56 protein-coding genes (2 of these 56 only partly in view) are annotated in these 55,729 nt (G+C 60.9%); 32 read left to right on the forward strand and 24 right to left on the reverse strand.

The window, feature by feature from the left end; all coding sequences use genetic code 11:
- The 7 genes from fabF to IOD17_RS07075 form a co-directional block, all read left to right on the forward strand.
- On the forward strand, nucleotides 1-265 hold the 3' end of the coding sequence (gene fabF, locus IOD17_RS07045; protein WP_233684346.1) for a beta-ketoacyl-ACP synthase II. The gene continues 980 nt to the left of window position 1, outside the view; the window shows 265 of its 1,245 coding nt (coding positions 981-1,245); the start codon falls outside the window, past its left edge; its stop codon occupies nucleotides 263-265.
- The gene (gene pabC, locus IOD17_RS07050) at nucleotides 265-1,080 is read left to right on the forward strand and encodes an aminodeoxychorismate lyase (RefSeq protein ID WP_233684347.1); all 816 of its coding nucleotides are present in this window, start codon (nucleotides 265-267) and stop codon (nucleotides 1,078-1,080) included. The genes fabF and pabC overlap by 1 nt, the downstream gene beginning before the upstream one ends.
- A gap of 3 nt (nucleotides 1,081-1,083) precedes the next feature.
- Nucleotides 1,084-2,136 carry an endolytic transglycosylase MltG gene (gene mltG / locus IOD17_RS07055; protein ID WP_233684348.1) on the forward strand — a complete coding sequence of 351 codons (1,053 nt, stop codon included), beginning with the start codon at nucleotides 1,084-1,086 and terminating at the stop codon, nucleotides 2,134-2,136.
- Between the two features lie 9 nt (nucleotides 2,137-2,145).
- A complete protein-coding gene (gene tmk / locus IOD17_RS07060) occupies nucleotides 2,146-2,778 on the forward strand; it encodes a dTMP kinase (RefSeq protein ID WP_233684349.1) in 633 nt (210 codons plus the stop codon).
- Nucleotides 2,771-3,757: a DNA polymerase III subunit delta' gene (locus IOD17_RS07065; protein WP_233684350.1), complete on the forward strand. Its 987-nt coding sequence runs from the start codon at nucleotides 2,771-2,773 to the stop codon at nucleotides 3,755-3,757. Before tmk ends, IOD17_RS07065 begins: the two co-directional genes overlap by 8 nt.
- A 36-nt stretch (nucleotides 3,758-3,793) precedes the next feature.
- A complete protein-coding gene (locus IOD17_RS07070; RefSeq protein ID WP_090238100.1) occupies nucleotides 3,794-4,150 on the forward strand; it encodes a PilZ domain-containing protein in 357 nt (118 codons plus the stop codon).
- 63 nt (nucleotides 4,151-4,213) lie between these two features.
- Complete coding sequence (locus IOD17_RS07075) at nucleotides 4,214-4,996, forward strand: TatD family hydrolase (protein WP_233684351.1); 783 nt, start codon at nucleotides 4,214-4,216, stop codon at nucleotides 4,994-4,996.
- A gap of 235 nt (nucleotides 4,997-5,231) precedes the next feature.
- Here the strand turns inward: IOD17_RS07075 and IOD17_RS07080 are convergent, their stop codons facing one another.
- Nucleotides 5,232-6,365 (reverse strand): aminotransferase class V-fold PLP-dependent enzyme, encoded by a 1,134-nt coding sequence (locus IOD17_RS07080; RefSeq protein WP_233684352.1) that lies wholly within the window; start codon nucleotides 6,363-6,365, stop codon nucleotides 5,232-5,234.
- Nucleotides 6,366-6,441: 76 nt separating this feature from the next.
- Here IOD17_RS07080 and IOD17_RS07085 point away from each other — a divergent pair, with 76 nt between their 5' ends.
- The 5 genes from IOD17_RS07085 (at nucleotide 6,442) to IOD17_RS07105 (ending at nucleotide 10,297) form a co-directional block, all read left to right on the forward strand.
- Entirely contained in the window at nucleotides 6,442-7,080 is a 639-nt protein-coding gene (locus tag IOD17_RS07085) for a TetR/AcrR family transcriptional regulator (protein ID WP_233684353.1), read from the forward strand.
- A gap of 79 nt (nucleotides 7,081-7,159) precedes the next feature.
- On the forward strand, nucleotides 7,160-8,128 hold the full coding sequence (locus IOD17_RS07090) for a GTP 3',8-cyclase MoaA (RefSeq protein WP_233684354.1): 969 nt from the start codon (nucleotides 7,160-7,162) through the stop codon (nucleotides 8,126-8,128).
- Nucleotides 8,129-8,154: 26 nt separating this feature from the next.
- On the forward strand, nucleotides 8,155-9,045 hold the full coding sequence (locus IOD17_RS07095) for a radical SAM protein (protein WP_233684355.1): 891 nt from the start codon (nucleotides 8,155-8,157) through the stop codon (nucleotides 9,043-9,045).
- A gap of 76 nt (nucleotides 9,046-9,121) precedes the next feature.
- The gene (locus IOD17_RS07100; protein ID WP_233684356.1) at nucleotides 9,122-9,724 is read left to right on the forward strand and encodes a DUF4823 domain-containing protein; all 603 of its coding nucleotides are present in this window, start codon (nucleotides 9,122-9,124) and stop codon (nucleotides 9,722-9,724) included.
- A gap of 3 nt (nucleotides 9,725-9,727) precedes the next feature.
- Nucleotides 9,728-10,297 carry a DUF1285 domain-containing protein gene (locus tag IOD17_RS07105; protein ID WP_233684357.1) on the forward strand — a complete coding sequence of 190 codons (570 nt, stop codon included), beginning with the start codon at nucleotides 9,728-9,730 and terminating at the stop codon, nucleotides 10,295-10,297.
- 67 nt (nucleotides 10,298-10,364) lie between these two features.
- On the opposite strand, the gene IOD17_RS07110 is transcribed toward IOD17_RS07105, so the two are convergent.
- Nucleotides 10,365-12,029: an electron transfer flavoprotein-ubiquinone oxidoreductase gene (locus IOD17_RS07110; protein WP_233684358.1), complete on the reverse strand. Its 1,665-nt coding sequence runs from the start codon at nucleotides 12,027-12,029 to the stop codon at nucleotides 10,365-10,367.
- A gap of 320 nt (nucleotides 12,030-12,349) precedes the next feature.
- Between IOD17_RS07110 and IOD17_RS07115 the strand changes: the two genes are divergently transcribed.
- On the forward strand, nucleotides 12,350-13,099 hold the full coding sequence (locus tag IOD17_RS07115; protein ID WP_233684359.1) for an electron transfer flavoprotein subunit beta/FixA family protein: 750 nt from the start codon (nucleotides 12,350-12,352) through the stop codon (nucleotides 13,097-13,099).
- On the forward strand, nucleotides 13,100-14,029 hold the full coding sequence (locus IOD17_RS07120; protein ID WP_233684360.1) for an electron transfer flavoprotein subunit alpha/FixB family protein: 930 nt from the start codon (nucleotides 13,100-13,102) through the stop codon (nucleotides 14,027-14,029).
- Nucleotides 14,030-14,076: 47 nt separating this feature from the next.
- Here the strand turns inward: IOD17_RS07120 and IOD17_RS07125 are convergent, their stop codons facing one another.
- A complete protein-coding gene (locus tag IOD17_RS07125; RefSeq protein WP_233684361.1) occupies nucleotides 14,077-15,012 on the reverse strand; it encodes an alpha/beta fold hydrolase in 936 nt (311 codons plus the stop codon).
- 112 nt (nucleotides 15,013-15,124) lie between these two features.
- On the opposite strand from IOD17_RS07125, the gene IOD17_RS07130 reads away from it, so the two are divergent.
- From IOD17_RS07130 to IOD17_RS07170, 9 genes are all read left to right on the forward strand, one after another.
- Entirely contained in the window at nucleotides 15,125-15,940 is an 816-nt protein-coding gene (locus IOD17_RS07130) for a substrate-binding periplasmic protein (RefSeq protein WP_233684362.1), read from the forward strand.
- 9 nt (nucleotides 15,941-15,949) lie between these two features.
- Entirely contained in the window at nucleotides 15,950-16,306 is a 357-nt protein-coding gene (locus tag IOD17_RS07135) for a DUF4398 domain-containing protein (RefSeq protein ID WP_233684363.1), read from the forward strand.
- The gene (locus tag IOD17_RS07140; RefSeq protein WP_233684364.1) at nucleotides 16,303-17,115 is read left to right on the forward strand and encodes an OmpA family protein; all 813 of its coding nucleotides are present in this window, start codon (nucleotides 16,303-16,305) and stop codon (nucleotides 17,113-17,115) included. The genes IOD17_RS07135 and IOD17_RS07140 overlap by 4 nt, the downstream gene beginning before the upstream one ends.
- Nucleotides 17,116-17,325: 210 nt before the next feature.
- A complete protein-coding gene (locus tag IOD17_RS07145; RefSeq protein WP_233684365.1) occupies nucleotides 17,326-18,765 on the forward strand; it encodes a PLP-dependent aminotransferase family protein in 1,440 nt (479 codons plus the stop codon).
- 64 nt (nucleotides 18,766-18,829) lie between these two features.
- Nucleotides 18,830-19,579, forward strand: coding sequence for a substrate-binding periplasmic protein (locus IOD17_RS07150; protein WP_233684366.1), 750 nt, complete (start codon nucleotides 18,830-18,832; stop codon nucleotides 19,577-19,579).
- Nucleotides 19,580-19,719: 140 nt separating this feature from the next.
- On the forward strand, nucleotides 19,720-21,465 hold the full coding sequence (locus IOD17_RS07155; protein WP_233684367.1) for a vWA domain-containing protein: 1,746 nt from the start codon (nucleotides 19,720-19,722) through the stop codon (nucleotides 21,463-21,465).
- On the forward strand, nucleotides 21,462-22,043 hold the full coding sequence (locus IOD17_RS07160) for an RNA polymerase sigma factor (RefSeq protein WP_233684368.1): 582 nt from the start codon (nucleotides 21,462-21,464) through the stop codon (nucleotides 22,041-22,043). Before IOD17_RS07155 ends, IOD17_RS07160 begins: the two co-directional genes overlap by 4 nt.
- A complete protein-coding gene (locus IOD17_RS07165; protein WP_233684369.1) occupies nucleotides 22,040-22,807 on the forward strand; it encodes a hypothetical protein in 768 nt (255 codons plus the stop codon). Before IOD17_RS07160 ends, IOD17_RS07165 begins: the two co-directional genes overlap by 4 nt.
- Before the next feature lie 149 nt (nucleotides 22,808-22,956).
- The gene (locus IOD17_RS07170; protein ID WP_233684370.1) at nucleotides 22,957-23,451 is read left to right on the forward strand and encodes a hypothetical protein; all 495 of its coding nucleotides are present in this window, start codon (nucleotides 22,957-22,959) and stop codon (nucleotides 23,449-23,451) included.
- A gap of 34 nt (nucleotides 23,452-23,485) precedes the next feature.
- On the opposite strand, the gene IOD17_RS07175 is transcribed toward IOD17_RS07170, so the two are convergent.
- Nucleotides 23,486-25,312: a long-chain-acyl-CoA synthetase gene (locus tag IOD17_RS07175; protein WP_233684371.1), complete on the reverse strand. Its 1,827-nt coding sequence runs from the start codon at nucleotides 25,310-25,312 to the stop codon at nucleotides 23,486-23,488.
- Nucleotides 25,313-25,492: 180 nt separating this feature from the next.
- On the opposite strand from IOD17_RS07175, the gene IOD17_RS07180 reads away from it, so the two are divergent.
- Nucleotides 25,493-25,867: a VOC family protein gene (locus IOD17_RS07180; protein WP_233684372.1), complete on the forward strand. Its 375-nt coding sequence runs from the start codon at nucleotides 25,493-25,495 to the stop codon at nucleotides 25,865-25,867.
- Between the two features lie 108 nt (nucleotides 25,868-25,975).
- A complete protein-coding gene (locus tag IOD17_RS07185) occupies nucleotides 25,976-26,758 on the forward strand; it encodes a substrate-binding periplasmic protein (RefSeq protein WP_233684373.1) in 783 nt (260 codons plus the stop codon).
- 5 nt (nucleotides 26,759-26,763) lie between these two features.
- On the opposite strand, the gene IOD17_RS07190 is transcribed toward IOD17_RS07185, so the two are convergent.
- From IOD17_RS07190 to IOD17_RS07220, 7 genes are all read right to left on the reverse strand, one after another.
- Nucleotides 26,764-27,582: an SDR family oxidoreductase gene (locus tag IOD17_RS07190; protein WP_233684374.1), complete on the reverse strand. Its 819-nt coding sequence runs from the start codon at nucleotides 27,580-27,582 to the stop codon at nucleotides 26,764-26,766.
- Between the two features lie 112 nt (nucleotides 27,583-27,694).
- Nucleotides 27,695-29,683 (reverse strand): acetyl/propionyl/methylcrotonyl-CoA carboxylase subunit alpha, encoded by a 1,989-nt coding sequence (locus tag IOD17_RS07195; protein ID WP_233684375.1) that lies wholly within the window; start codon nucleotides 29,681-29,683, stop codon nucleotides 27,695-27,697.
- A 137-nt stretch (nucleotides 29,684-29,820) separates the two neighbouring features.
- Nucleotides 29,821-30,621 (reverse strand): enoyl-CoA hydratase/isomerase family protein, encoded by an 801-nt coding sequence (locus tag IOD17_RS07200; protein WP_233684376.1) that lies wholly within the window; start codon nucleotides 30,619-30,621, stop codon nucleotides 29,821-29,823.
- Nucleotides 30,622-30,726: 105 nt separating this feature from the next.
- Nucleotides 30,727-31,887, reverse strand: coding sequence for a citronellyl-CoA dehydrogenase (atuD, locus tag IOD17_RS07205; protein ID WP_233684377.1), 1,161 nt, complete (start codon nucleotides 31,885-31,887; stop codon nucleotides 30,727-30,729).
- A gap of 18 nt (nucleotides 31,888-31,905) precedes the next feature.
- Nucleotides 31,906-33,522, reverse strand: a complete 1,617-nt coding sequence (atuC, locus tag IOD17_RS07210; protein ID WP_233684378.1) for an acyl-CoA carboxylase subunit beta — start codon at nucleotides 33,520-33,522, stop codon at nucleotides 31,906-31,908.
- 4 nt (nucleotides 33,523-33,526) lie between these two features.
- A complete protein-coding gene (locus IOD17_RS07215; protein ID WP_233684379.1) occupies nucleotides 33,527-34,396 on the reverse strand; it encodes an SDR family oxidoreductase in 870 nt (289 codons plus the stop codon).
- A 2-nt stretch (nucleotides 34,397-34,398) separates the two neighbouring features.
- The gene (locus IOD17_RS07220) at nucleotides 34,399-36,198 is read right to left on the reverse strand and encodes an acyclic terpene utilization AtuA family protein (protein WP_233684380.1); all 1,800 of its coding nucleotides are present in this window, start codon (nucleotides 36,196-36,198) and stop codon (nucleotides 34,399-34,401) included.
- A gap of 215 nt (nucleotides 36,199-36,413) precedes the next feature.
- On the opposite strand from IOD17_RS07220, the gene IOD17_RS07225 reads away from it, so the two are divergent.
- The 3 genes from IOD17_RS07225 (at nucleotide 36,414) to IOD17_RS07235 (ending at nucleotide 38,822) form a co-directional block, all read left to right on the forward strand.
- On the forward strand, nucleotides 36,414-37,037 hold the full coding sequence (locus tag IOD17_RS07225) for a TetR/AcrR family transcriptional regulator (RefSeq protein WP_233684381.1): 624 nt from the start codon (nucleotides 36,414-36,416) through the stop codon (nucleotides 37,035-37,037).
- A 110-nt stretch (nucleotides 37,038-37,147) separates the two neighbouring features.
- Nucleotides 37,148-37,924, forward strand: a complete 777-nt coding sequence (locus tag IOD17_RS07230; RefSeq protein ID WP_233684382.1) for a substrate-binding periplasmic protein — start codon at nucleotides 37,148-37,150, stop codon at nucleotides 37,922-37,924.
- A 79-nt stretch (nucleotides 37,925-38,003) separates the two neighbouring features.
- Nucleotides 38,004-38,822: a substrate-binding periplasmic protein gene (locus IOD17_RS07235; RefSeq protein ID WP_233684383.1), complete on the forward strand. Its 819-nt coding sequence runs from the start codon at nucleotides 38,004-38,006 to the stop codon at nucleotides 38,820-38,822.
- Here the strand turns inward: IOD17_RS07235 and IOD17_RS07240 are convergent.
- From IOD17_RS07240 to IOD17_RS07275, 8 genes are all read right to left on the reverse strand, one after another.
- Entirely contained in the window at nucleotides 38,773-39,531 is a 759-nt protein-coding gene (locus tag IOD17_RS07240; RefSeq protein WP_233684384.1) for a CPBP family intramembrane glutamic endopeptidase, read from the reverse strand. The two genes, IOD17_RS07235 and IOD17_RS07240, sit on opposite strands and share 50 nt — an antisense overlap.
- A 24-nt stretch (nucleotides 39,532-39,555) precedes the next feature.
- The gene (locus IOD17_RS07245; protein WP_233684385.1) at nucleotides 39,556-39,723 is read right to left on the reverse strand and encodes a DUF2897 family protein; all 168 of its coding nucleotides are present in this window, start codon (nucleotides 39,721-39,723) and stop codon (nucleotides 39,556-39,558) included.
- 75 nt (nucleotides 39,724-39,798) lie between these two features.
- Nucleotides 39,799-41,145: a class II 3-deoxy-7-phosphoheptulonate synthase gene (locus tag IOD17_RS07250; RefSeq protein WP_233684386.1), complete on the reverse strand. Its 1,347-nt coding sequence runs from the start codon at nucleotides 41,143-41,145 to the stop codon at nucleotides 39,799-39,801.
- A 199-nt stretch (nucleotides 41,146-41,344) separates the two neighbouring features.
- A complete protein-coding gene (locus IOD17_RS07255) occupies nucleotides 41,345-43,099 on the reverse strand; it encodes an N-acyl-D-amino-acid deacylase family protein (RefSeq protein WP_233684387.1) in 1,755 nt (584 codons plus the stop codon).
- On the reverse strand, nucleotides 43,096-43,836 hold the full coding sequence (locus tag IOD17_RS07260) for a sulfite exporter TauE/SafE family protein (protein WP_233684388.1): 741 nt from the start codon (nucleotides 43,834-43,836) through the stop codon (nucleotides 43,096-43,098). Before IOD17_RS07260 ends, IOD17_RS07255 begins: the two co-directional genes overlap by 4 nt.
- Nucleotides 43,836-44,618 carry an SDR family NAD(P)-dependent oxidoreductase gene (locus tag IOD17_RS07265; protein ID WP_233684389.1) on the reverse strand — a complete coding sequence of 261 codons (783 nt, stop codon included), beginning with the start codon at nucleotides 44,616-44,618 and terminating at the stop codon, nucleotides 43,836-43,838. The genes IOD17_RS07260 and IOD17_RS07265 overlap by 1 nt, the downstream gene beginning before the upstream one ends.
- Complete coding sequence (locus tag IOD17_RS07270; RefSeq protein ID WP_233684390.1) at nucleotides 44,618-45,544, reverse strand: bile acid:sodium symporter family protein; 927 nt, start codon at nucleotides 45,542-45,544, stop codon at nucleotides 44,618-44,620. Before IOD17_RS07270 ends, IOD17_RS07265 begins: the two co-directional genes overlap by 1 nt.
- Nucleotides 45,525-46,874 (reverse strand): flavin-containing monooxygenase, encoded by a 1,350-nt coding sequence (locus IOD17_RS07275; protein ID WP_233684391.1) that lies wholly within the window; start codon nucleotides 46,872-46,874, stop codon nucleotides 45,525-45,527. The genes IOD17_RS07270 and IOD17_RS07275 overlap by 20 nt, the downstream gene beginning before the upstream one ends.
- Nucleotides 46,875-47,036: 162 nt before the next feature.
- On the opposite strand from IOD17_RS07275, the gene IOD17_RS07280 reads away from it, so the two are divergent.
- The gene (locus tag IOD17_RS07280; protein ID WP_233684392.1) at nucleotides 47,037-47,810 is read left to right on the forward strand and encodes a spermidine synthase; all 774 of its coding nucleotides are present in this window, start codon (nucleotides 47,037-47,039) and stop codon (nucleotides 47,808-47,810) included.
- Nucleotides 47,811-48,058: 248 nt separating this feature from the next.
- Here the strand turns inward: IOD17_RS07280 and IOD17_RS07285 are convergent, their stop codons facing one another.
- Entirely contained in the window at nucleotides 48,059-48,850 is a 792-nt protein-coding gene (locus IOD17_RS07285; RefSeq protein WP_233684393.1) for a crotonase/enoyl-CoA hydratase family protein, read from the reverse strand.
- 329 nt (nucleotides 48,851-49,179) lie between these two features.
- On the opposite strand from IOD17_RS07285, the gene IOD17_RS07290 reads away from it, so the two are divergent.
- Complete coding sequence (locus tag IOD17_RS07290) at nucleotides 49,180-50,895, forward strand: DEAD/DEAH box helicase (protein ID WP_233684394.1); 1,716 nt, start codon at nucleotides 49,180-49,182, stop codon at nucleotides 50,893-50,895.
- A 70-nt stretch (nucleotides 50,896-50,965) separates the two neighbouring features.
- On the opposite strand, the gene IOD17_RS07295 is transcribed toward IOD17_RS07290, so the two are convergent.
- A complete protein-coding gene (locus tag IOD17_RS07295) occupies nucleotides 50,966-51,736 on the reverse strand; it encodes a DODA-type extradiol aromatic ring-opening family dioxygenase (protein WP_233684395.1) in 771 nt (256 codons plus the stop codon).
- Between the two features lie 170 nt (nucleotides 51,737-51,906).
- Here IOD17_RS07295 and IOD17_RS07300 point away from each other — a divergent pair, with 170 nt between their 5' ends.
- Nucleotides 51,907-52,563 (forward strand): thiopurine S-methyltransferase, encoded by a 657-nt coding sequence (locus IOD17_RS07300; protein WP_233684396.1) that lies wholly within the window; start codon nucleotides 51,907-51,909, stop codon nucleotides 52,561-52,563.
- Between the two features lie 54 nt (nucleotides 52,564-52,617).
- On the opposite strand, the gene htpX is transcribed toward IOD17_RS07300, so the two are convergent.
- From htpX to IOD17_RS07315, 3 genes are all read right to left on the reverse strand, one after another.
- Complete coding sequence (gene htpX / locus IOD17_RS07305; RefSeq protein WP_233684397.1) at nucleotides 52,618-53,490, reverse strand: protease HtpX; 873 nt, start codon at nucleotides 53,488-53,490, stop codon at nucleotides 52,618-52,620.
- Between the two features lie 134 nt (nucleotides 53,491-53,624).
- Nucleotides 53,625-54,077: a hypothetical protein gene (locus IOD17_RS07310; protein ID WP_233684398.1), complete on the reverse strand. Its 453-nt coding sequence runs from the start codon at nucleotides 54,075-54,077 to the stop codon at nucleotides 53,625-53,627.
- Nucleotides 54,078-54,162: 85 nt separating this feature from the next.
- A complete protein-coding gene (locus IOD17_RS07315) occupies nucleotides 54,163-55,374 on the reverse strand; it encodes a pyridoxal phosphate-dependent aminotransferase (protein WP_233684399.1) in 1,212 nt (403 codons plus the stop codon).
- Between the two features lie 246 nt (nucleotides 55,375-55,620).
- Between IOD17_RS07315 and msrB the strand changes: the two genes are divergently transcribed.
- Nucleotides 55,621-55,729 carry the start of a peptide-methionine (R)-S-oxide reductase MsrB gene (msrB, locus tag IOD17_RS07320; protein ID WP_233684400.1) on the forward strand. Its footprint extends 290 nt past the window's final position, so the window shows 109 of its 399 coding nt (coding positions 1-109); its start codon is at nucleotides 55,621-55,623; its stop codon lies off the right edge, out of view.

Consider the following 55,729-nt stretch of genomic DNA (forward strand, 5'->3'; position numbering starts at 1 on the left):
CTACAAATTGGCCGTGAGTTCGACCAAGTCCATGACCGGCCACCTGCTGGGCGCAGCCGGTGCGGTGGAAGCGATCTTCAGCATCCTCGCGCTGCGTGATCAGGTGGCGCCGCCCACCATCAACCTGGATAGCCCGGATGAAGGCTGTGATCTCGACTTTGTCGCGCATCAGGCCAAGGCCATGCCACTGGATGTGGTGCTGTCCAACTCCTTCGGCTTTGGTGGTACCAACGGCTCGCTGGTGTTCCGCCGGTTTGCCGGTTGATGCTGAGCTGGGTTGATGGCCAGCCGGCTGAGCTGCTGTCCATAACGGATCGCGGCCTGGCCTACGGCGATGGGCTCTTCGAGACCATTGCCGTGAATGCTGGGCAACCCACGCTGCTGGAGCGTCACCTGGCACGACTGGCTGAAGGCTGTACTCGCCTGCACATACCCGTCGACCTGTCGTCAGTGCGTGCTCAGCTGCTGGCATTCAGTCAGCAGCTGGGAGCTGGTGTGGTAAAACTCATGCTCACGCGGGGTGATGGGCAGCGTGGTTATACGTTGCCACAGCCTATGCGGCCGCGCCTGATTCTGCAGGCTGCGGCCAAACCGGTTTACCCTTGCGCTCATGCCGAGCTGGGTGTGCGGATTTTTCCCTGCACCACACGTCTGGCCGAGCAGCCGTTGCTGGCGGGCCTGAAGCATCTCAATCGACTGGAACAGGTCCTGGCCCGCAGCGAGTGGCAGGACGCCGAACATGCCGAGGGCCTGATGCTGGACGTCAGCGGCCGGGTGATCGAGGGGGTTTACAGCAACCTGATGTTGGTCAGTGGCGGCGTGCTGATTACCGCTGACCTGTCGCGCTGCGGCGTGGCCGGGGTGATGCGTGCGGAGTTGCTGGATCAGGCGGCTGCGCTGGGTATCGAGTGTCAGGTGCGCGATATCAGCTATGCCGAGTTGCTGGCGGCTGATGAAGTCATGCTGTGCAACAGCCTCTATGGCGTGTGGCCAGTTCGCGCTTTGCGTGCTCACGACTGGCCGGTCGGCCCACTCACCCGTAAACTGCAGGCCATTGCCCGCGATCTACTGGACTGCTGATTCGTGATACGGAAAATCTTGCTGCTGCTGGAAGGTGGTGTGCTGCTGGCTGCGTTGCTGGTCGCCTTTGCTGCCTGGCAGCAGCATTCGGCGTTGCATCAGCCGCTGAAACTGACGGATGAGTACCTGGTGGATGTGCCGGCAGGCGCGACGCCGGGTGGTGTGCTCAATCGCCTTGAGGCTGATGGTGTCCTCGATCAGGCCTTCTGGCTACGTCTTTACTGGCGCTTCAATCTACGCAATCAACCGCTGCACAGTGGCGAGTATCGCCTGACCCCCGGCGCTACAGCGTTGGATATGCTCGGCCAATGGCGCCGCGGTGAAGTGCTGCAATACAACCTGACGCTGGTTGAAGGCTGGAATTTCCGTCAGGTGCGCGCAGCGCTGGCGCGTGAAACACGTCTTGAACTGACCCTCAGCGAGCTGAGCGATGCCGAGTTGATGAAGGCGCTTGGTTTGCCGGGGCTGAACCCGGAAGGGCGTTTCTTCCCAGACACCTACAGCTTTGTGCGTGGCATGAGTGACCTTGAACTGCTCAAGCAGGCGCATGCGCGGCTGGAGCAGGTGTTGGCCGAGGAGTGGGCCCAGCGTGCCAAGGATCTGCCGTACAAAGAACCGTATGACGCGCTGATCATGGCCTCGATGATCGAGAAGGAAACCGGCGTGCCCGAAGAGCGCGGCGAGATTGCCGGCGTATTCGTAAGGCGCCTGCGCATCGGTATGCGCCTGCAGACCGATCCAACGGTGATCTACGGCATGGGCGAGCGCTACAACGGGCGGATTACCCGTAATGACCTGCGTGAGCCGACGCCCTATAACACTTACACCATTGATGGCATGCCACCCACGCCGATTGCCCTGGTCGGCCGCGAGGCGATTCGTGCCGCGCTGAATCCGGTGGCGGGCAGCAGCCTGTATTTCGTTGCCCGTGGCGATGGCAGCCATGTATTTTCCAATACCCTTGAGCAGCACAACCGGGCCGTGCGTGAGTATCAGCTCAAGCGCCGTGCGGACTATCGTTCGAGCCCGGCCCCGGTCGCGCCCAATAATCAGTAAGGACAGCCTGTGAGCGGTTTGTTTATCACCCTGGAAGGCCCAGAAGGTGCAGGCAAGAGCACCAATCGTGATTACCTGGCTGAACGCCTGCGTGAGCAGGGTATTGATGTGCTGCTGACCCGTGAGCCGGGTGGCACGCCACTGGCTGAGCGGGTGCGCGAGTTGCTGCTGGCACCCAGCGATGAGCCGATGGCGGCCGACACCGAGCTGCTGCTGGTGTTCGCGGCGCGTGCTCAGCACCTCGCACAGGTCATCCGTCCGGCGCTGGCCCGTGGCAGTGTGGTGCTGTGCGATCGCTTTACCGACGCCACCTATGCCTATCAGGGTGGCGGTCGGGGGCTTTCCGAAGCGCGTATTGCAGAGCTGGAAACCTTCGTTCAAGGCTCGTTACGTCCTGATCTGACCCTGATATTCGACTTGCCGGTGGAAGTGGGCCTGGCCCGTGCGGCAGCGCGCGGTCGGCTGGATCGTTTCGAGCAGGAGGGCCGGCAGTTTTTCGATGCCGTGCGCCAGGCCTATCTGCGTCGCGCAGCTGAGCAGCCGCAGCGTTACTGCATTCTGGATGCCGCGCAATCCTTGAGTGAGGTGCAGCAGGCACTGGACGCATTGCTGCCACAGCTGCTGGAGCTGCAACGTGGCTGACGCTTACCCCTGGCAGGATGCACTCTGGCAGCAGCTGGCTGGCCGTAGCCAGCATGCCCATGCTTATCTGCTGCACGGCCCTGCGGGTATCGGCAAGCGCGCGCTGGCTGAGCGGCTGATGGCGCGCTTGTTGTGTCAGCAGCCCAATGGCCTGGATGCTTGTGGCCAGTGCAAGTCCTGCCATTTGCTGGCAGCCGGCACCCACCCGGATAACTACATCCTGGAGCCGGAAGAGGCTGACAAGGCGATCAAGGTGGATCAGGTGCGCGATCTGGTCAGCTTTGTGGTGCAGACCGCGCAATTGGCGGGGCGCAAAGTGGTGCTAGTCGAGCCGACTGAGTCGATGAACGTCAACGCCGCCAACGCCTTGCTGAAAAGCCTTGAGGAGCCCTCTGGCAATACCGTACTGCTGTTGATCAGCCATCAGCCCAGCCGTTTGCTGCCTACGGTGAAGAGTCGCTGTGTGCAGCAGGCCTGCCCGTTGCCGAGTGAAGCCATGAGCCTGGAGTGGTTGGCTCAGGCGTTACCGGCATGCAGCGCGGAGGAGCATCGTGAGCTGCTGTTCCTGGCTGCAGGCTCACCCCTGTTGGCGGTGCAGATGCACGAGCAGGGCGTCAGCGCACAGCGCGCGCAGGTGGTTGAAGGTGTGAAAAAGCTGCTTAAACAGCAGATTGCCCCCAGCCAGTTGGCCGAAAGCTGGAATGCGGTGTCCCTGCAGTTGCTGTTCGACTGGTTCTGCCAGTGGTCGCAGTTGATGCTGCGCTACCAGCTGACTCAGGATGAGGATGGGCTTGGGCAGGCCGATATGCGTAAGGTGGTGCAGTACCTGGCGCAGAAAACCCCACAGGCGAAAGTGTTGAATATGCAGGATTGGTTGCTGGCGCAGCGTCAGAAAGTCCTCGGCAAGGCTAACCTCAACCGTGTCTTGCTTCTCGAAGCCTTGCTGGTGCAGTGGGCAAGCTTGCCCGGACCGGGCTAGAATCGGCCATTAAGTGAATAAAATCAGGAATGCCGCATGAGTCTGCCTCCTAACCTGGGCCCGCGTAACGGAATTTTGTCGCTGACCATCAAGGACAAATCCGTGCTTTATGCCGCTTATATGCCCTTTATCAAGAACGGCGGCCTGTTTATTCCAACCAACAAGAGCTACAAGCTCGGCGATGAAGTATTCATGCTGCTTAACCTGATGGACGAACCGGAAAAGATTCCGGTCGCTGGCAAGGTGGTGTGGATCACGCCGAAAGGCGCGCAAGGCAACCGCGCCGCCGGTGTAGGTGTGCAGTTCAATGATGGCGACAACACCGCGCGCAACAAGATCGAAACCTACCTGGCTGGTGCACTGACTTCGGATCGCCCGACGCACACCATGTAAGTGGTTTTTCCTCCGTATCACGGTGCCCGCCCTGTGGCACCGCTTCTCAAGTGATTGTTCCCCATGCTGGTTGATTCCCACTGTCACCTTGACCGCCTCGATCTAGCTGCCCATGGCGGTTCTCTCGATGCGGCGTTGGATGCTGCGCGCGCGCGCGGCGTTGGTCATTTTCTGTGCATCGGCGTCAGCGCCGATAATGCCGCAGCGGTCAAAGGCCTGGCTGAGCGTTATGCCGATGTCGATTGCTCGGTCGGTGTGCACCCGCTGGACCTTGAGCCGGGCGCAGCGCCGGCGCTGGATTGGCTGCTCGCTGAGCTGAATCACCCGCAGGTGGTGGCCATCGGCGAAACCGGTCTGGATTATCACTACGAGCCTGAGTCTGCAGCGCTGCAGCAGGCATCCTTCCGTTTGCACCTGGATGCCGCGCGGATTACCGGCAAGCCGGTGATCGTGCATACCCGCGAGGCGCGTGCCGACACCCTGGCGCTGCTGCGTGAAGCGGCGCTGCCGCAAGCCGGCGTGCTGCACTGCTTTACTGAAGATTGGGAAATGGCCAAGGCGGCGCTGGATATCGGCTTCTATATCTCGCTGTCCGGAATCGTCACGTTCCGCAATGCCGAAGCACTGCGCGAAGTGGCGCGCCAGGTGCCCGCTGATCGCTTGCTGGTGGAAACCGATTCGCCTTACCTGGCGCCGATCCCGCACCGCGGCAAGCCAAATTTGCCGGAGTACGTGCGCGATGTGGCCGAGTACCTGGCGGTGTTGCGCGGCGTGAGCTTTGAGCAATTGGCGGAGCAGACTACGGCCAACTTCAAACGCTTATTTCCGTTGGCTCGGCTGGCTTAATCGCGCTTTCCTGAAAAGTCGAAGACAAAAAAAACCCGGGCTCTGGGGGATGAGACCGGGTTAAGACCATTAGGAGTAAATCAAGGTACGCGGTCCACGGTACCCTGCCTGGCGGGGCGCTTGGGGGATACGCCGCACACCAGTACTGCTCAGTATTGGTGAAGATTGCCGAACGTCCAGGCCATTTGCCGGCATTCTTAAACGGATTTGGAATACAGAGCGCGTTGCTGAGTTCTCAAGCAGTCGCCAGCTGTTGCAGCAGTGCCAATGTCTCTTCAATCACCCTGGGTGCGGTATAGAAATGCGGCGACAGGCGGATGCCCGCACCGCGCTGTGCGCAGATCACCTGGTGCTGTTTCAGTTGGCCGAACAAGACTGTGTTGTCCCAGCCATCCAGGCTGAAAGTCAGAATTCCGGCGCGCTGCTGACGCTCCACGGCGCTATGCAGGTGTGCGCTTGGGATGTTGCCCAGTCCATCTAACAGCCACTGCATGCGCTCCTGCAGGGCGCTTTCGACTGCACTCATGCCCACTTCTTCAAGCAGTGACAGGCTGGCCTCCAAGGCCATGGCGCCGAGCATGTTCGGGCTGCCACATTCAAAACGCCGGGCGCTGCGGGCGGGCTCCCAAGTGCTGCGCTGGTAGTCGCCGGCATGTTCGAGCATATGCCAGCCGTATTCATGCAACTTGAGCTGCGCGCGCAGGTCGCTGCGGCAATAGAACACCCCGAGGCCTTCCGGGCCGAGCAACCATTTATGCCCGTCTGCCATGGCAAACGCGCATTGGCTGGCCTGCACGTCGAAGGGCAGGGCGCCGAGTTGCTGGATGGCATCGATGCACAACAGCACGCCGCGTGCCTGGCAGCCCTGGCCCAGACGCGGCAGATCCAAACGCAGGCCGCTGGCGTACTGCACTGCACTGATAGCCATCAGCCGTGTACGTGGGCCGCAGGCGGCGAGCAGGGCGGCTTCGGCATCGCCCTGATGCAGATTGACCTGCACGACTTCGACGTCCTGCGGGGCGAGCGCTTCCCAGACAATCCGGTTGGACGGGAACTCTTCGTCGCTGATCACCACCTGATCGCCTGGCCGCCAATCCAGCCCGAAGGCAACAAAAGACAATGCCTCGGAGGTGTTTTTCACCAGTGCAATATCGCTGTGGGAGGGCGCGTTTAGCAGTCGCTGCAAGCGCTCGCGCAGGCGCCGCTCGACCTGCAGCCAGTTTGCGTAGTCACGGGCGCCGGTTTGCGCGTTCTCGATGGCAAAACGACTGACTGCATCGACGGCCCGTTGTGGCCAGGGGGAAACGGCTGCGTGGTTCAGATAGCGCAGGCCGGGAAGCTGTGGAAACTCGTCATGAACTGCGTACATGGTCGGATGATCCGTGCAATTTGCCGTTAGTTAGGCATAATACGCGCCTTCGTTTTTTTGACCCCGTAGTCCTTTTATGCATAAAGAACCCCGCAAGGTCCGTGAGTTTCGCCGCCGCGAACAGGAAATTCTCGACACAGCACTGAAACTCTTCCTCGACCAGGGCGAAGACAGCGTGACTGTGGAGATGATTGCCGACACGGTTGGTATCGGTAAAGGCACCATCTACAAGCATTTCAAATCCAAGGCGGAGATCTACCTGCGCCTGATGCTTGACTACGAGCGCGACCTCAACGAGTTACTGCACTCGGCGGATGTCGATCGCGACAAGGAAGCCCTGTCGCGCGCCTACTTCGAGTTCCGCATGCGCGACCCGCAGCGCTATCGCCTGTTCGACCGCCTCGAAGAGAAAGTGGTCAAGGGCAACCAGGTGCCGGAGATGGTCGAGCAGTTGCACAAGATTCGTGCCTCCAACTTCGAGCGCCTGACCCAGCTGATCAAAGGTCGTATCGCTGAAGGCAAGTTGGAAGACGTGCCCCCGTATTTCCATTACTGCGCCGCTTGGGCGCTGGTGCACGGTGCCGTGGCGCTGTATCACTCGCCGTTCTGGAGCAACGTGCTGGAAGATCAGGAAGGCTTCTTCCAGTTCCTTATGGACATTGGTGTGCGCATGGGTAACAAGCGCAAGCGTGAGGGCGATACGCCGAGTAGCTGAGGCATTCAGCGAGTGGATAACGACTCTGCTGGGCCGGCGCTGACCCTATACTCGATCTTCACTTTTGCTGGAGTCGCGCATGATCGTTGATCGCCAGGGCCGGCGTTTTCGTAACCTGCGGGTTAGCCTGACCGCCGCCTGCAACTACGCCTGCACCTACTGCGTGCCGGACGGTAAACGACTGGTAGCTGCGCAGGACGAGTTATCCGCCGAGGCCATGCTGCGTGGCGTGGCCTACCTGATCGAAGCGGCTGGCATTGAGCGCTTGCGTATCACCGGTGGCGAGCCGCTGGTCAGCCCCAAGCTGGAGCACTTTCTGCGTGGCGTCAGCCAGCTTGGTTTGGCGGATATCAGCCTGACCAGCAACGGTCAGTTGCTGGCGCGCAAGCTGCCGTTGCTGCTGGAATGCGGCATCCGCCGCTTGAACATTTCCCTGGATACTCTCGACGCGGCGGCATTTCGCAGCATCGCCCGTGGTGGCGATCTGGCGACCGTGCTCGATGGTCTGCAGCAGGCTTGGGCGGCGGGGGTACAGATCAAGGTCAATATGGTGCCGCTGCGCGGGCAGAACCTCGATCAGGTGCTGCCGCTGCTCGACTACTGCCTGGTCAATGGCTTCGAGCTGCGTTTTATCGAACTGATGCGCATGGGCCATCTGGCCCGCGACGGCAACGGGTTTCAGCGCCAGTTTGTCGGCATGCCCGAGCTGCTGGAGCTGATCGGCAGCCGCTACGACTATGTTCAGGCTCACGCTGCGCTGGATGCTACGGCGCTGCGTTACGCCATCCCCGGCGTTGGCCATTTCGGTGTGATTGCCAATGAAAGCGTGCCGTTCTGCCGTACCTGTTCGCGCCTGCGCTTGTCTTCGACCGGTTGGCTGCATGGTTGTCTGTCATCGAGCAATCGTCACTATGTCGGCGATCTGTTCGACAAACCACGGCACCAGGCGTTACCGGCGCTGCAGGGGCTGCTGGTGAAGGCGCTGGGTGACAAGCAGGATGTGGCGTTCTCCGGCGGTGCAACCGTGATGAAGATTATTGGCGGCTGAGATCGCCCCTGTACCGAGTAAAGAGCATGCAAAATTTCCCCATCAGCTATATCGAGCCGGTGTTCCGGCCGCCCAGCGAAGCCCATTCGCTGATTCTGCCGGTGACCAATGGTTGCTCCTGGAACAAGTGCACGTTCTGCGAAATGTACACTCAGGAACAGAAGAAGTTTCGCGCACGTGATGAAGCGCAGGTGCTCGAAGAGATTCGTCTGACCGGCGAGCGGATGATCGTGCAGCGGGTGTTTCTCGCCGATGGTGACGCCCTGGTGCTGCCGACGCGGCGTCTGCTGACCATTCTGCAGGCGATTCGCGAGCACATGCCTGAGGTTGAGCGGGTATCGAGTTATTGCCTGCCGCGTAATCTGCGTAAGAAGTCGGTGGATGAGCTCAAGGAGCTGGCCGATGCTGGCTTGCGCATGGCGTATGTCGGCTGTGAATCTGGTGATGACGAGGTGCTGGAGCGGGTTAACAAGGGCGAGACCTATGAGTCCAGTCTGAGCGCACTGGACAAGCTTGGTCAGGCGGGTATCACCCGCTCGGTGATGATCCTCAACGGCCTGGGTGGCACGGTGTTGAGCGAGCAGCATGCGGATAATTCGGCGCGCCTGATGAATGAGTCGCAGCCTGAATTTCTCTCAACCTTGGTGGTGAGTTTTCCTATGGGGGAGGCGCGGTTTCGTGAGGGTTTTGCCGACTTCCAACCGCTCAACCAGCAGCAGCTGTTTGTCGAGGTGGAGCGTTTGCTAAGTGGCCTTGAGCTGCGCGATACGGTGTTTCGCAGTGATCATGCCTCCAACTATCTGGTTCTCAAGGGCAACCTGGGCGCAGACAAGGCGCGCTTGTTGGCTCAGGTGCGACAGGCGATCGAGCAACCGCAACAGGCACGCCTACGCCAGGAATGGCAGCGCGGCCTTTGATGGGCAGCGGGTGGCGTGAAATCTGCATCAAGGCGCTATCCGCCGGTTTTCTGTCACCGGCAGCGGGAGAGGCATGATGCGTAGTCTGTTGTTGATAATGAGTGTGTTGCTGCTGAGCGGCTGCATGAAGGCCAGTGATCTGGCGGATGAGGCGATTTATCAATTGCGCGATGTCGGCGTGCTTGACCATAGCCAGACGCGCCGCGCCAGCCCGTGGCGCTTGCAGGCCGATTCCTTCATCTATATCGCCCAGGGGCATTTCGTGCCGCCGGGTGGTGCCTATCCACGGCCCAATGTGGTGGCTGAGGAAGCCTACAAGGGCTTTATCGAGTATTTCCCCATGGTGCGCCGCGCCAAGGCGCCGCTAGGCCTGGAAGAGTCGTTGACGCAGGCGCGTGAGGCGGGTGCGCATTACCTGCTGTTCAGCCGCTTCGCCTATGCCGATGACCGTATTGGCACGGTGGAGGAGTGGGAAGATCAGGAAGCCCTGGATCGGCTGGGGACTGATCGTGGGGTTATTCAGTTGATGCTGATCGAAACCAATACCCGCTATTTGGTCGATACGGCGCGCATTCGTAGTCGCGGAGGCTTCCTGACGCTTTATGATGCCAAGCCGGAGGATCTGATCGGTCCGGCGCTGCAGGATTACGCGCGGCGTTTGTTGGGCTTGGGGCATTGAGTGATGACTGATACAGGTAAGGCCGGCGACCTGCTGGCGCAGATACCCAAAGGCGAAGGCAAGGGTTTGCCACCGGTGCACCTGTGGGACCCGGAGTTCTGTGGCGATATCGATATGCGCATCGCCCGCGATGGCACTTGGTACTACATGGGGACGCCGATTGGCCGCAAACCCATGGTCAAATTGTTTTCCACCATCATTCGGCGTGACGACGACAAGTACGTGCTGGTAACGCCGGTAGAGATGGTCGGCATTCAGGTGGATGACGCGCCCTTTGTCGCGGTCAGTCTACAGGTGGAGGGCGAGGGTGAGGCGCAGGTGCTGCGTTTTATCACCAATGTCGAGGATGAGGTGGTCGCCGGCAGCGAACATCCGCTACGGGTCGAGCTCGACGCTCTAACTGAAGAGCCGGCGCCATATGTGCATGTGCGCAGCAATCTTGAGGCGCTGATTCACCGCAATGTGTTCTATCAGTTGGTTGAGCTGGCGGTGACGCGCGAAGTTGATGGCCAAATATGGCTTGGGGTGTGGAGTGGCGGTGAGTTTTTCCCGATCGGGCCGCAGCCGGACTGATCGGTTCGGCCGCTAGTCGTTGAATTCAACGCAATAAAAAGGCTCCCGAGGGAGCCTTTTTTGCGTCTTACATATTGGGGTAGTTAGGCCCGCCGGTGCCTTCAGGTGCCACCCAGTTGATGTTCTGGGCAGGGTCCTTGATGTCACAGGTTTTGCAGTGCACGCAGTTCTGAGCGTTGATCTGGAACTTCTGCTCGCCGTCTTCCTTGGTCACCACCTCGTAAACGCCGGCTGGGCAGTAGCGCTGCGCCGGTTCGTCGTACATGGGCAGGTTCTTGCTCAGCGGAATGCTCGGGTCGGTGAGCTTCAGGTGGCAGGGTTGTTCCTCTTCATGGTTGGTGTTGGAGAGGAATACCGAGCTGAGCTTGTCGAAACTGAGCTTGCCGTCCGGTTTCGGGTAGCTGATCTTCTGCGCCTCTGCTGCCGGCTTCAGGCAGGCGTAGTCTGGCTTGGTGTCGTGCAGGGTGAAGGGGATCTTGCCGCCGAAGATGTTCTGATCCAGCCAATTGAAGCCGCCGCCAACCAGTGGGCCGAACTTGTGCAGCGCTGGGCCGAAGTTACGGCTGCGGAACAGCTCGTCGTACAGCCAGCTGGCCTTGAATGCGTCAACGTAACCAGTCAGCTGGTCACCGCCTTCTCTGCCTGCAAACAGCGCGTCAGCCACAGCGTCAGCAGCGAGCATGCCGGATTTCATGGCGGTATGGCTGCCCTTGATCTTGGCGAAGTTCAGGGTGCCGAGGTCGCAGCCGATCAGTGCGCCGCCGTTGAAGACCATCTTCGGCAGCGAGTTGAGGCCGCCTTTGCAGATGGCGCGAGCACCATAAGCGACGCGTTTGCCGCCTTCCAGGTACTGGGCGATCACCGGGTGATGTTTGTAGCGCTGGAACTCATCGAATGGCGACAGGTGCGGGTTGCTGTACGACAGGTCAACGATCAGGCCAACGACTACCTGGTTGTTTTCCAGGTGATAGAGGAACGACCCGCCAGTGTTTTCATTTTTGACCACGTCCAGCGGCCAGCCAGCGGTGTGCACCACCACGCCTTGTTCGTGCTTGGCTGGGTCGATATCCCAGATTTCCTTGATGCCGATACCGTAATGCTGTGCGTCGGCTTCGGAGTCAAGGTTGAATTTCTTGATCAGCTGCTTGCCGATATGGCCACGGCAGCCTTCGGCGAACAGGGTGTACTTGGCGCGCAGTTCCATGCCTGGGGTGTAGTAACCCTCTTTCGGATGGCCTTCACGGTCAACGCCCAGATCACCGGTGAGAATGCCGTAGACCGCACCTTCTTCATTGATCAGCGCTTCCTGAGCAGCGAAGCCTGGGTAGATTTCTACGCCGAGGTTTTCCGCCTGCTGTGCCAGCCAGCGGCACAGGTTGCCCAGGGAAATGATGTAGTTGCCATGGTTGTGCATGGTCTTGGGCACGAAGAGGTCCGGAACCTTGCTGGCCTTCTCGGCATTGGTCAGGACATAGATGTCATCGCGCTTGACCGGCGTGTTCAGCGGGGCGCCGAGCTCTTTCCAGTCAGGGAACAGTTCATTCAGGGCGCGGGGCTCGAACACGGCGCCAGAAAGAATGTGCGCGCCGACTTCGGAGCCTTTTTCGACCACGCAGACGCTGATCTCTTTACCCGCTTCGGCGGCTTTCTGCTTCAGACGGCAGGCGGCGGACAGGCCGGAAGGCCCAGCGCCAACGATGACGACGTCGAATTCCATAAATTCGCGTTCCACAGGCTATCTCCTACTCAAGGCTCTCTAATTTTATTTGGCGATCAAGCTCGTTCCATGAGCGATGCTGGCGCATTATATCCAGACCCTTCGAACGGGCCAATACAAACGTTTGTTTGAATTTTCTGTAGGGCTGTTAGAATCTTACTACATCGCTGACGATTGGCCGGTTCGTTGTATTGACCAGTCTAGGTCGTGCGGTCAAGATACGGGCGGTTTTGTGTCTGCCGTTATTGGTCGACTCCCGGTTCCGGCCGGTCTGCAGTTCCCGCCATGTTCGCTTCTGGCGACATTCTTATTCACCGGAGAGTAACGAGGAATCCATGAAGGTTCTTGTAGCTGTCAAACGAGTGGTCGACTACAACGTCAAGGTTCGCGTCAAAGCGGACAACAGCGGCGTTGATCTTGCCAACGTCAAGATGTCGATGAACCCTTTCTGCGAAATCGCCGTGGAAGAAGCTGTACGCCTGAAAGAGAAAGGCGTGGCGAGCGAGATCGTTGTCGTAACCATCGGCCCGGCCACTGCTCAAGAGCAGCTGCGTACCGCGCTGGCCCTGGGTGCTGACCGTGCCATTCTGGTTGAGTCGGCCGACGAGCTGAACTCGCTGGCTGTGGCCAAACTGCTCAAGGCAGTGGTCGACAAAGAGCAGCCTCAGCTGGTGATCATGGGCAAACAAGCCATCGACAGCGACAACAACCAGACTGGCCAGATGCTGGGCGCGCTGACTGGTTTCGGCCAGGGCACCTTCGCTTCCAAAGTCGAAGTAGCTGGCGACAAGGTCAACGTAACCCGTGAAATCGACGGCGGCCTGCAGACTGTTGCACTGAACCTGCCGGCTATCGTGACCACCGACCTGCGTCTGAACGAGCCGCGCTACGCGTCGCTGCCGAACATCATGAAAGCCAAGAAGAAGCCGCTGGAAACCGTTACCCCGGCTGATCTGGGCGTTTCCACCGCTTCCACCGTCAAGACCCTGAAAGTCGAAGCGCCTGCTACCCGCAGCGCTGGTATCAAGGTCAAGTCCGTGGCTGAACTGGTCGAGAAACTGAAGAACGAGGCGAAGGTAATCTAAATGACTATCCTGGTTATCGCTGAACACACCAATGCTGCTCTGGCTGCAGCCACTCTGAACACTGTTGCTGCTGCTGCGAAAATCGGTGGTGACATCCACGTTCTGGTTGCCGGTGCCAACGCCGGTGCCGCTGCCGAAGCCGCTGCCAAAATCGCTGGCGTAGCCAAGGTGCTGGTTGCTGACAACGCCGCTTTCGCTCACCAGCTGCCGGAAAACGTTGCGCCGCTGGTTGCCGAACTGGGCAAAGGCTACAGCCACATCCTGGCTGCTGCCACCAGCAACGGTAAGAACATCCTGCCGCGCGTTGCTGCTGCGCTGGACGTTGATCAGATCTCGGAAATCATCGCCGTTGAAAGCGCTGATACCTTCAAGCGTCCGATCTACGCCGGTAACGCCATTGCTACCGTACAGTCCTCCGCTGCCGTTAAAGTCATCACCGTGCGTAGCACTGGTTTTGATCCGGTTGCTGCCGAAGGTGGTTCTGCTGCCGTTGAAGCAGTTAGCGGTGCCGCTGACGCTGGCAAGTCGTCTTTCGTTGGCGAAGAGCTGGCCAAGTCCGACCGTCCTGAACTGACCGCTGCCAAGATCGTCGTTTCCGGCGGCCGCGGCATGCAGAACGGCGACAACTTCAAGCACCTGTACGCCCTGGCCGACAAGCTGGGCGCTGCTGTAGGTGCTTCGCGCGCTGCAGTTGACGCAGGTTTCGTACCGAACGACATGCAGGTCGGTCAGACCGGCAAGATCGTTGCGCCGCAGCTGTACATCGCCGTCGGTATCTCCGGCGCGATCCAGCACTTGGCCGGCATGAAAGACTCCAAAGTGATCGTTGCGATCAACAAGGACGAAGAAGCGCCGATCTTCCAGGTGGCTGATTACGGCCTGGTCGCTGACCTGTTCGAAGCTGTACCTGAGCTTGAGAAACTGGTGTAAGCCAGTTTTCACCGCGCAGAAAAAACCCGCTCACAGAGCGGGTTTTTTTATGCTCCAGGTTTTTGGGCCCGGAGAAAGGCGCGGTAATGTTCGGCAGTTTGCTGGGGGCGCTCGATCATTGGCGCATGGCCGGTCTGCGGCATGATGACCACGCTGGATTTGCGCAGCAGCGGCCGCATGACATCGACGCTGGAGACGTGCAGCGCGCGATCTTCAGCGCCCCAAAGGATCAGCGTAGGTGCCTGGATCCTGGGCAACTCCGGTTCCAGTGGGATGTAGCGTTCAACCAGATGCTGAAACACCTGATCATGGTGCGCGCTGTTTGTGCTGGCTTGCTCGGCGAGATAGCCCTTGAGCGACTCCGGCAGATAGGGCGGTTCTACAAAGATGAAGGCCAGCAGGCGCTGAAAATCTTCGACGTTTCTCACCACCAGCGGGTTGGCCTCGCCGCGTTGCAGGCGTTGCAGTAATTCGCTGGGTTGTGGGGCGGTGATGCCGGCATTGTCGAGCAGCGCGAGGGATAACACCTTGTCGGGGTAGCGTGCGGCATAGAGCGCGCTGATATGCCCGCCCATGGAGTTGCCGATCAGGTGCAGTGGCTTGATATCCAACGCGTCGATCACGCTGGCCAGGCGCTCTGTCTGGGTGCCGACATCATAGCTGCCCGCAGGTCTGCTGCTGGCGCCGAAACCCGGCAGGTCGAGGGCAATCACCCGGTAATCCTGGCTGAGGTAGCGGGCGAAACGCAGCCAGTTGTCTTTGTTGGCGGCAAAGCCGTGCACCATCAGAATGGTTTGTGCGCTGCTCGGGCCGCCTTCGTAGTAATGAATGTTAAGATCGCCCACGCTGATCTGCTTGAGGCTGAGCCCGGCACGTTGCCGTTCGATCAGTTGCAGGCTTGCCAGTTGTGCGGCAGGCGACAGGTAGAGCAGGGCTGCGCTACCGATAAGCGCGAAGATCAGGCCTGCGATCAGTTTTTTCATGATGGGTCTTTATCGCGAATTAATATGAATGCGTATTAAGCTAGCATGAAGACGATGTGTTCCGATCTGCTCTGCGCAGACGCCCATCCAAGGTTAAATCGAGAAGTCGCCAATGCTTGAGCGTGGTCTCTATAAATCGGTTCTGCTGCTGTTCGGCCTGTTACTGATGCCGATGGTTGCAGGGGCTGCTGGTAAATGTGAGCGTTTGGTGGCCACCGGCAACCCGGAGTACCCGCCTTATCTATGGCGCGATCCGCAGAACCCGCAACAACTGATCGGTGCCAATGCCGATCTGCTACAGCACCTGGCCAAGGAGCTTGGCGTAGTGGTTGACATCATCTACACCGGGCCCTGGTCGCGCGCGCAGGATGAAGTGCGTACCGGTCGTGTCGACCTGATCGCCGGGGCGTTCCTTACTCTGCCGCGCCTGGATGTGATGGATTATGTGCACCCGGCGTTCTATTCCACGCCTAATGTGGTGTGGGTACATCGCGGTGCCGAGTTTCCTTATGCCGGCTGGGATGATTTGCGTGGACGCACGGGCGATACCCTGGTCAACAACAGTTTTGGTCAGCAGTTCGATGCCTTCGCCAAGGAAAATCTGACATTGGAAGGCGTTTCCAGCCTGACTCAGGCTTTCCAGAAGCTCCTGCTGGGGCGTACCGATTATGTTCTGTACGAGCGTTATCCCGGTCAGGCGCTGGCCGATAGCCTGGGCATGCAGGATGACCTGCTGGTGCTTGATCCGCCTATTTCCAGCGAGGGGTTGTACCTGACCCTGTCGCACAACTCGTCCTGCAACGACCCCTGGCTGCGCGGCATGTTGGCGAAGAAAATGACCGAGGCTGTTGCCAGTGGTCTGCCCGAGACCTTGCTGCAACACAACCTGCAGCGCTGGAAAGAACAACAGCTTGAAGCCCAACAGTAGGGAATTTCTGTGATTTATCGACGTATCTGTGTGGCCTTGCTGCCGCTCGTACTGAGCGCCTGCGCAACCGACCCCGCGCCGCATGAACAACTGCGCCTGACCGAGCAAGCTCTCAGCCAGGCCAAAGCGCTGGGCTTGTCCGCTGAACAGTCGGCGTCGTTGCGCCAGGCCGAGGAAAAGCTTGCCCTGGCACAAGCGGCCATGCAGGACGAAGATTTCAAGCAGGCGCGGCTGTATGCCGAGCAGGCTGAGCTGGATGCACGTCTGGCCGAAGCCGAGCACTTGACCGAGAAGAGCCAGCAGCAACTGGCGGAGTTGACGAACGCCATCAACCGTTTGCGCAAGCAACTGGGAGGTTTGCAATGAAGCACTCCCGGATCATGCTGCTTGCCACCTTGGGCAGCCTGTTGCTGAGCGGTTGCGCGACCTCGCACAGTTCCAGTGAGAAGGCCTTGGAGGCAGCCCACAGTGCCTTCCAGAAGGTCAAGGAAGATCCTGATGTATTGCGCAGCGCACCCAAAGAACTGATCCGCGCCGGTGAATCGTTGGCCCGGGCTGATCGCTTGTCGAGCTACTGGGGCAGCAGCGAGGATGTGGCCCATTACGCCTACCTCAGCCAGCAGCACAGCGCGATTGCCGGGCAGATGAGTGCACTCAATCTGAATCAGGAGCGCGCTGCCAAGCTGGAGCTGGAGCGGCAACGCCTGCAGTTGGCTTTGCGTGAAGCCAAACTGCTCAGCGTGCAGGAACAGAGCAACTGGCTTGAAGAACAGATGGTCAGCCTGGCCACCACGCAGAGTGAGCGCGGCCTGGTGATGACCCTGGGCGATGTGCTGTTCGATGCCGGCCACAGCGATCTGAAGGCTTCGGCCAACCGTACCGTGCTCAAGCTGGTGCAGTTTCTCCAGCTCAACCCGCGGCGCATTGTACGGATCGAGGGTTACACCGACAGTCGCGGTGATGCCCAGGAAAACCTCGAACTGTCCCGCGCTCGTGCCCAGGCGGTGGCCGATGTACTGGTCGATCTGGGCATTGATGCCAAGCGCATCGAAGTCCAGGGGCATGGCGAGGCGTTCCCGGTGACCGAGAATGCTTCTGCCAAAGGCCGGGCGCAGAATCGCCGGGTAGAGATCGTCTTCTCAGATGAGCAGGGCCATCTCGGCTCATCCCGCTAAGCCTGATGTCGCTCAGAAACCCCGGTTTGCCGGGGCTTTTTCGTTGCAGTTGTCAGCCGCACATGCAGGCCATCAGTCAAAGCAATGCTTGATTGCACCGTTACAGTCCTGGCGAGTGCGCACTGTATCGCCCACAATTCAGTGAGCTGTACCGGTGCAATTATAAAAAGCCGGTTTACTGTTACGGTTCAGTCAAGCAGGAACGCGGTCATGACCAATCTGTTGCTTTATCAGCGCATTGCCCAGCAACTAGCGGAAGATATCCGTCGCGGCGTTTACCAGCCCGGTGAGCGGGTGCCTTCGGTGCGCAAGATGAGTGCGCAGCTCAGCGTCAGCCACGCCACGGTGTTGCAGGCCTATGCCAATCTGGAAGATCAGGGCTTGATTCGCGCCCGTCCACAGTCTGGCTTTTATGTGCACCAGACGCCTGCCCTGACCGCACCCACTCCCGATATCGCCCGCGTAGAACGCCCTGGTCTGGTCACGCGCAGCAGCATTATCAATCAGGTACTCACCGAGTCGCGCCGCGAGGGGGTGTTTCCGCTTGGCGCGGCAGTGCCGCATGTGGATTACCTGCCGGTGCGTGCGTTGCACCAGCAATTGGCCAAGGTCACCCGTTTTCATAGCGCGCGGGCCTTTAGCTATATGTTCAGTCCGGGCTTTGAGCCGCTGCGGCGCCAAGTGGCGATTCGCATGCGTGATGCCGGCGTGGTGATCGACCCGACTGAGGTGGTGATTACTCACGGCTGTGTGGATGCCCTGCAGATGAGCCTGCGCGTGCTGACCAAACCGGGTGATCTGATCGCGGCCGAGTCGCCAACTTATTACGGTTTGCTGCAACTGGCTGACCTGCTCGGCCTGAAAGTTATCGAAATTCCCAGCGACCCGACTACCGGCATCAGCCTGGAAGCGCTGCAACTGGCGGCCAACCAATGGCCGATCAAGGCGCTGGTGCTGACCGCGCGGCTGAGCAATCCGCTGGGCGGCACCATTCCGGAAGAGCGCCAGCGTCAGTTGCTGCGCCTGGCCGGTGATTACGATATCCAGATCATCGAAGACGATATCTACGGCGAGCTGATGTTCGAGCAGGGCCCGACCAAGGCGCTCAAATCCCATGACCGCGAAGGACGGGTGATCTACTGTTCGAGCTTTTCCAAGACTCTGTCGCCGGGGGTGCGCATCGGCTGGATTGTTGCCGGCAAGTACCAGGATGAAATTCAGCGCCTGCAAACCTTCAGTACCCATTCGGCCTGCAGCGTCACGCAGATGGCGGTAGCGGCCTATCTGGAGAACGGCGGTTATGACCGCCACCTGCGTTTTATCCGCCAGGAGTACCGCAAGAACCTCAGCGCGTTTCAGCTGGCGGTGCAGCAGTACTTCCCTGAAGGCACGCAGATGAGCCGGCCCAAGGGTGGCTTTATTCTCTGGGTCAGCCTGCCGGCGCGGGTCAATACCAAGGACCTGCACGTACGCGCCTTGCAGCAGGGCATCAGCATCGCGCCGGGCTTGATCTTCAGTAATACCGAGCAGTTCAACCACTGCATCCGCCTGAACTGCGGCATCCCGTGGAACCGCGAAGCTGAACGTGCCTTGATGACCTTGGGCATGCTGGCAGGGCAGCTGTGTCAGGAGGGGATGGCTACTTCCTGAGTGCTGCGCTACGCGCCTGCGCTACGCTTGTTAGCGCCAACAAGGAATTAAGGCGGAAAAATTGGTGCGGATAATCGTGGCGTTGCTTTGCCTGCTGCTGGGTAGCCCGGGCGCACGTGGAGGTGACTTTTCTGTGGGGGTTGAGGCGATCGACTTCTACCCGATCTACGACGGCACATCGGCTCACTACCGTGGCTACGGGCGGGATGTATTGGATCATTTCGCCAGTAAATATGGTTACCGGTTCCACTATGTTCACTTGCCGGTGAAGCGCCTGTACCGCAACTTTCTCACTACCAACGAACTGGATTTCAAGTTCCCCGATAATCCGTTGTGGCAGCGTGAAATGCGTAAGGACAAATCGCTTACCTACAGCGATAGCGTCTACCAAGCTGTCGAGGGGATGTTCGTATTGCCGGCGAACCGTGACAAATCGCTTGCTCAACTGGCGACGATTGCCACCGTAAGGGGGTTCGATGCCTGGCCTTACAAGGCCGATATCGCCAACGGTGTTATCGAACTGCAATTCGCCAACACCCAGGACAGCCTGTTAGCACTGGCTCGGCAAGGTCGGGTGGGTGGCATCTTCTACGAAGCCAGTGCGCTCAACTGGCATCAGTACACGCACGATACCCCGGCGGATGAAAGGCTTGTGTTGAACGAGCGTTTACCGCATTACCGGCCGCAGTTTTTTCTGTCCACGCGTACGCAGCCGCAGATCATTGCCCAGTTCAACCAGTTTTTGCAGGATGAAGCGAATCTGTTGCAACGGCTAAAGGCCAAGTACGGGCTGCCGGATGTACAGGCGCCCTAATACAGAGAGCCACCTTTCCCAATATGCTTGCGCTGCGCTTTACAGCTGATGGGGCATTTTTACGAACGCTTAACCCGGCTGCCGACTCCTCTACGTCTACCTGAGCGAATGGTTTATTCGCTCGCTCAGGAGATGCCCCCATGCCCGCTTACCCCGTATTGCTTGTCCGTCCCCTGCTTGCCGGTTTTGCCGCTGGTGTATTGATTAGTCTCGGCGCGTGCAGCGCCGCCAACCCTGACGCGCCGGCCACCGAGGCGGGTAGTCCGCAGCTCAGCGATCAGTCTCATCAGCGTGAACGTGCCGAGTTGCATGAGCAGCTGGCCGCTCCGGCTGAGCTACAACGCAAAAGCCAGGTGGCGGGCAGGGCGGTGATGCCCAGCGTGGCCTATGCGCCGATGCCGATGTCTGTGCAGGCCGATGCCTTGCCGCAGGGCTACCGTGACCAGAACCGCGAGCAGTATCAGAAATTGGCAGGCAACCCCGTGCATGCAGTCGCCGAGACGCCGGTATCGACCTTCAGCATTGATGTGGACACCGGCAGCTACGCCAATGTGCGGCGTTTTCTCAATGGCGGGCAACTGCCACCACAGGATGCGGTGCGTCTGGAAGAGCTGGTCAACTACTTCCCCTATGCCTATCCGTTGCCCAAGGGCGATGTGCCGTTCGGCGTGCACACCGAGCTGGCGGCCACACCGTGGAACCCGCAAAGCCGTCTGCTGCGTATCGCCATCAAGGCTTCCGATATGCAGGTAGAACAGCTGCCGTCGGCCAATCTGGTGTTTCTGGTGGATGTCTCCGGCTCGATGGACCGCCGCGAGGGACTGCCGATGGTGCAGGGCACGCTGAAGTTGCTGGTCGAGCAACTGCGCCCCCAGGACAAGGTATCGTTGGTGGTGTACGCCGGATCCTCCAGCGTGGTGTTGGAGCCGACTGCCGGTAGTGATAAAGCCAAGATTCGCGCGGCCATTGATCAGCTCACGGCCGGTGGTTCCACCGCTGGTGAGTCGGGCATCCAACTGGCTTACCAGCAGGCGCAGCAGGGCTTTATCAAGGGTGGTATCAACCGCATTCTGCTGGCCACCGATGGTGACTTCAATGTCGGTGTCAGCGACTTTGAAAGCCTTAAACAACTGGCGGCGGATAAACGCAAGACCGGCGTATCGCTGACCACCCTGGGCTTTGGCACCGACAACTACAACGAGCAGTTGATGGAGCAGCTGGCCGATGCCGGCGACGGCAACTACGCCTATATCGACAACCTGCGCGAGGCACGCAAGGTGCTGGTCGATCAGCTCAGCTCGACCCTCGCGACGGTGGCCAGCGATGTGAAAATCCAGGTTGAGTTCAACCCGGCCGAGGTCAGCGAATATCGGCTGTTGGGTTATGAGAATCGCGCACTGAAGCGTGAGGATTTCAGCAACGACAAGGTCGATGCCGGTGAGATAGGCGCAGGCCATACCGTGACAGCGCTGTATGAAGTGGTGCCGGTAGGCGGCAAAGGCTGGCTGGAGCCGCTGCGCTATCAGGCCGCGCAGAAAACCAAAGGCAATGCTGGCGAACTGGCCTGGCTGCGCATTCGCTACAAGGCGCCAGGGCAGAATGTCAGCAAGCTGCTGGAGCAACCGATTCAGGCCGCCGATGTACCTGCCATCAGCCAGGCTAGCGAAGACCTGCGTTTTGCTGCTGCCGTGGCTGCCTTCGCCCAGCAGCTTAAAGGCGATACCTATACCGGGCGTTTCAGTCTGGCCGACAGCGCCGAGCTGGCGCGCAATGCCAAGGGCGATGACCGCTTCGGTCTGCGCGGCGAGTTTGTACAGCTGGTGGAACTGGCGCAGAGCCTGCAAACTGCGTCGAATCCTTCAACGACCGCACGAGTACAGCAGTGAATCGACCCCTCACGGATGACGACGCCGCCTTGTTGCGGCGTTACCGCCGCGGTGATGCGGCGGCTTTTGCCGATTTGTATGAGCGTCACCGGCTCGGCCTGTTTCGCTTTCTATTGGGCTTGTGCGGCGACCATGCCTTGGCCGAAGAGGTGTTTCAGGACACCTGGATGAGTCTGATCCGCAGCCAGAGCGAACAGCGCGAGGCGGTGTTGTTCAAGACCTGGCTGTACCAGATCGCTCGCAACCGCTTGATCGACACCTGGCGCAAGCATGGTCGGCACCAGGCGGGGCATGCGGAATATGATGAACAGCAGCATGCCCCGCACGACCCGCAGCCGGGGCCTGAGCAGCAGCTCAGCCTGAGCCGTGATCAGCAGCGTTTAGAGGCCGCCCTGGCGGATCTACCGGCGGAACAGCGCGAAGTATTCCTGCTGCGCGCCCATGGTGATCTGGAGTTGGCCGAGATCGCCGAGCTGACCCAGATCCCTGCTGAAACAGTGAAAAGCCGATTGCGCTATGCCCTGCAAAAGTTACGTCGGCTGCTGGCTGACCCGGCCGCCGAGGAGTTGTCCGTATGAACCACGACCAACAGAGGCTCGATGAGCAGGAACAGCAGATGCTTGCGCATTTTCGCCAGCACAGCGGCGGCGAGCCGAGTGCGCAGCTGGATGCACAGATTCTCGCGGCGGCTACTGCCGCCGTGCGCAGCGCCGCCGTAGATGAGGCTAAACCTGGCCTGAGTGCGCGTCTGCACAACTGGCTGTTCGGCACTGGCGGTCGGCAACGCTGGTCGATGGCATTGGCTGGAGTCGCCTGCCTGGGAATTGGCGTAAGCCTGACCTGGCGCACGTTCGAGCAGGCGCCGGATGCCTTCGATGCCGTGCCGAGCGGCGCGCCCATGGCACCGGCTGCAGCGCGGATGGCGCCACAATCTGCGCCGATGCCCGCGCCGCTGGCAGAGTCCGCTGTGCTGGCGGATGAGGTCGAACGCTCGCGTGCCGCGCAACCCGCTCCGGTGATTCAGGGTTACGGCAGCGATACCGCCGAGGCGAAGAAAAAGCTTTCGATCGCAGCGCCTGATCAGCTGCTGCGTGAGGAATCGGCGGCTGATGCATTACAGTCACACGCTGCCCGTGCACCTGCTAGATCAGCGGTCGAAAAAGCGCCTGCCGCTACTGGCAGCCAAGCCGAACAGCTGCTGCACAGCGAGTTGCAACGCTTGCTCAAGCTGCGCCGTGACGGCTGGTCGGACGAGGCCGATGCCTTGTTGCTGCAACTGATGCGCGAGCACCCCGAGGTGGATATCGACGCGCAACTGCAACTCTTGCAGGCGCCCGACTGAACCACACCACAGATCGCCCGGTGGCCAGTGCATGCGCTGCCGCCGGGGGCTTTGGTCGTGTGCGGTTACCTGCTGTACAGATTGCAGGGTTGCCAGCGGCCTGTGCAGGGGCGAGCATAGCGGCTTGTGACGCTGCCTTTGTATCTGCCATGACCATTATTCAACGTTGCGCACTGCTGCTGACCCTGTTGTCACTGGCAGCCTGCGAGCAACCCGCCAATCCACCTACGCCAACCAAAGCACCGGTTGTGCAAACGCAGGCCGATACGTCCACGAGTGGTAAAACACCGCCTGCGCCTGTCAGCCCAGCACCCCAGGCGGAGCCGCCTGCTGCGCCAAAACCGGCGAAAAATTCGCCGCCAGCCAAGCCGGTTGCCGCACCCGTCAAAGCCAAGCCCGCTCAGCCGGTGCCGGAGAAAAAGGTCCCGCTGGAGTTGAGCCTGCACCCTGATGTGTTCGATCCACTGCAACCTCTGGAGCCGCTCAACGACCTGTCGACGCCGTTGTTACCACCGCTGTTTGTCGAAAAAACTGAGCCGGAAAGCCCCTTTCAGCTCAATGGCAAGCTGATCACCAACGAGCGTGGTGACGACTATTGGCAATCGGTTGAAGGTGCGCAGTTGCAGTTCGAGTTCAAGCAGTAGCCGGCGACGGCCAACCGTCGCCGGGTATGGCTGATCAGAAGCGGTAGGCCTGCTGGCTGATGGCACTGAACAGGGTGTGATCCAGCGGCGTAAAGCACGATTCGCCGGGGAGACGCACCCACAGCGGCTCCTGCACCCGCGTCGGGTCGTAGGCGGCCTGCTTGAGGTCGGCCTTCTTGTATTTGAAGGTGCCGGTGGTTTCCACCTCGCCGAGCAGGCGGATAAACAGCGGTGCGGCGTACACCGGCAATTCGGCATCCAGGTGTGCGGCGAGGGCGGTGCCGTCCAGTTGCTGACCTTCGCTCAGGCGCAGCGCTGCCATGCCACAGCGGCCATTGGTGCCGGGGATTTCCACGCCGTAGACCACCGCATCTTCCACGCCTGGGAAGGCACCGAGGACGTTTTCCACTTCGGTGGTGGAGACGTTTTCGCCTTTCCAACGGAAGGTATCGCCCAGGCGGTCGACAAATTGCGCATGCTTGCAGCCGATGTCGCGCATCAGGTCGCCGGTGTTGAACCAGGCATCGCCCTTCTTGAAAACATTGCGCAGGATCGCCGCCTCGCTCTTGGCCGGGTCGGTGTAACCGTCGAACGGCCACTTGGCGCTGATCTCGCTGATCAATAGGCCCGCTTCGCCTTTCTTGGCTTTTTCCAGAAAGCCTTTTTTGCCACGTACCGCCTGGTCGTTCTCCAAGTCGTAACGCACGATGGCATAGGTGGCGGGGGAGAAGCCCACGGTATTGTCGAAGTTGAACACGTTGGTAAAGCCGATATTGCCTTCGCTGGAGGCATAGAACTCGGTGATCTGCTCGACCCCAAAGCGCGCCTTGAACTCGGCCCAGATCGAGGGGCGCAGGCCGTTGCCGATCATGCAGCGCAGGCTGTTGTTCTTCTCGGCGGCCGTCTCGGGCTGGTTAAGCAGGTAGCGGCACAGCTCGCCGATATAGCCGAAGCAGGTGGCCTGATAGCGCTGCACATCCGCCCAGAAGGCGCTTGCGGAAAACTTGCGGCGCAGGGCGATGGCCGCGCCGCCAGCCAAAGCGGCGCTCCAGCATACGGTGACGGCGTTGTTGTGGTAACAGGGTAGGGTCAGGTAGAGCACATCCTGATTGTTCAGGGTCAGGCCGGAGTGGCCGAAGCCGCCATAGGCCTTGATCCACTTGCCGTGGCTCATGATCGAGGCTTTGGGCAGACCGGTGGTGCCGGAGGTGTAGATCAGGAAACAAGGGTCCTTCATCTGCACCTGGGCGCTGTCAGGCGGGTTATCACTGGCCTTGCTGCGCGCCAGTTGCATCAGGTTGGTCCAGCCAGCCGGTGCCTGGCCGGCATCGCTGAGGCATTCCTGATCGGCTACCCAGTAACGCGGTGTCTGTGGGTTGTCGAGTTGCTCGGCCACCTCATTGAAGGCGACGAGCAGTTCTTCGCCGATCAACATAAAGCCCGGTTTGACCAGATTCAGGCTGTGCGCCAGCACCTTGCCGCGTTGAGTGGTGTTGACCAAGGCACCGACCGCACCGAGCTTGCTCAGCGCCGCGAGAATCGCCAGCAACTCCAGGCGATTTTCCAGCATCACCGCCACCACACTGCCATGGCGCACGCCTTCGGCCTTGAAAGCCCAGGCCAGGCGGTTGGCCCAGGCGTTGAACTGGGCATAACTGAGACTGCGCGACTCATCCAGCAGCGCCGGACGCTGCGGGTGCTGTTGCGCCGCCCGCTCCAGCGCCCAGGCCAGCGACAGGTTCTTTTCACGGTTGCGGATGCCCGCGTAATACAGGCCGCGCAGCATGCGCGGTACACGCGGCAGATGCTGCGGCAAGCGGGTCAGAAAACGCAGCGGGGAAATCAGATCGGTCTGGCTCATGGCTCTCGCGCTTATGGTTGTTATGCGGGGGCGAAGGCCAACTCTAGTCGCCTGCTCGTACGCCTGCCATGGCTCTGGCGCAAGCCGGGCAGGGCAGATCGGCAAATAACCGTACGGGCCGTTGCCGAGCCACTCGGGCTGTGGCATTACAGGGAGCGCTGAATGCTGAAGGAGCCGGCGATGAACCTGAATCAAATCACTGTTGCGGTCAGCGATGTGTCACGTGCGATCCGCTTTTACCAGCAACTGGGCCTGCAGCTGATTGTCGAGAGCCTGCCGGACTATGCGCGATTCTGCTGCCCGGACGGTCAGGCGAGCTTTTCCCTTAGTCGTGTCGAACAGGTGCCGGCCAGCCAGACCCTGATTTACTTCGAGTGCGCTGAACTGGACCAGACCGTTGCCCGCCTACAGGCTCAGGGCGTCGAGTTCAGCATGCTGCCGACCGACCAACCCTGGCTGTGGCGCGAGGCCTATCTGCAAGACCCGGACGGCAATCCGCTGTGCCTGTATCACGCCGGCGAAAACCGCCTGAATCCGCCTTGGCGGCTGAGTTGAAACGCGCTATTCAGTGATTTTCTTTAGCGCCGGCCCGCCACCGAGTATGGCCGGCAGCTAGACTCCCCACAGCGTTCTACTCAACGGGTTCGGCCCTAAGGTTTGTGCATGAGAACACCCTGCCGTGTTTCAGCTGTGTCGCCTGCCTTTATCTTCTTTTTGCTGATCCTGCTGGCCCCATTGGTGAGTGCCGACAGCCTGCGCGTTGGCTACTTCGACCTGCCGCCGCATACGCCGCTGCCAGGGCAGGCCGATACTGAAGGGACGGCGATTGCCTACTTCGCAAAAATTGCCGAGCGCATGCAGCTGGATGCGGTGAGTTACCAACGTTACCCGTTGTCCCGGTTGTTGCAGATGCTGCAACGTGATCAGCTGGATATGGCGCTGATCCTGGCCAAGACCCCGGAGCGTGAAACCATGCTGGTCTACCCGGCACAGCCCTTTGTGGTGGTGCAGCCGCTCTTGCTGGTGGCCCGTGAGCACCCTCTGCAGCGGGTGGACTCGGTCGAGCAACTGCTGCCCTTGCGCTTAGGTGCCTGGCAGGACGGTTACCGCTCGCCCATGCTGCGTGACCCACGCTTGCAACTGCAAACCTTGAGCAGCAGCAACGTATTGAACCAGAGCCTGGAAATGCTCCAGGCCGGGCGCCTGGAAGCGTTCTACTACCCCGATGACTTAGCCGTGCGCTATCAGGTTCAACACCTGAGCATGCAAGACAGCATTCGCCTGCTGCCGCTGCCCAGGGAGCACATGCAGTTGTATTCGGCATTCTCCCGCGCCGCAGCTGGGCGCTACCTGCAACGCTATGAGCGAGCACAGGCCGAGGTGGCTGCGCAGCAGGGGTATGCGGCGTTTTTTAGTGAACACCTGTTACCGGCTGCGGCGCATTAGGGCGGCTAGTCGACAAATAAATCGTTCATCAGTTTGCCGGCCGGGTCATAGCGGTACTGCTCGAAGTCGCTCTGGCCCTGCTCGCGGAGGATTTCTTCATCGATCAGCAGGCGCCCGCTGATTGTGCGCTCGCTGCTACTGAGGATGGCATGGGCCGCGTCGGCCATGATTGCCGGCAGGCGTGCGGCCTTCATCACCGCCGGGCCGCCGGCTTCGAACTCGATGGCGGCGGTGGCGATCACCGTCTTCGGCCACAGCGAGTTGACGCTGATGCCGTATTTCTTGAATTCCTCATGCATGCCCAACGTCAGCATGCTCATGCCGTATTTGGTGGCGGTGTAAGGGCCGTAGTTGGCGAACCACTTTGGATCGAGGTTAAGCGGTGGCGACAGGCTGAGAATATGGCCACGGCTGTCCTTGAGGTAGGGCAACGCCGCCTGGCTGCAAACCATCACCGCGCGAGTGTTGATCTGGAACATCAGGTCGAAGCGTTTGGGGTCGAGTTTCTCTACGCCCACCAGTTTGATGGCGCCGGCGTTGTTGATCAGCGCGTCGATACCGCCAAAGTGCTCGGCGGCTTGGGCCATGGCAGTTTTCACGGCGCTTTCGTCACGCACATCGACCTGCAGCGCCAGGGCCTTGCCGCCAGCGGCCTCGACCTCGGCTGCCACCGAGTGGATGGTGCCCGGCAGCTTGGCGTGGGGCTCGGCGCTTTTCGCCGCGATGACGATATTGGCACCGTCGCGTGCAGCGCGTAGGGCAATCTCGCGGCCGATGCCACGGCTGGCGCCGGTAATAAACAGGGTTTTGCCTTGCAGTGACATATGCGTGCTCCCGAATTGTTATGGTTTTTGTGAGCGGGGCCGAACGGCGATCTGCTTTAGTCGCGACAAGTAACCCATTAGTCGCGGCTAAAGCCCCTCCCACGGGATGCAATCAACTTTCGCTGGCTTCGATTTCCACCAACAGCTGACGGTTCTTCACCTGATCGCCACGGCTGATGCCGATGCGGCGCACCACACCATCGATGCTGGCTTTGAGTGGGTGTTCCATTTTCATCGCTTCCAGCACCACCAGCAGTTGGCCTTTGCTGACTGTGGCGCCTTCTTCGACCAGCACCTCGACAATCGCGCCATCCATCGGTGCTTTCACGCTGCCCGAGCCGGCACCGGCGGCGCTGCTGACCGGCAGATGAGTAATGTCACTGAGTTGCAGGTTGCCGTTATGGCCATACAGCCAGAGCTGTTCACCGGCCAGGTGATAGGCCAGGCGTTGGCGGATACCGTCCAGCTCCAGGGTGGCCCAACGGCCGTCGCTGGCCAGCAGTTTGAGGCTGACTTGCTGCTCGCCAATCGTGGCCAGCAGGCTGGGCTGTGGGCCGTCGGCCAATACTTCCAGCTTCACGGCAAATTGCTGTTCACCATGCTTCAGCAGAAAGCGCCAGGGTGCGCTTCCGGCATTACGCCAACCTGCCAGACCGCCCTGATGGGCACGGGCATTGGCCGACTGCTGAAACAGCAGGGCGGCTGCGGCGGCCAGTTCGCTGGCTTTTGGCGGTTGCGGGCTCAGGCTCGGGTCATCGGCGAAATGCTCGGCGATAAAGGCTGTGGTGGCATTGCCAGCGGCAAATTCGGGATGGCTGAGCAGGTTGGCGAGAAAGCGCTGGTTACCGTTGACGCCCAGCAGCACGCAATCCTCCACCGCACGCACCAGCTTGCGCCGCGCTTCCTCGCGGGTCGCGCCATAGGCGATGACCTTGGCCAGCATCGGGTCGTAGAACGGGCTGATGGCCTGACCTTCGACCAGGCCGTGGTCGATGCGGATGCCGTCGCGCAGCGCCGGTTCCCAACGCAGGGCGGTGCCGGTTTGCGGCAGGAAGTTATGCGCCGCGTCTTCAGCGTACAGGCGCACTTCCATGGCGTGGCCGGTTAGGGTTATCTCGTCCTGCCTGAGCGGCAGCGGCTGGCCTTCTGCCACGCGAATCTGCCAGGCGACCAGGTCTTGCCCGGTGATCAGTTCGGTGACCGGGTGTTCGACCTGCAGGCGGGTGTTCATTTCCAGAAAGAAGAATTCGCCGCTCTGATCCAGCAGAAACTCCACGGTGCCAGCGCCAACGTAGTTCACTGATGCCGCCGCCTTTACCGCCGCCTCGCCCATGGCTTTACGCAGTTCGGGCGTCATCACCGGGCAGGGCGCTTCCTCGACCACCTTCTGGTGGCGGCGCTGCACCGAGCAGTCGCGCTCGCCGAGATAGACGATATTGCCGTGGGTATCGCCAAACACCTGAATTTCCACATGGCGTGGCTGGATCACTGCGCGTTCGAGGATCAACTCGCCGGAGCCGAAGGCGTTCTGCGCCTCCGAGCGAGCGGTGCGGATCTGCGCCAGCAGTTCACTGGATTCGTGCACCAGGCGCATGCCACGGCCACCACCACCGGCGCTGGCCTTGATCATCAGCGGGTAGCCGATGCGCTCGGCTTCACGGCTCAGGGTGTCGTCATCTTGGGCAGCGCCCTCAAAACCGGGGATACACGGCACGCCGGCTTCGAGCATGGCGATCTTCGACAGGCGCTTGCTGCCCATCAGGTGGATGGCTTCTATGGTCGGACCGATAAACACGATGCCGGCGGCCTCACAGGCGCGGGCGAAGTCGGCGTTCTCGGAGAGAAAGCCGTAGCCCGGGTGGATCGCGTCGGCACCGGTTTTCTGCGCGGCCTGGATGATGTTGTCGATCACCAGGTAGGACTGATTGACCTGCGCCGGGCCGATGCACACGGCCTCGTCGGCCAGCTGCACATGGCGGGCGCCGGCGTCAGCCTCGGAGTAGACAGCCACGGTGCGGTAGCCGAGGTCCTGGGCGGTGCGCATCACCCGGCAGGCGATTTCCCCGCGGTTGGCGATCAGAATTTTGTTAAAGGCGGGCATCTGTGTGCTCCTGCTGGTCGATCCGAATTGCATCCGGGTGGCGATTTGCGATCAATTTGTGTGGGAGACGCCGGGCGGCGATCCGCTTTAGCCGCGAGACAGCGATAGCAGTCGCGGCTAAAGCCCCACCCACGGTTTTATTCAGCAGCCCACTTGGGCGCGCGTTTCTGTACAAACGCCATGGTGCCTTCGATGCCTTCGGCGCCGGTTACCGCTGCAGCAAACTGCTCGGCGGCGCGGTCCAGTAGCGGGCCGAGGGCTTCTTGCTCGGCGGCCAGCAGCAGTGCCTTGGTCTGGGCATTGGCCTGCGGCGCGCATTGGCGTACTTGACTCAGTATCTGGTGCAGGCGTGCGTCGACGGCTTCGCTATCGGCTTCGCTGAAGTGCACCAGGCCCAGCCGCTCGGCTTCACTGCCATTGAAGCGCGCGGCAGTGAGGGCCAGGCGGCGGGTTTGGGTCAGACCGATACGCTTGACCACAAAAGGTGCGATCTGTGCGGGCAGAATCCCCAGGGTGGTCTCTGGCAGGCCGAACTTGGCGTCCTGCTGGCAGATGGCGATATCCGAGACGCAGGCCAGGCCGAAGCCGCCGCCCAGCACGGCGCCTTCAAGCACGGCGATCAGCACCTGTGGCGTGTTCTGCGCTTCTTCCAGCAGGCTGCCGAAGGCGCGGTTAAGGTTGCGGTAGGCGTCACCACCGGCTGCTCTTGCTCCGGCCATATCCTTGATATCGCCACCGGCGCAGAAGTGCCCACCGGCGCCGCGCAGCACAATGGCGCGTACGTTCAGATCATTGCGCAGGCTTTCCAGCACACCTCGCAGCTCATTGACCATGGCTAGGCTCATGGCATTACGGCTGTCCGGACGATTGAGGGTGATATGCAGCACGCCGGCGTCGAGATTCAGCAGCAGGGTTTCGCAATCGGGTAATTCGGGCATCAGGTCTTCCTCGGTGTTTGCCGCAGCGCGCTTGTGTAGGAGCCAGCTTGCTGGCGATCTTAGGCGCGCGGATCGCCAGCAAGCTGGCTCCTACAGGTAATAGCTCTAGCCCTTCTTTTTCCCCGGCAGAATGCCCATCAGCTTGCAGATGATGCCCAGCATGATTTCGTCGGCACCGCCGCCAATGCTCACCAGGCGCACGTCGCGGTAGGCGCGGGCGACCGGGTTTTCCCACATGTAACCCATACCACCCCAGTACTGCAGGCAGCTGTCGGTGACTTCACGGCCCAGGCGGCCGGCCTTGAGCTTGGCCATGGACGCCAGGTTGGTTACGTCGCGGCCGCGCACGTACTGCTCGGTGGCCTGGTAGACCAGGGCGCGCAGGCACTCGACTTCGGTCTGCAACTCGGCCATGCGGAAGTGGATCACCTGGTTGTCGATCAGCGCGTTGCCGAAGGTCTTGCGCTCTTTGCAGTAGTCGATGGTGGCGCTGATGCAGTGCTCTAGGCCCTTGATCATGTTTGCTGCGCCGAACAGACGCTCCTCCTGGAACTGCAGCATCTGCATCATAAAACCAGCGCCTTCGTGGCCGATGCGGTAGCGCTGCGGCACGCGCACGTTGTCGAAGAACACCTGAGCGGTCTCCGAGCTGCGCATGCCGAGTTTGTCCAGGTGCGGGCTGACCGAAATGCCCGGGGTGTTCATCGGCACCATGATCAGCGACTTGTTGACGTGAGGCTTGTCGTCCGAGGTATTGGCCAGCAGGCAGATAAAGTCAGCGGACGGCGAGTTGGTGATCCACATCTTGCTGCCGTTGATTACATAGTCGCTGCCGTCTTTCTTGGCGGTGGTTTTCAGCCCGGCCACATCCGAGCCGGCGCCGACTTCGGAGACGCCGATGCAGCCGACCATCTCGCCAGTGATTGCCGGTTTGAGGAACTCTTCGCGCAGTTCATCGGAGCCAAAACGCGCGAGGGCAGGGGTGCACATATCGGTCTGAACGCCGATGGACATCGGGATGCCGCCGCAGATGATGGTGCCGAACTCCTCGGCAGCGACGATCGAGTAGCTGTAATCCAAGCCCATGCCGCCGAATTTCTCCGGCTTGGAGATGCCCAGCAGGCCGAGGTCGCCGGCTTTCTTGAAAATATCGTGGATCGGGAAACGGCCGTCTTTTTCCCACTGCTCGACGTGCGGGTTGATTTCCTTGTCGACAAAGTTACGGACCGTGCGGCGCAGCTCTTCGTGTTCCTGGGTAAAGATCATTTTTTATTCTCCGAAGGGTTACAGGCGGGCTACGCCGAAAGTGGTGGTTTTAAGCGGGCGAACAGCGGCTTCGGCACAGATATCCAGCAGATAGCCGAGCAGCTTGCGTGTATCGCGTGGGTCGATCAGGCCGTCGTCCCACAGGCTGGCAGTGCCGTAGAGCGCGGTGGACTGGCTGTCGAGTTTTTGCGCGGTGACGGTTTCCAGCATGTCGAGCATCTTCGGGTCGGCTTCTTTGCCTTCCTTCAGGTGTTTCTCCTCGGTAACGATGCGCAGCACCTTGCCGGCCTGGGCTCCGCCCATCACGGCGGTTTTGCTGTTGGGCCAGGCGAAGATAAAACGCGGATCGAGGCCTCGGCCGCACATGGCGTAGTTGCCGGCGCCGTAGGAGCCGCCGACAACGATGGTGAGTTTCGGCACGGTGGCGTTGGCCACCGCCTGGATCATCTTCGAGCCGTGCTTGATCACGCCGAGCTGTTCTGACTCGGTGCCGACCATAAAGCCGGTGGTGTTGTGGAAGAACAGGATCGGCGTGTTGCTCTGCTCGCACAGCTGGATAAATTGCGCCGCCTTGGCCGCGCCTTGCGGGGTGATCGGACCGTTGTTGCCGATAAAGCCACAGGGCTGGCCTTCGATCTGCAAGTGGCCGCAGACGGTCTGGTTGTCGAACTCGTTCTTGAAATCGAGAAAGGCCGAACCGTCGGCAATGCGCGCGATGATTTCGCGTACGTCGTAGGGCTTCTTGGCATCGGCCGGCACCAGGCCGAGCAGTTCTTCAGCCGGGTACAGCGGCTCGCTGTAGACCTTGGCCGGGCGCGCCGGTAGTTGGGCATTCCACGGCAGCATGGCGAGGATTTCACGGGCGATGCGCACGCCGTCGGCGTCATTCTCCGCGAGGTACTCGGCGGTGCCGGCGACCTGGGCGTGCATCTCGGCGCCGCCCAGTTGCTCATCAGTGGCGATTTCGCCGGTAGCGGCTTTCAGCAGCGGCGGGCCGGCGAGGAACATCTTGGCCTTGCCGCGTACCACCACCACATAATCCGACAGCCCTGGCTGATAGGCCCCACCAGCGGTGCTGGAGCCGTGCACCACGGTGATTTGCGGCAAACCCATGGCCGACATGCGCGCCTGGTTGGCAAAACCGCGTGCGCCTTCGACAAAGATATCGGCGGCGTAATTGAGGTTGGCACCGCCGCTTTCGGTCAGCGCCACCACTGGCAGTTTGTTCTCGAAGGCGATCTGCTGCAGGCGCAGGGTTTTCTTCAAGCCGGTGGGGGAGATGGTGCCGCCTTTGATCGCGCTGTTGCTGGCGGTGACCAGGCAACGCACCCCGGCGATATAGCCGATACCGGAAATAATCCCGCCGCCGGCCTGGGTGCCGTCTTTGTCGTCGTGCAGCTTGTAGCCGGCCAGCGACGACAGTTCGAGAAACGGCGCGCCTGGGTCCAGCAGCAGGTTGAGACGTTCACGCGGCAGCAGTTGGCCGCGCTTTTCGAATTTCGCTTTGGCTTCGGCAGCCTTGTTCAGGCAGTTCTGTTCGATCTGGCGAAAGCTGGCCACGGCCGCGAGCATGGCCTCGCGGTTTTTGGCGAAGTCCTCGCCATGCACATCAATTTCAGACTGGATAATGGGCATAGTGTTATTCCTCGCCCTTGAACACGTCTGGCATATACGCCCGGTGGAAGCCGTTATAGGTCTCGCTGTTTTTCGCTTTGCCCAAGGTCCAGGCACGGGTGCCCTGACTGGCGGCGCCGTCAATGCGGATGGTGTTGCCGTTGATAAAGTTGGCTCCAGGGGTAAGCAAAAAGACGATGGCGGCGGCCACTTCCGACTCGCTGCCGATGCGTTGCAGCGGCACGTGATCCTTGAGGTTGCGGATCATGTTTTTCATCGACTCGGGGTAAGTGTCCATGCCGCTGGAGGCGATCCAGCCCGGTGCCACGGCGTTGACCCGAACCCCGGCGTGGCCCCATTCGTAGGCGGCGGTCTTGGTGAAGTTCTCCATACCGGCGCGCGCCGCACCGGAGTGGCCCATGCCCGGCATGCCGCCCCACATATCGGCGAGCATGTTGACGATGCTGCCGCCATGCTTGCTCATGCTTTGCAGGAAGACTTCCTTGGCGATCAGAAAACCGCCGACCAGGTTGGTGCGCACCACGGTCTCGAAGCCTTTTTGGTTGATGCCGATCAGCGGCGCGGGGAACTGGCCGCCGGCGTTGTTGACCAGGTGGTGGATCTGCCCACGTTCGGCGACCACGGTTTTGACCATGGCCTTGACGGCCTCTTCATCACGGATATCGCAGACCTGAAAGCTGGCGCTGCCGCCGTCTTCGATGATCTCGCCGCAGGTGGTTTCGAGCTTTTCCAGCTTGCGTCCAACCAGAACCACGTGGGCACCCAAGTTGGCCAGTTCATGGGCGGTGCAACGGCCGATACCGCTGCCGCCGCCGGTGACCATGATGGTCTGGCCGTTAAACAGGCCGGGTTTAAACACCGAGTCGTAGCGCATTGTTATTGTCCTTGTTCGAGGCTAGCGGCCAGCGCCCTGGGCACCGGTATCGGGAATTCCAGCAATTGTTGGGCGAAAGCCTTGCCTTGCGGATCGATACGCAGGGAGGCGACGCCACCGCCGCCCAGGGCGTTTTCCAGCAAAAAATTCAGGCTATGGCTGCCCGGCAGATACCAGCGGCTGACCTTGCCGGTTTGCGGATCGAGCGTGTGCTGCATCCATTCGGCCACGGCACCCTCGTTCAGCGCAGCGGCGATCCAGGCCAAGTACTCGGGCTTTCTGGCCATCACACCAATATTGCTGTGGTTGCCCTTGTCGCCGGAGCGCGCCACGGCCAGCTTGATCAGCGGCACTGCCGTGTCGGCTTGGCCATTCGGCAGTGGAGCAGCGATGTCGGCGGCGATCTGTGCGCTGTCCAGTACCGCGATCTGCGGTAGTTCGACCGGAGTACGTTCGCCGTCGATTTCCACCTGCAACTGGCAGGCAGACTTGTCGGCAAGAAAGCTGAAAAGGCGGATTACCGGATAAACCGTAGGGCGACCGCCGACAATGCCGGTCAGCCCCGGTGCCATACCGGTCGCCGCCTGGGCGATCTCGCGGGAGAACAATACCAGGGCTTCTTTTTTGGTATGGCGCACGGCGATCTTGATCACGATCTCGCGGGAGTCACTGCGCTGGCTACGCGGGCCGTAGGTGGCTTCGGAGCCGAGCAACTCGATGCTGACTTCCTTGTAAGACCCCCAACCGCGTTCGGCGAACATTTCCTCGGTCTTGCGGATGATCGCCTGGCTGACGCGCTGGGCTTTCTTCACCGCATCAAGGCCGGCCATCAGGCAGCTGGCGGTGCAGCGGAAACCGTCCGGGTAGGTGGCGCTGACTTTGTACTGATCAGTCGGCGGCAGGCCGCGCGCGCCTTTCAGCTCCACGCGGTTGTCGCCGACCTGGCTCAGTTGCACCTGGGTGAAGTCGCAAAGCACATCGGGCAGGTAATAGGCCCGTGGATCGCCGATTTCATAAAGCATCTGTTCGCCCACGGTAAAAGGCGTGACCAAGCCGCCGGAACCTTCCGGCTTGGTCACGACAAAACTGCCGTCGGCCGCCACTTCCACCACCGGGAAGCCGATATGTTCGTAGTCCGGCACGCTTTCCCAGTCGGTGAAGTTGCCGCCGGTGCACTGCGCGCCGCATTCGATGATATGCCCGGCCAATGCGGCCTGAGCCAGCTGGTCGTAGTCGCTCCAGCTCCAGCCGAACTCATGCACCAGGGCGGCGCTGACCACGGCGCTGTCGACCACGCGACCGGTGATGACGATATCCGCATCGAGCTTCAGAGCTTCGACGATGCCCGGCGCGCCAAGGTAGGCGTTGACCGAGACGCAGAAGGGCGGCAATGGTGCGCCGCTGAACATTTCCACGGTGCCAGCCTTGGCCAGTTCGCCGAGTTTGGGTTGCAGGTTGTCGCCATGCAGCACGGCAATTTTCAGATTGACCCCGGCCTGCTCGCAGGCGGCGGCCAGGGCGGCGGCGCAGGCGCTCGGGTTGACCCCGCCGGCGTTGCTGATCACGCGGATTTTCTTGGCGGCGATCTCACCCAGCAGCGGCGTCAGCACTTCGACAAAATCACGGGCGTAGCCGTCATCCGGCTTCTTCATCCGCGCGCCAGCCATGATCGACATGGTGACTTCGGCCAGGTAGTCGAACACCAGGTAATCCAGTTCGGTGCCCTTTACGAGCTGGGCGGCGGCGGTGCTGGTATCGCCCCAGAAGGCGGAAGCACAGCCGATGCGTACGGTTTTAGTCATTGGAAGAGTCCGCAACACAGGATTAAGGTGAACTGAAGGCTACCAAGCAAGCGCTTGGTTGAAAAGCCCCGCGGCGAATCTTTCTAACCGAAAGTGTGGCCAAGCGCTTGCTTGGGTGGCTGGCGCAGCATAAATTTCACTAATAACGACAAGCACTTGGGCAACAACGCGCAGGGCGTTGAGCGCAAGGCAAGAAAAGTTGGAGAGCATTTAGCGTGGATGATCAACAAGCGCAGGCGGTGATGCGGGACCTGGTGGCCAGTGGGCAGATCACCGATCCGGACAGCGCGCGCGGCAAATTGCTGCAAACCGCCGCACACCTGTTCCGCAGTAAGGGCTACGAGCGCACCACGGTGCGTGACCTGGCCAGCGCGGTGGGCATTCAGTCCGGCAGCATCTTTCATCACTTCAAGAGCAAGGACGAAATCCTGCGTTCGGTGATGGAGGAGACCATTCGCTACAACACTGCGCTGATGCAGGCGTCCCTGGCTGATGCGACGGATTTGCGCGGTCGCGTGCTGGCGCTGATTCGCTGCGAGCTGCAATCGATCATGGGGGGCACCGGTGAGGCCATGGCCGTGCTGGTGTATGAATGGCGCTCGCTGTCGGAGCAGGGCCAGGCATTTATCCTTGAACTGCGTGACAACTATGAGCAGCTTTGGCTGCAAGTGTTGGGTGAAGCCAAGGCAGCTGGCTACATCAAGGCGGATCCGTTTATTTTGCGTCGCCTGCTGACTGGCGCGCTGAGTTGGACCACCACCTGGTTCCGTCCGGAAGGGCCGATGACCCTCGATCAGTTGGCTGAAGAGGCCCTGTCTCTGGTGATCAAAGACGCTTGAGCAAATTGAGCTACGCTTAATATGGCGTTTTGATAGTATTTTGGCGTCAAATAATTATTGATGCTGTCAGAGCGTCCTATTGCTGTATCCAGTCTGCTGAGGTCTGTCGTTTGCCCAAGCTGTTCAAGGGGCTGCTCTTCCTGTTTGCGTTGACGCTGGCCTGTACGACCCAGGCGGCCGTTGACGTGCGGGTGGGGGCCTACCATTTCCCGCCTTATGTGGTGAAACCGGAAGGTGACCGCGTGGGTGGCCTGCTGCCGGAGTTGCTGCAGGCGCTTAACCAGTCGCAGAGAGACTATCGCTTTACGCTGGTCGCAACTTCGACCATGCGCCGTTACCGTGATCTGCAGAACGGCCGCTTTGATCTGATCCTCTTCGAATCTCCCGGCTGGGGCTGGCAGGGTATTGCTCATGCAGCTCTGGATCTGCATATCAACGACGCCGAAGTCTATGTCGCCCGCCTGCAACCGGGCCGTGACGAGCACTATTTCGATAATCTGAATGGCAAGCGCATGGCCCTGTACAGCGGTTATCACTATGGCTTTGCTGATTTCAATTCGGACAAACAGGTGCTCACCCAGCAATACAATGCTGTGTTGACCTATTCCCATGACAGTAACCTGATCATGTTGCTGCGTGGCCGTGCCGATGTGGCGGTGGTAACGCGTTCTTACTTGCGCGCTTATCAGCAGCGTTACCCCGAACAAAGCAGCGCGCTGCTGGTGTCCAGGCGGGTTGATCAGGTCTATCAGCATCAGGCGCTGTTTCGGCCGCTGTCGGCCATTTCGCCGCAGGCCTTTGCGGACCTGCTTAAACAACTCAATCGCGATAAACATTTGGAACAGTTGCTGGGCAGATACCACTTGCGGGAAGTTTCCGTACCCTAAATGACTGAAAATGCTCTGTTCGGTCAGGTTCGCCTGGAGTAGGCTGCAAACAACAAAAAAATAAGGACGTTGGCGTCGTATGGGGCTTTTGGGGCGAGGATTCAGGATCTGTGGCGCGGCGCTGGCGTTAGTGCTGGCGCAGTCGGCAATTGCCGCGCAGGAAGTGCGTGTAGCGGCGGTGTATTTTCCTCCTTATGTATTCAAGGCTGAGCAGAATCAGTCCCGTGGGTTGCTGTCGGAGTTGCTGACGGCCCTGAATCAGGCGCAGGGCCAATTCAGCTTTGTCATGGTGCCTACGTCGATCAAGCGGCGTTTTCGCGACTTTGAACAGCAGCGCATTGATCTGGCCATTTTCGAAAATCCCGGCTGGGGCTGGCAGGACGTGCCACACGAAGCGCTGGACATGGGGCTGGAAGACTCCGAAGTGTTTGTCGCGCGCGCTGAGCCGGGGCGCGACCAGCGCTATTTCGACACCCTCACCGGTAAACGCCTGGCGCTCTACCACGGCTATCACTATGCCTTTGCCCAGTTCAATGCCGAGCCGGGTTACCTGAGCAAGACCTTCAATGCTTCGCTGAGCCATTCCCATGAGAGCAATCTGCTGATGGTGCTGCATCAGCGTGCGGAAATTGCGCTGGTGACGCGCTCCTATATTGGCGATTTTCTTGAGCGCCATCGCCAGTTTGCCGGGCAGTTGCTGATTTCTGAGCAGGCTGATCAGCGTTATCGCCACCACGTGATCATGCGCCCTGGGGCGCCTATCAGCCCTGAGCAGTTCTCAGCGATTCTCGAGGTGTTGCGGGAAAACGGTCAGCTGGCGCAGATTTTTACCCGCTACCAGGTCGCCGTTATCCCAGGCGTAACGGATAGCTTAAAAGCAGTAGGTGCAACAGATTGACCGCGCCATGCAGTGCAATAGCCAGGCTGATACGCCCGCTGAAGTGGAAAATAAGCCCGTAACCCAGCCCTGCGACTCCGGCAAGCATGGCAAACAATGGGCTGAAGGGGATGTGTACGGCAGCGAACAGTAGCGTTGTCAGGCCAATCCCGGGCCAGGCTCCCAGCCAGCTGACCAGGTAGCGCTGCAGCAACCCGCGAAATAGCAACTCTTCGGCCAGCACGGCCACGCCCAGATTGACCGCCAACCACAGCCATAACTCGCTGGGCCATTTCGGCTGCCAGCCTACCAACCCTACGCCCATTGCCAATACCGGCACGGCCAGCAGGGTGAGTGCGGCTGTCAGCCAGACACGGTAGGTCTGTGGCCTGTTTGCAGCGGGCTGTCCCAGCCACCAGGCCAACAGGGTTACCCCGACCAGCAGCTTGTCCCACGACAGGCGCAGCGCGTAGGCCGGGGCATCGTCGCTGAGCTGGCGCGCTGGCCACAGGGCGGTGGCAGTGAAACCTGGCACGGCGTGCGCTGCCAGGGCGGTGCAGGCCAGCACGCTGAGCAGCGTCCATGGCCCGGTAGGCAGGCGTTGTTCGGCAAACAGCAGCAGGGTTATCAACAGTGCGCCGGCCATGAGGCCTATAGGCTGGATATAACCCAATGCCAGCCCTGTACCCAGGCACAGAATTGGCAGCAGCAAGCGCAGATGCAACGGCATGACACGTCCTTGTTGTACGAGGCGTTAGCGTTCGCGGGCGTCCTTGGCTTCCTGTTCCAGCTGGCGCTGGCGGATCTTAGCCAGTTGTTCTTCGCTCAGCGGCAGCGGTTTTGCCGTGCGCAGCAGCACCATCAGGCCGCCAACGATGGAGCCCAGCACGAGCAGTATGAATAACCAGATATACCAGGTCATGGGTGCTTCCTCGGAGGGAGAGTGGTCACCATAACGCGTTGGCGGCTGATCTGTCTGATCAGCCGCCAACCGGGCTTAACGCCTTACCTGCTTGAGGGTTTCGGCGATCAGGAAGGCCAGTTCCAGCGACTGGTCGGCGTTCATCCGTGGGTCGCAGTGGGTGTGGTAGCGATCCGACAGGCCGTCTTCGGTGATCGGGCGCGCGCCGCCGATGCATTCGGTGACGTTCTGCCCGGTCATCTCGATATGGATACCGCCGGCGTAGCTGCCCTCGGCCTGGTGCACCGCGAAGAACTGCTTCACCTCGGCGAGGATCTGCGCAAAGTCGCGGGTCTTGTAGCCGCTGGAGGCCTTGATGGTGTTGCCGTGCATCGGGTCGGAACTCCACAGCACCTGGCGGCCTTCACGTTGCACGGTCTGGATCAGGCGCGGCAGGCCGGCTTCAACTTTGTCCGCGCCCATGCGCACGATCAGGTTGAGGCGACCGGGATCGTTGTCCGGGTTGAGGATGTCAATCAGGCGGATAAGGTCTTCGCTGCCCATGCTCGGGCCGACTTTTACCCCGATCGGGTTACCGACACCGCGCAGGAACTCGACATGTGCGCCGTCCAGCTGACGGGTGCGGTCGCCGATCCACAGCATGTGCGCCGAGCAGTCATAGAAGTCGCCGGTAAGGCTGTCCTTGCGCACGAAGGCCTGTTCGTAATTCAGCAGCAGCGCCTCGTGGGCGGTGAAGAAGCTGGTTTCACGTACTTGCGCTGCGCCGTCCATGCCGCAGGCGCGCATGAATGCGAGGGTTTCGTCGATACGGTCGGCCAGCGCGCTGTACTTCTCGCCCAACGCCGAGTTGGCGATAAAGTCGAGGTTCCACTGGTGCACCTGGTGCAGGTCGGCGAAACCGCCCTGAGCAAAGGCGCGCAGCAGGTTCAGCGAGGCGGTGGACTGGTGGTAGGCCTGCAACAGGCGCTCCGGGTCGGGCACGCGGCTGGCGGCGTCGAAGCCGATGCCGTTGACGATATCGCCGCGGTAGGCGGGCAGGGTCACGCCGTCGATGGTTTCATCGTTGGCCGAGCGCGGCTTGGCGAACTGGCCGGCCATGCGCCCGACCTTGACCACCGGGCAGCCGGCGGCGAAGGTCATGACGATGGCCATCTGCAGCAGCACCTTGAAGGTGTCGCGGATTTTCGCCGCGCTGAACTCGGCAAAACTCTCGGCGCAATCGCCACCCTGCAGGAGAAACGCGCGACCCTGGGTGACCTCGGCAAACTGGCGGCGCAGTTCGCGGGCCTCACCGGCAAACACCAGCGGCGGATAACCGGCCAGGGTCTGCTCGACCTGGGCCAGCTGCGCGGCGTTCGGGTACTGCGGTTGTTGCTGGATCGGCTTGGCTCTCCAGCTTTCAGGGCTCCAGGGTTGCGACATGGCGGCTCTCGGCTTAAGTCAATTTAGGCGGACGGGCATGGTAACCGATAAGCCATGGCCGGCAAGCCGATAGGCGCGATAGAGCTGCTGCATGATGCCGCATGGCTCGGGTTTGCCGCTTCTCTGTCGGGGCAGCCCATGGCTGCGATGCGTTTCGTATACACGGCCCGCTCCTACAGATGGTGATCCGGCTACATTTTCAGCCTGGCGTTACATCGCGGCTCGCGAGGAAGCGACCGAAACCTTGCTGCTGGCCCAGCTCGCTGGGGAACTCGCTGCCACGGCGGTAGGCGATACGGCCGTTGATCAGGGTGGCGTCCACCGCCGCATCGTTGCGTTTGACAACGCGCTCCAGGCCGAGCACTTCCATCGGCGCTTCATGCATCTCGTCCAGCTCATCGGTCAGCCCGGTCGGGTTGACGATCACCAGATCGGCGCGGTCGCCGACGCGGATATAGCCGGCATCCACGCCGATAAAGTCCGCCAGCTCGCCGCTTAGACGATGGATCGCCCGGCCGGTGTGCATAAAGGGCGTGCCGGCCAGTTCGGCATCACGCACGTATTTGAGGAAGCGCAGCGGGAAGTTGTACTGGGCGATGGAGCGCAGGTGCGCGCCGGAGTCGGCGAAGCCCGGCTGGGTCCACGGGCTGGACAGCAGCTTGTGCATCACGGGCTCGCGCTGGTTGCCGTAGCAGGTGGTCCACTTCAGCGCTTCGCGGTACTGGCAGGCCAGCTCGAAATAGGCGTCCACCGCGTCCAGGCCACGACTCTCGCCGAGCTGCTTGAAGTTTTTGCCGACCAGGCTGGCGTCCGGGCATTCGGTCACCCAGCAGTCGGAGAAGTCGCGGTGCCACAGGCCCTTGGTCAGCACGGCCTTGACCTGCTTCTTGAACAGGGCACGGAATTCCGGCTCCAGCACCTTGCTGTACAGCTCGTCGGGGTCCTTGATATTGCGCAGGATCTCACCAGCACCGAACTCCTCGAAGGCATTCACATTGAGCCCTTCCAGGCACAGGGTGAACGGCGCCGGCAGGGTCTGCCAGCGGAAGTGGCCGCGCAGCACGCGGTTGGCCAGCCAGCCGGAGAGGCGAGTGAAGCGATGCAACAGCGGCTGGGATTTCAGATCCAGGGCGGTGAGCATCGAGCACTTCAGCGGCTTGCGGAACCAGCCGTGGGCCTGCCAGAGGAAGGCGAACACATTGACCTTGGTCACCGCGTTCGGTGCGCCCTGCATCACCGCATCACGCCGACGCAGGATGGCGAACAGCCGCGAAAACTCCTTCCAGCTGGCGAAGGTCGAGGGCAGGGGGCTGGACCAGGCGCGGTCGCCGTCCATCTTATCCAGCCGCGTGGTCATTACCGACAGACCGATGCAGCCGGCGTCCAGTGCCTCTTCCAGTAGCTGCTCCATGCGTTGCAGCTCGGCTTCGGTCGGCGTCACCTGGCTGGTAGCTCGCTCTAGGCCCATGACTGCCACGCGCAGTTCGGAGTGGCCGAGGAAAGAGCTGACGTTCGGCCCCAGTGGCTGCTGGTCGTAGAAGGCGCGGTAGCCGGCGGCGTCGCGCCAAGTCTTCTTCTCCTGCAGGATCGGCAGCACGTACTCGCGCGGCACCGCCTCGACGCGGGTGAACAGGTCGGAGCAGTCCTCGGCATCGGCCAGCACCATGCTGATCGAGCAGGAGCCGATGGTCACGCTGGTCACACCGTGGCGCACCGACTCCTTCAGCGCAGGGGCGGCGATCACTTCGGCGTCGTAGTGCGAGTGGATTTCCAGAAAACCAGGGGTGACCCACTTACCGGCGGCGTTGAGCACCTCGGGGCAGCCGCTCTCATCCAGCGGACTGAGGCTGACCGCATCGATGCGCCCATTCTTGATGCCGATATGCCGTAGCTGGCCCGGCTGGTTGCTGCCATCGAAATACAGGCCGTTCTTGATGATCACGTCGTAATTCATAACAAGCTCCAGGGCGCTAGCAGCAGGCCGCCGGTGACCAGCAGCAACAGGTAGATGGCAATGCGGAAGTGCTGTTCGTTAAAGCGCTGGTGCAGGCGCTCGCCCAGCCACACGCCGATCAGCAGCAAGGGGGCATAACTGAGCACCTGTGGCAGCGCGGGCAGCAGACGGCCGTCGAGCAGGAAGGCCAGGGTCAACAGGCTGTTGAGGCTGAACCACACCGTGACCAGGGTGGCGCGCAGGCGTGCCTTGTCCAGTTGCGTGCCAGCCAGGGCGAACACCAGCAGCGGCCCGCCGGAGGCAAACAGGCCATGGCTGACGCCGGCGCACAGGCTCAGCAGGCGACTGAGCCACAGTGGCCGAATGGTCTGCGCAGAGGCGTGGCGAATGCGCCACAGCTCGCGTGCGGCAAACCACAGCACCAGTGCGCCGAACAGGCGCTTGGCCAGGGTGGCGTCGAGGAAGGGCAGCAGGGCGTAACCGATCAGCGTGCCGACGACCATGCCCGGCAGGATCATGCCCAGCAGCAGGCGGCGGTCGATCATCTGCCGGTGCCGCCAGACCAGATAGCCGGTCATGCAGATATTCAGCGGCACCAGCACCGGCAGCAATTGCTCAATAGGCAGCAGCAGTGCACCGAGCGACAGGGCGATCACGATGCTGCCGAAGCCAGTAATGGCTTCCAGGGTGTAAGCCAGCAGGATAAAGCCGGCCAGGGCCAGCCAGGCGATTTCCATCAGTCCATCTCCGCAGCGAAACGCGCGCTCATCTTGCGGTAGTACAACCCTGGCGCAATGCGCCACAGCAGGCTGGCCAGCCAACTGCCACGGTCGGGGAACAGGCGTTCGCGGCCTTGGCTCTGCGCCTGGAGAATCTGCCCGGCCATCCACTCGGCACCGCGTATGCGGCCGATGGTCGAGCGCGCATGGCCGGCCGGTTTGCCGTCAGCCCCGAGGGCGTTGAAGTCGATGGGGGTGTCGAGAAAGCTTGGGTACACCAGCAGCATGCGAATGCCGTCGCGGCGGGTCTCGGCGCGCAGCACTTCGAAAAACTGACCCAGGGCGCTTTTCGCCGCGCAATAGCCGGCGCGACCGAGCACCGGCATCCAGCCGGCCATGGAGCCAATGGCGATGATCTGCCCGCGGCTCTGGCGCAGCAGCGGCAGGGCGCTCAGAGTCAGTTCCACGGGCGCCTGGTAGTCGACGGCCATGACCTTGCGAAACACGGCTGGGTCGGTTTGCAGGGTGGGCGAACGATGGGTGATGCCGGCGTTGTTGATCAGCACATCAAGGCGGCCGAAGCGCTCGCGGCAGGCGTGCAGCAATTGCTGGTGCAGGGCTGGATCGGTGATATCACCGGCCAGGCCGATCACCCGGTCTGCGCCCAGCTCAGTTACCCGCGCGGCCAGGCCGCTGGCATTGATATCGGTGAGCAGCAGGCCATAGCCCCGGGCGTGATAGGCGCGCGCAAGCGCCCAGCCGAGGCCGCTGGCGGCCCCGGTGATCAGTGCAATATGCATCAGTGGGTGCCTTCGCCGAGCGTGTCGATCTGAACGGTGGCTGGCGGGTTGCGGGACCAGTACAGGGCCAGGATCAGCCCGGACAGCAGTTGCCAGCAGCCCCAGAACGCGGCAATCAGCAGCATGCCGCCGGCCTGCGGGAAGAAGGTGAAGATCAGCGCCATGCCCAGCGCTGAGTTATGGATGCCGGTTTCCAGGGTGACCGCCCGTACATCGGCTTCCGGCAAACGCCACAGCCGAGCGCAAAAGTAGCCCAGCAGCAGTGCCATAAAGTTGAGGGTGACCACCAACCAGAAGAACAGATGGAAATGTTCGATGAACTGCTCGAAGTTCTTGAAGAATGCACCGCCAACGAAAGCCAGCATCACCAGCAGGGAGAAGTTGCGCAGCGGTTTTTCCAGCTTGTGCGCCAGTTGCGGTTGGCGCTTGCCCAGCAACATGCCGAGCACCATGGGCAGTACCAGTACCAGCAGCACCATCAGCAGCAGCTCGACCGGATCAACGCTGATTTCCGTGAGCAATGCACGGGTGTTGGGGTTGAGGCCGGCATACAGGGCGAAGTTGAGCGGGGTGAAGATCCCCGCCGTCACGCTTGAGACGGCGGTAACGCTGGCCGACACCGCAACATTGCCACGGCCCAGCCAGGTCATGATGTTGGAGAAGGTGCCGCTCGGACAGGTGGCGACCAGGATCATGCCCAGGGCCAGGCTTGGGTCGATCGGCAGGACGATGGTCAGCAGGCAGGTCGAGGCCGGCAGCAGAATAAACTGCACCAGCATGCCGATCAGCGGGGCCTTGGGCGCGCGCAGGATGCGTTTGAAGTCGTCGGCGCGCAGCTCCAGGGACACGCCGAACATCATCAGCGCGATGATCGCGTTCAGGGCAATCATTGCACTTGGGGAAAACTCAAGATTGACGGCAGGCATCGTGGCTTTCCTGGGCAGTGGTTGAGGTCAGAGGCGGCAGGTTCTGCCGCAGTTCAGCGATGTGCTGCTTCACACTCGTGCGGTAGCTGTTCTTGTGTACGTAATAAGCCATACGTTCCAGCTTCAGGTAGCTATAGCCACCATCCAGGCGCTGGGTGCTGCGCGCCTGCACCAGCGTGCGGAAATTCTTCGCGGCGGCGCTGCCGGCCTGCTGCTGGCGAATCACCAGCGCCACCAACTCGGCCTGCTCGTCGCGGCCCTGCCAGCCCAGGCCCGAGGCTTCGACCATGCCCATCATGAACAGGTTGTCGTACTCGGGGTGGAACACGTTGAGGTACAGCTGAGGCGCGCCGACATGGCTTGGCCAGTTGAGGTGCGTGCGGTCGATAAAGGGATAATTGAGCGTGTAGCCGGTGCCTTGCAGAATCAGGTCGTACTCGGCCTGCTCGCCATCCGTGAAGGTCACCCGTTGCCCCTCGACCTTTGCAACATCGCGGCGTGCCTGGATATCGCCATGGCCGAGGTAGTGCAGCACCAGGGAGTTCATCACCGGGTGTGATTCGTAGAGTTTGTAATCCGGGTCGGGCAAGCCGTATTGCGAGGGCTTGCCGACCAGGGCGCGCACCAGCAGACCATCGAGCAGCTGCTTGAGTGGACGCGGTAGCTTGATTGCGCCGCCCAGGGTGTCGGTGGGGCGGCCTAGGGTGAACTTGGGCAGGAAGTAATAGCCACGGCGCACCGAGATATCCACCGAGGCGGCGCGGTGCACGGCGTCCACGGCAATGTCGCAAGCCGAGTTGCCGCAGCCGATCACCAGTACGCGCTTGCCATCGAACACGGCTGCCGAGCGGTAGTCGCTGGAATGCAGCAGTTCGCCCGTAAACGCGCCAGGCAACGCCGGCTGATTGGGCGTGTGCAGGGTGCCGTTGGCGATCAGCACACCCTCGAAGTGCCATTCACGCTGCACGCCCTGTTGTTCACTGATCAGCTTCCAGCCGTTGTCCAGGCGCTGGATATCGACCACTCGGGTGTTGAACTGGTAATGCGCATACAGGCCAAAGTGCTCGGCGTAGTCACGAAAATAACGACGCATTTCACTGTGGTGCGGATAAGGGCCCACTTCGCTGCGCATCGGAAATTCAGTGAATTGAGTGGTGCCCTTGGAGGAAATCAGGTGCGCCGAGTCATACATGGTGCTGTGCGGATTATCGATATCCCACAAACCGCCGACATCGCTGTGCTGTTCGAAACCGACAAAGTCGATGCCGTGCTTGTGCAGTTGACGTGCCGTGCATAACCCCATGGGGCCGGCACCGATAATCGCGTACATGGCAAACCTCGATAAGCGCTTTTATTGTTGTAGTCGCAGACGATGAACTCGGCGCCCCCGACTGCGGCAAATTATCGCGTGACCAGGGGAGGGTGCCTCAATGACAATTAGCGCCTTTCCCCTGGCCGAAATGGTCGGGGATGTCACGGTGGAGTGTGCGGGATGCCAGGTTTACCTCCGGTTGGGCAGATGCCGGACCCGCTGCTGATCGCCGAAGTGCATGATGCCTTCGGGGTGATTCAGGTGGTCGAGATGGGTGCCTACCGCTTTCTCGAGTTTGGCGAGGCGATCGAGCAGAGCTGCGTGTATATGCCGGATCCCAGCTGGCTGGAATACGACTACACCCGCGCCATGCTGCTCGGAGCGCTGTGCCACGAGCACCCGGAAAGCGCGCTGTTTTTGGGGCTCGGTGCCGGCAACCTGACGCAGGCCTGCCTGAAGTTTCTGCCGCTGGACGATGTTGAGGTAATCGAGCTGCGCGCCGATGTGCCGCGCCTGGCCATGGAACATATGGGCCTGACCGATGACCCGCGCCTCACCATCCGCATCGGCGATGCGCTGGAACTGCTGGAAAGCGCCGAGAAGACCGACCTGCTGTTTGTCGATCTGTACACCGACCATGGTCCGGCGACCGGGCACCTGGCCTGGCGCTTTCTGGAAAACTGCCAGAAGCAGCTCAATCCGGGCGGTTGGCTGATCATCAACCAGTGGGCCGGCAACGATGGCAAGCCACTCGGCGCGCCGCTGCTGCGTGGTCTCTACCATCGGCATTACTGGGAGTGCCCCGTGAAGGAGGGCAACGTGGTGCTGCTGGTGCCGGCGGATCTGGAGCAGGAAATCGACTTCGACGAACTGCGCCGCCGCGATGCCTTGCTGGCACCGCAGTTCGGTTATTCGCTGGAGTCGTTGATTAAAGCGGTGCGTCCGGCGACCTGAGAACCTGTTTACGGTCTGCTGCGCGTCGGCCCCGCTGCGTTAAAAGCAGGCTCGGCAAGTCGCTTGCGGCTAACGCGCTTTAGCGCGGCCCGAAGGGCGAGCGAAGCGAGTAATGCTCATTTACACCAGTAAACTCCGCTTCCTCGCCGCTTTGACCAGCCGGAGGCTGTTACTAACGTAGCGCCTTGCATGGCCCTAGCTCGCTATACCGTAAATCAGGTTCTGAACAGCTCGCCAAATAATGAGGCTCAACGCCCTTTAAAGTCGCCCGGCCGCCGTTCCAGCATGGCCCGCACACCTTCTTGAGCATCTTCGCTGGCCATCAAGCGGGTCACGGTTGGGTGCAGGCTGGCCGCTGCCGCAGTCGGACCTTCAACCACGGCCTGACGCGCCGACGCCAGGGTAGCCTGCACGCCCAGCGGGGCTTGCGCGGCAATACGCTCAGCCAGCCATAGGGCCTTGGGCAGCAGCTCCTCACTGGCCACTACCTGCTGGATCAGCCCCAGGCGATAGGCTTCGTGGGCGTCGAACTCATCGCCGGTGAGCAGCCAGCGCATGGCGTTGCCCCAGCCGGCGCTCTGGTGCATGCGCAGGGTCGCGCCGCCGAACGGGAAGATGCCGCGCTGCACCTCCATCTGCGCGAAGCGGGTGTTGCTGGCGCACAGGTTGATGTCCGACGCCAGCATCAGCTCGATACCGATGGTGTAGCAGTAGCCTTGGGCCGCGACTATTACCGGTTTGCTCACGCGCGGCCCGCCGAATACCCCCCAAGGGTCGCAACCCGCCTCCGGTATCTTCCACCCTGCAGCAAACTGGGCGGCCACATTGGCCAGGTCCAGGCCGGCGGTAAAGTGTTCGCCATGAGCAAATACCAGCGCCACCCGCGCCTCGCTGTCGCGTTCGAACTCACCATAGGCCAGGCACAGGTCATCGAGCATAGGCATGTCGAAAGCATTGCGTTTGCTCGCTCGGTCCAGGCCGATCAACATGATTTGGCCGCGTTTTTCACGGCTGACGCGGCCGCTGGTGCTTTGGGTCATGGCAGTGAGTCCTTGTAGGCAGGTTATGAAGGTAGACGCTGTGCTACTACAGCGTGCCATTTGCAGGCTACCAGAGGATGACGATTTGGCCTTGTCCAAGCTCTATTTGTGCAAAAACCAGCACATTGGCCAGGTTTTCCGGTATAGTGCGCGCCGGTCAATTTTTGGCCACGTTCAGGTAGTGCAAATCGCCCGAAGCTCGACTTCGGCAGCCAGTCCGCAAAGCGGGCTATCCTTGACGATTCATTTATCACCGTTTTCGCAAATCCCCGCCGACAGAGCTGCCAGGGTGACCTTTGGGTCTTACACGGCATGCGCAGCTTTGGAACATGGGTCTTTGCGGATGCACTAGAGGCAGACCCATGACCCAGGAAACCGGCGGCTTCGCCGCACTCGGACTCAACTCCAATATTCTCGCTGCACTGACCGCTGTCGGTTATGAAGAGCCGTCGCCGATTCAGGCGCAGGCCATTCCCGTGATTCTGTCCGGTCAGGACATGATCGGTCAGGCCCAGACTGGTACCGGCAAGACCGCCGCTTTCGCCCTGCCGATCCTGTCGAAGATCGACCCAGCCAAGAAAGAGCCACAGGCGCTGATTCTCGCGCCGACCCGTGAGCTGGCCCTGCAAGTGGCCACCGCCTTTGAAACCTATTCCAAGCAGATGCCTGGCCTCAACGTGGTTGCCGTTTACGGCGGCGCACCGATGGGCCCGCAGCTGAAAGCCATCCGTCAGGGTGCACAAGTCATCGTCGCTACCCCTGGTCGTCTGGTTGACCACCTGCGTCGTGACGAGAAAGTGCTGTCGACCATCCAGTACCTGGTGCTCGACGAAGCCGACGAAATGCTCAAGCTGGGCTTTATGGATGACCTCGAAGTGATCTTCGAAGCCATGCCGGCTAGCCGTCAGAGCGTGCTGTTCTCCGCGACCCTGCCGCACTCGATCCGCGCCATTGCCGAGAAGCACCTGCGCGAGCCGCAACACATCAAGATCGCTTCCAAGACTCAGACTGTGACGGCCATTGAGCAGGCGCACCTGATGGTCCACGCCGACCAGAAGCACGCCGCCGTGCTGCGTCTGCTGGAAGTCGAAGAGTTCGACGCGCTGATCGGCTTCGTGCGTACCAAGCAAGCCACCCTGGACCTGGCCGCCGCGCTGGAAGCCAAGGGCTACAAGGCTGCCGCGCTGAACGGCGACATTGCGCAGAACCAGCGTGAGCGCGTGATCGACTCGCTGAAAGATGGCCGTCTGGATATCGTCATCGCCACCGACGTGGCTGCTCGCGGCCTCGACGTACCGCGCATCACCCACGTGATGAACGTCGACATGCCGTATGACCCGGAATCCTACGTACACCGTATCGGCCGTACTGGCCGTGCCGGCCGTACCGGTCGCGCACTGCTGCTGGTGACCCCGCGTGAGCGCCGCATGCTGCAGGTGATCGAGCGTGTTACCGGGCAGAAGGTTGGCGAAGTCAAGCTGCCGGACGCCCAGCAAGTGCTGGACGCGCGTATCAAGAAACTTACCAACAGCCTGGCGCCGCTGGTGGCTGATGCCGAAGCCAGCCACGGTGATCTGCTGGATCGCCTGACCGCTGACATTGGTTGCAGCCCGCGTGCCCTGGCCGCAGCCCTGCTGCGCAAGGCCACCAATGGCCAAGCGCTGACCCTGGCTGAAGTTCAGCGCGACCAGCCGCTGGTGCCGGGCAGCAGTGGCCCGCGTGAGCGTAGCGAGCGCAGTGACCGTGGTGATCGTCCTGAGCGTGAAGGCGGCCGTGAGCGTCGTGCGCCGGTACCGCTGGCCGAAGGCCGTGCGCGTTGCCGCACCGCCTTGGGCGCGCGCGATGGTATCGCGGCAAAGAACCTGCTCGGCGCCATCCTCAATGAAGGCGGTCTGACCCGTGAAGATATCGGTCGCATTCAGGTGCGTGAGAGCTTCAGCCTGGTTGAGCTGCCGGAAGAAGGCCTTGATCGTTTGCTGGGTAAGTTGAAAGACACCCGCGTCGGTGGCAAGCCACTGAAGCTGCGTCGTTATCGCGAAGATTGATGCTTCGTTGAATAAAAAAGCCCCGCCAAGTGCGGGGCTTTTTTATTGCTGTGACGTGTTGGGCGTATGGCTACGTGAAGCTGTAGATGTCCATGCCCAGCGCGCCAAACGTGAAACCGCTGTGCTCGACCTTAAACTGCCCGCCCGCACCTGCGGCAAAGAACAGTGGCAGCAGGTGTTCGTCGCTGGGGTGGTTGCGTACGGCATGGGGAGCCTGCCGGCGGTAATCGTCGAGGGCGGCATTATCCTGCTTGCTCAGTTGCTCCACCACCCAGTCGCGGAAAGCCTGTGCCCAGGGTTCGACTTGTTCCGGCCCCGCTTGCCAGTCCAGATCGCCGAGGTTGTGGGTGATGCTGCCGGAGCCGATCAGTAGTACGCCGTTATCGCGCAACCCCGCCAGTGCCTGGCCAACTCGGCGTTGCAGGTCGGGTCCCTGTTGGCTTGGTAGCGAGACTTGTATGACAGGAATGTTGGCCTGTGGGTACATCAGTGCCAGAGGCACCCAGGCACCGTGATCCAGTGGTCGCTCGGCGTCGAGTCGTGCTGGCAGGCCGGCTTGCGCCAATCGTTCGGCAACCTCTGCTGCCAGTTGCGGCGAGCCCGGCGCAGGGTATTGCACCTGGTAGAGCTCGGCCGGGAAGCCACGGAAGTCATGCCAGGTTTGTGGGGTTACCGCGCTGCCGACCCGCAAGTCGTGGCTTTCCCAGTGTGCAGACACCACCAGGATGGCACGTGGGCGCGGCAGCTTTTGAGCCAGGCGGGTAAGGGCAGGGCCGCTGGCGCCGGGTTGCAGGGCCAGCATGGGTGAGCCGTGAGAGATAAACAGGCTGGGGAGGGACATGGCAGACTCCTGAGCGATTGCCTGCATCTTCCATCAGATAAATTGCATATAAAAGGGTAAATATCCGAGCATATTTATCGTTTCTATAGATGGTTTGCGGGTGGCATAAGTCCTTGGTCTTCCAGCCACTTTGCGGCAGGATCAGCGGCTGAGTTTCTACAGGAGGCGATATGCACGCAGAGTTCTGGCAGGCGCGATGGGCGCGCAGTGAAATTGGCTTTCATCTGCCCGAGGTCAATCCTTATCTGCAGCGTTACTGGCCGGCACTGGGATTGCCTGAAGGGGCGCGGGTGCTGGTGCCGTTGTGCGGCAAGAGCCTGGATCTGGCCTGGTTGGCGGGGCAGGGTTGTCAGGTGGTGGGGGTCGAGCTGGCACAGCGTGCTGTCGAGGATTTCTTCACGGAGCATGGGCTGCAACCGCAGGTCAATGATGTCGGGGCATTTCGGCACTACCAAGCCGGCAATCTAGAGATCTATTGTGGGGACTTCTTTGCTCTCAGCGCGCAGCAACTGGGCGGTTGCGCCGCTCTGTACGACCGTGCCGCGCTGATTGCGCTGCCTGCTGAGATGCGTGCCTGTTATGTGGCGCACCTGTCGCAGGTACTGCCGAGCGACTGTCAGGGGCTGCTGGTGACCCTGGATTATGATCAGGACAAGATGGATGGCCCGCCTTTCGCGGTAAGCGATGCTGAGGTACAGCATCTGCTGGCGGCGAACTGGCAGTTGCAGGAACTGGAGTGCATTGATGTGTTGGGCGAGAACTGGAAGTTTCTCAAGCGCGGCCTGGAGCGCCTGGATGAGCGGGTCTACCGCTTGGGTAAGCGCTGAAATCTGCAAACAAAAAAGGCGGCCCAAGGGCCGCCTTTTGCGTGACTGCTGAACTTAGCCGCGCTGACGCAGGGCTTCGATACGCACTTCCAGCGGTGGGTGGGTCATCAGCAGGCCTGCCAGGCCATTCTTCAGGCCACCGTTGATGCCGAAAGCGGTCAGACTGCTGGGCATGTTTACCGGCACTTCCTGCTCGGCGCGCAGGCGCTGCAGGGCGGCGATCATGGCGCCAGTACCGGCCAGGCGGGCACCGGCTTCGTCGGCCTTGAATTCGCGCTTACGCGAGAACCACATGACGATGATGCTGGCCAGGATGCCTAGAACCAGTTCGGCAAAGATGGTTGCCACGAAATAACCGATGCCCGGGCCGTCTTCATTCTTCAGGATCACCTTGTCGACGAAGTTGCCGAAGATCCGCGCAAAGAACATTACGAAGGTGTTCACCACGCCTTGGATCAACGCCAGGGTGACCATGTCACCGTTGGCTACGTGACCGATTTCGTGTGCCAGTACGGCACGCACTTCATCAGGCGAGAAACGCTCCAGCAGGCCTTGGCTGACAGCCACCAGGGCGTCGTTCTTGTTCCAGCCAGTGGCGAAGGCATTGGACTCGTAAGCCGGGAAAATACCCACTTCCGGCATTTTGATGCCGGCTTCGCGGGACAGTTCTTCAACTGTCTGCAGCAGCCATTGTTCGTGGCGGGTGCGCGGTTGGGTGATGATTTCGGTTTTGGTGCTCATCTTCGCCATCCACTTGGAGAGGAACAGCGAAACCAGCGAACCGGCGAAACCGAACACGGCGCAGAAAACCAGCAGGCTGCCATAGTTCTGGCCGGTAAAGCGGTCAACCCCGAGCAGTTTCAGGGTGATGCTGGCGATGATCAACACCGCAATGTTGGTGGCCAGGAACAGCATAATGCGCATCATGGTGTATTGAGACTCCTCACGGGGAACGTTCTATCAGGCTGTTGAGCCCGCTTTTGCTTGGGTTTCAACAGTTTGCTTTGATGATGACGGCTATATAAGGGCGCCACCCCAGGCACTTCAACCTGGGTACTATTTCAAACTATGTCGCTTGTGCTGTTCAGGGTGCTTTCGAAGAGCAGGCGGGTGAGGCGGGCGACGCGTTCGCCATGCTGTTGCCCCAGGGCTTCGCGTAACTGAAACGCCAGGGTGGCATGCACGCGGCGTACGCTGGGCGGCAGTGCATCGCCCTCTCGCAGGGCGTGGGGCACGCCGCGGGTCAGGCGCAGGAAGCCCTTTTCCGAGAGCACGGCCTGGTCCAGGGCGTCGTAGCCGATGGTGGACTCAAAGCGAATGTAACCCTCGTCAGCCAGCCACAGCAGGGCGCCCAGGCAGCTCTGGTGGCGGGGCGTGGGCAGGCCGAATTCGTCGGGCTCTTCGCGGCCGATCAGGTCTTCCACATACAGCGCGGTTTTGCTGGGGAACGTCTGATACAGGGCCAGCAGGCCGGCGGCTGCATCCTTGTAGAAGTCGTCGATCTGCAGGTCCATTAGAAATTACCCATCACTGAAGTGGGGAGATAAAGCTGCGTAGGGCCAACAACTAGCATTGGCCCTGGCGCATGGCGATCTCCGCTTACTGTTGGTAGGTCTTGAGGAAGTTGCCGATGCGTCCGATGGCCATTTCCAGCTCATCCACACGCGGCAGGGTGACCACGCGGAAGTGATCTGGCCACGGCCAGTTGAAGGCGGTGCCCTGAACGATCAGCAGTTTTTCCGAGAGCAGCAGATCGAGGACGAATTTCTCGTCGTTATGGATCGGGCAGACCTTCGGATCGATCTTCGGGAAGGCGTACAGCGCGCCCATCGGCTTGACGCAGCTGACGCCTGGGATGTCGTTGAGCAGCTCCCAGGTGCGGTTGCGTTGCTCCAGCAGGCGGCCGTTAGGCAGTACCAAGTCATTGATGCTCTGGTAGCCGCCGAGCGCGGTTTGGATCGCGTGCTGGCTCGGCACGTTGGCGCACAGGCGCATGTTGGCGAGGATATCCAGGCCTTCGATATAGCTCTGTGCGCGGTGCTTGGGCCCGGAGATCGCCACCCAGCCGGAGCGGAAGCCGGCCACGCGGTAGCTCTTGGACAGGCCGTTGAAGGTCAGGCAGAGCACGTCCGGGGCCAGCGAGGCAGTGCAGATATGCACGGCGTCATCGTAGAGAATCTTGTCGTAGATCTCGTCGGAGAACAGCACCAGATTGTGCTGGCGCGCCAGTTCAACGATGTCCATCAGCACTTCTTTGGAGTACACCGCGCCGGTGGGGTTGTTCGGGTTGATCAGCACCAGGGCTTTGGTGTTCGGGGTGATCTTGGCCTTCATGTCGGCGATATCGGGGAACCAGCCCGCCTGCTCATCGCACAGGTAATGCACCGGCTTGCCGCCGGCCAAAGCCACGGCGGCAGTCCAAAGCGGGTAATCCGGTGCCGGGATCAGCACTTCATCGCCATTGTTGAGCAGCGCCTGCATGGCCATCACGATCAGCTCTGAGACGCCGTTACCCAGGTAGATGTCCTCGATGCCGACACCTTCCACCTGCTTCTGCTGGTAGTACTGCATCACCGCCTTGCGCGCGCTGAACAGGCCTTTGGAGTCGCTGTAGCCCTGGGCGGTAGGCAGATTGCGGATCACGTCCTGGAGGATTTCCTCAGGCGCTTCGAAACCGAACGGGGCCGGGTTGCCGATGTTCAGCTTGAGGATGCGCTGGCCTTCTTCTTCCAGGCGCTTGGCGTGCTTGAGCACCGGCCCACGGATGTCGTAGCAGACGTTGGCGAGCTTGTTCGATTTGCTGAACTGCATGTAAATGATCCCGAATGGTGGAACGCCGCTGAATTACCTTGCAAAAAGCCGCGATCTGACGCGCCTTTGCAGGTTGTAACGCCGGTGACAGACTGGGGTCGAATGATACGTGGCAGCCCGACCTTGGCAAAGGTACTGGTCGGGCTTTTTTATGGCGTGCCATTCATGGCCGCCACCCTTTGGGCCGTCGCTGCGCGACGTTAAAAATCGCTCCCGGCGATTTTTTCATGTAGAGGAGACTTGCCTGTGAACAAGCTGGAAAAACCCCTGGAAGCCTGGCGTGAAGAGCTTTCCGAGGAGCAGTTTCATGTGTGTCGGCTGGGCGGCACCGAGCGCGCTTTTACTGGCCAGTACC

The organism is Pseudomonas anguilliseptica (assembly GCF_021375795.1).
In the GTDB taxonomy this organism is placed as follows: Bacteria; Pseudomonadota; Gammaproteobacteria; order Pseudomonadales; family Pseudomonadaceae; genus Aquipseudomonas; species Aquipseudomonas anguilliseptica_A.

Coding starts and splice junctions, on each gene's coding strand:
- IOD17_RS07300 (WP_233684396.1), top strand. CDS start 51,907: ATGCACGCAGAGTTCTGGCAGGCGCGATGGGCGCGCAGTGAAATTGGC.
- IOD17_RS07190 (WP_233684374.1), bottom strand. CDS start 27,582: ATGTCACTGCAAGGCAAAACCCTGTTTATTACCGGCGCCAGCCGTGGC.
- IOD17_RS07145 (WP_233684365.1), top strand. CDS start 17,326: ATGACCAATCTGTTGCTTTATCAGCGCATTGCCCAGCAACTAGCGGAA.
- IOD17_RS07235 (WP_233684383.1), top strand. CDS start 38,004: ATGGGGCTTTTGGGGCGAGGATTCAGGATCTGTGGCGCGGCGCTGGCG.
- IOD17_RS07155 (WP_233684367.1), top strand. CDS start 19,720: ATGCCCGCTTACCCCGTATTGCTTGTCCGTCCCCTGCTTGCCGGTTTT.
- atuD (WP_233684377.1), bottom strand. CDS start 31,887: ATGATCTTTACCCAGGAACACGAAGAGCTGCGCCGCACGGTCCGTAAC.
- IOD17_RS07220 (WP_233684380.1), bottom strand. CDS start 36,198: ATGACTAAAACCGTACGCATCGGCTGTGCTTCCGCCTTCTGGGGCGAT.
- IOD17_RS07280 (WP_233684392.1), top strand. CDS start 47,037: ATGCCAGGTTTACCTCCGGTTGGGCAGATGCCGGACCCGCTGCTGATC.
- IOD17_RS07120 (WP_233684360.1), top strand. CDS start 13,100: ATGACTATCCTGGTTATCGCTGAACACACCAATGCTGCTCTGGCTGCA.
- IOD17_RS07070 (WP_090238100.1), top strand. CDS start 3,794: ATGAGTCTGCCTCCTAACCTGGGCCCGCGTAACGGAATTTTGTCGCTG.
- IOD17_RS07095 (WP_233684355.1), top strand. CDS start 8,155: ATGCAAAATTTCCCCATCAGCTATATCGAGCCGGTGTTCCGGCCGCCC.
- pabC (WP_233684347.1), top strand. CDS start 265: ATGCTGAGCTGGGTTGATGGCCAGCCGGCTGAGCTGCTGTCCATAACG.
- IOD17_RS07125 (WP_233684361.1), bottom strand. CDS start 15,012: ATGAAAAAACTGATCGCAGGCCTGATCTTCGCGCTTATCGGTAGCGCA.
- IOD17_RS07315 (WP_233684399.1), bottom strand. CDS start 55,374: ATGCAGTTCAGCAAATCGAACAAGCTCGCCAACGTCTGCTACGACATC.
- IOD17_RS07170 (WP_233684370.1), top strand. CDS start 22,957: ATGACCATTATTCAACGTTGCGCACTGCTGCTGACCCTGTTGTCACTG.
- IOD17_RS07265 (WP_233684389.1), bottom strand. CDS start 44,618: ATGCATATTGCACTGATCACCGGGGCCGCCAGCGGCCTCGGCTGGGCG.
- IOD17_RS07115 (WP_233684359.1), top strand. CDS start 12,350: ATGAAGGTTCTTGTAGCTGTCAAACGAGTGGTCGACTACAACGTCAAG.
- IOD17_RS07260 (WP_233684388.1), bottom strand. CDS start 43,836: ATGGAAATCGCCTGGCTGGCCCTGGCCGGCTTTATCCTGCTGGCTTAC.
- IOD17_RS07270 (WP_233684390.1), bottom strand. CDS start 45,544: ATGCCTGCCGTCAATCTTGAGTTTTCCCCAAGTGCAATGATTGCCCTG.
- IOD17_RS07195 (WP_233684375.1), bottom strand. CDS start 29,683: ATGCCCGCCTTTAACAAAATTCTGATCGCCAACCGCGGGGAAATCGCC.
- IOD17_RS07290 (WP_233684394.1), top strand. CDS start 49,180: ATGGGTCTTTGCGGATGCACTAGAGGCAGACCCATGACCCAGGAAACC.
- IOD17_RS07285 (WP_233684393.1), bottom strand. CDS start 48,850: ATGACCCAAAGCACCAGCGGCCGCGTCAGCCGTGAAAAACGCGGCCAA.
- IOD17_RS07105 (WP_233684357.1), top strand. CDS start 9,728: ATGACTGATACAGGTAAGGCCGGCGACCTGCTGGCGCAGATACCCAAA.
- IOD17_RS07200 (WP_233684376.1), bottom strand. CDS start 30,621: ATGCCCGAATTACCCGATTGCGAAACCCTGCTGCTGAATCTCGACGCC.
- IOD17_RS07295 (WP_233684395.1), bottom strand. CDS start 51,736: ATGTCCCTCCCCAGCCTGTTTATCTCTCACGGCTCACCCATGCTGGCC.
- IOD17_RS07245 (WP_233684385.1), bottom strand. CDS start 39,723: ATGACCTGGTATATCTGGTTATTCATACTGCTCGTGCTGGGCTCCATC.
- IOD17_RS07090 (WP_233684354.1), top strand. CDS start 7,160: ATGATCGTTGATCGCCAGGGCCGGCGTTTTCGTAACCTGCGGGTTAGC.
- IOD17_RS07240 (WP_233684384.1), bottom strand. CDS start 39,531: ATGCCGTTGCATCTGCGCTTGCTGCTGCCAATTCTGTGCCTGGGTACA.
- IOD17_RS07130 (WP_233684362.1), top strand. CDS start 15,125: ATGCTTGAGCGTGGTCTCTATAAATCGGTTCTGCTGCTGTTCGGCCTG.
- IOD17_RS07250 (WP_233684386.1), bottom strand. CDS start 41,145: ATGTCGCAACCCTGGAGCCCTGAAAGCTGGAGAGCCAAGCCGATCCAG.
- IOD17_RS07180 (WP_233684372.1), top strand. CDS start 25,493: ATGAACCTGAATCAAATCACTGTTGCGGTCAGCGATGTGTCACGTGCG.
- IOD17_RS07185 (WP_233684373.1), top strand. CDS start 25,976: ATGAGAACACCCTGCCGTGTTTCAGCTGTGTCGCCTGCCTTTATCTTC.
- IOD17_RS07175 (WP_233684371.1), bottom strand. CDS start 25,312: ATGAGCCAGACCGATCTGATTTCCCCGCTGCGTTTTCTGACCCGCTTG.
- IOD17_RS07255 (WP_233684387.1), bottom strand. CDS start 43,099: ATGAATTACGACGTGATCATCAAGAACGGCCTGTATTTCGATGGCAGC.
- IOD17_RS07080 (WP_233684352.1), bottom strand. CDS start 6,365: ATGTACGCAGTTCATGACGAGTTTCCACAGCTTCCCGGCCTGCGCTAT.
- IOD17_RS07085 (WP_233684353.1), top strand. CDS start 6,442: ATGCATAAAGAACCCCGCAAGGTCCGTGAGTTTCGCCGCCGCGAACAG.
- IOD17_RS07140 (WP_233684364.1), top strand. CDS start 16,303: ATGAAGCACTCCCGGATCATGCTGCTTGCCACCTTGGGCAGCCTGTTG.
- atuC (WP_233684378.1), bottom strand. CDS start 33,522: ATGCCCATTATCCAGTCTGAAATTGATGTGCATGGCGAGGACTTCGCC.
- IOD17_RS07075 (WP_233684351.1), top strand. CDS start 4,214: ATGCTGGTTGATTCCCACTGTCACCTTGACCGCCTCGATCTAGCTGCC.
- IOD17_RS07275 (WP_233684391.1), bottom strand. CDS start 46,874: ATGTACGCGATTATCGGTGCCGGCCCCATGGGGTTATGCACGGCACGT.
- IOD17_RS07100 (WP_233684356.1), top strand. CDS start 9,122: ATGCGTAGTCTGTTGTTGATAATGAGTGTGTTGCTGCTGAGCGGCTGC.
- htpX (WP_233684397.1), bottom strand. CDS start 53,490: ATGATGCGCATTATGCTGTTCCTGGCCACCAACATTGCGGTGTTGATC.
- IOD17_RS07165 (WP_233684369.1), top strand. CDS start 22,040: ATGAACCACGACCAACAGAGGCTCGATGAGCAGGAACAGCAGATGCTT.
- IOD17_RS07215 (WP_233684379.1), bottom strand. CDS start 34,396: ATGCGCTACGACTCGGTGTTTAAACCCGGCCTGTTTAACGGCCAGACC.
- IOD17_RS07310 (WP_233684398.1), bottom strand. CDS start 54,077: ATGGACCTGCAGATCGACGACTTCTACAAGGATGCAGCCGCCGGCCTG.